A 57,671-nucleotide genomic window follows, 5' to 3' on the forward strand; every position below is an offset into this window, starting at 1 on the left:
ATAAGTCTGACGGACGTTTGTGCCGTATATGCCGCCCCGAGGCCGAACCGTTTGCCGGTTCGGGCTGACGGGCGGCTTTGTATGGGCAGTGGCAATAAAACTTGGGCTAATGGGGCTTTCATTGGGTGAAGGGATAAACGGATAAGGTCCATCCTGTCGGATAGGGATATAAAAGATAAAGGGAATAAAGATATGTACTTAAAAGCATTTGACGGAAAGCGAAATAGGGCAGCTGTGCAGAGGGGCTACTCATTGGTACAGCTGTTGGTGGTGATGCTGCTGGTTTCGATCTTGGCGACGTAAGATATTAGGCCGTCTGAAAGATACTTAAGATTAGCTTTCAGACGGCCTTGTTGTAAGATGAATTTTTGATATTGGCGTACTTTTTTAAATACAGATAAAATCCCTGCTAATTATTTATAACGATATTTTTAGGATACACAGTGCTTGCTTTGGATTATTGTCATCAAAAGGTTGCCGAAAGCCATTCCAGTTTTTTATCCGGCTTTCGTTTTTTATCGGTAGAAAAACGGAATGCGATCACTGTTTTATACGCTTTTTGTCGCGAACTAGACGATGTAGTTGATAGCTGTACCGATCCAAATGTAGCTCAGATAACGTTGAACTGGTGGCGCAGTGATTTGGAGAAAGTGTTTAATAATGAGATGCCTGAGCATCCCGTTCATCAGGCTTTAAAAGATATTCGGGAAAATTTTGACTTGCCGAAGAATGAATTTGAGGCCTTGATTGATGGCATGCAGATGGATTTGGAGCAGGCTCGTTATGGTAGTTTTGATGAATTAAAGCTGTATTGTCACCGTGTTGCCGGAGTTGTGGGGCGTCTTATTGCGCGGATTTTAGGTTTTTCCAATCTGAAAACTTTGGAATATGCGGACAAAATGGGCTTGGCTTTGCAGTTGACGAACATTATTCGTGATGTGGGCGAAGATGCGCGACAAGGAAGAATTTATCTGCCGATAGAGGAAATGCAGAAGTTTGACGTACCTGCCAACGTAATTATGCAGTGCAAACCGACAGAAAATTTTGCACAATTGATGCAGTTTCAAGTGAATAGGGCGCGTGAAACTTATCGTGAAGCGATGTTGCTTTTGCCGGCTGAGGATAAGAAATCACAAAAAGTCGGCCTGATTATGGCGGCTATTTATTATGCGTTGTTGAATGAAATTGACCGTGATGGTGCGCAAAATGTGTTGACTTATAAAATTGCGATTCCTTCTCCCCGTAAAAAACGTATTGCTTTGAAAACTTGGCTGTTTGGATTTAAACCATGAAGACTAAGCGTCCAAAAATTGCTGTAATTGGTGCCGGTTGGGCAGGTTTGTCTGCGGCGGTTTCCCTGATTCATCGAGCCGATATTTCTTTGTTTGAGGCTGGGAGACAGGCTGGCGGTAGGGCGCGTAGCATAGCTGGGAAAGATGGTGGATTCAGCTTTTTGGATAATGGGCAGCATATCTTGTTGGGTGCGTATCATGGTGTTCAAACTTTGATGCAACATATCGGCGTTCAACCTGAATCAGCCTTTTTACGCCAGCCTTTGCGATGGTACATTCATGAGGGATTGCAGTTTCAGACGGCCTCTCTGCCTGCGCCTTGGCATTTGCTTGTCGGTATCCTGCGTGCTAAAAATCTTTCTTTTTCATTGAAAATCAAATTGCTGTCGGATATGTCGGCATTGCAACGTTGGGCTGATCATCATAAAACCGATTTGACGGTTGCAAAGTGGTTGAGAACACGAAATGTTCCCCGCAGCCTGCTTGGCCAATTTTGGCAACCTTTGGTTTGGGGTGCTTTAAATACGCGGTTAGAACAGGCATCGTTACGCATTTTATGCAATGTATTGAATGATGGCGTGTGGTCTGAAAAGGCGAACAGCGATTATCTTTTGCCTAAGCAGGATTTAGGGCGGATCGTGGCCGAACCGGCTTTGGATTTTCTGCACAAGCATGGTGCAAAGATACATCTTGAAACTCGTGTTTCACATTTAAACCATCATATTGATGGCCGAATTGAAATCAATGGCGAAGTATTTGATGCGGTTGTTTTGGCTGTTGCGCCATATCATGTTGACGTGCTTTTGCCTGAAGATACGCCTGACTATATTCAGACGGCCTATCAATCGTTGCACTATCATGCGATTACCACGGTTTATTTGCGTTATGCCCAAGCAGTCAAACTGCCTGCACCTTTAACCGGATTTGCCGATGGTACGGCGCAATGGGTGTTACATCGGGGGGCGTTGGGTTTGCCGGATAATGAAGTCGCGGTTGTCATCAGCGTTTCCGATTGCACTGAGGCTTGGAAGGATAAAGATTTGGCCGAGAAAATTCATGCGGACATCAAGCGAGTTTGTCCGGATTTGGGTAAGCCCAAAGCCGTACGCATTATTACGGAAAAACGCGCGACTACAGCGGCAACGGTTGATTTTGTACAACCTGATTTCTCATGGCTGCACCATCGCCGTATTTATCCGGCCGGCGACTATCTCCATCCTCGCTATCCGGCAACATTGGAAGCTGCAGTTCAATCAGGCTTTGCCGCGGCTGAAAAGCTTATGCTGGATTTACAGGTTGAATAAACTGAGGCCGTCTGAATGTTCAGACGGCCTTTTTGACTTTACAAAACTTACCAAGCCGATACAATATCCGAAACCATAAAGTTCAAGGAAAAGTCATGACGACATTAGCGAACAAAACCATCTTGATTACTGGCGCATCCCAAGGCTTGGGCGAGCAGGTTGCCAAAGCCTATGCGGCTGCCGGAGCGACTGTCATTTTGGTGGCGCGTCATCAAAAGCGTTTGGAAAAAGTATATGATGCCATTGTGGCTGCGGGCAGCCCTGAGCCATTTGCCATCTGCTTTGATTTGATGAGCGCGGAGGAGAAAGAGTTTAAGCAATTCGCAGAAACCATTGATGAAGCTACCGGCGGAAAATTGGATGGCGTGGTGCATTGCGCCAGCTATTTCTATGCCTTGTCGCCATTGGATTTCCAAACCGTATCGGAATGGGTCAACCAATACCGTATCAATACTGTTGCGCCTATGGGCTTGACCCGTGCGCTGTTCCCATTGTTGAAGCAATCCGAAGACGCTTCTGTGATTTTTGTCGGCGAAAGCCACGGCGAAAAACCGCAAGCTTATTGGGGTGGTTTCGGTGCCTCCAAAGCTGCGCTTAATTATTTGTGTAAAGTGGCTGCGGACGAGTGGGAACGTTTTGACAACCTGCGTGCCAATGTTTTGGTGCCGGGAGCCATCAATTCGCCGCAACGTATCAAATCTCATCCGGGCGAATCGAAAAGCGAACGTAAAAACTACGAAGATGTCCTGCCGCAATTTATTTGGTGGGCAAGCCGAGAGAGCAGGGGGCGGACAGGCGAAATCGTCTATCTGTAAATCTACCTGCTCAGAGTGGTTTGAAAACATGAGGCCGTCTGAAATCTGTATTTTCAGACGGCCTTTAACTTATTGAGTTTTATATCTAAATAATGTTGAAGTTTGATGTTTGACGTGTTAGCAGGCAAACATCAGGCTGGCACAAAATTAGATATAATAATCTAAGTTATAGTTGTATTGGATAAATATGACGGAATTTGACTTTATCAGACAATATTTGCAGCGACAAAAATCGGAAGGTCTGATTTTGGGCATAGGGGACGATGCCGCTATTATTCGCCCAAGTAACGGATTTGATTTATGTTTTAGCGCTGATATGTTGGTTAAGGGCAGACATTTTTTTGAAGATGTTTTGCCTGAAGATTTGGCATGGAAAATGCTTGCAGTAAATTTATCCGATATGGCCGCTATGGGTGCCAAGCCACGTTGGGTGTTGCTCAGTGCTGCGCTGCCTGAATTAAATCAAGACTGGCTCAAACGTTTTTGCGATAGCTTTTTTGCTTTGGCCGCGCGTTTTGATACGGTGTTGATTGGTGGAGATACTACCAAAGGCGATTTGGTCTTTAATGTAACGATAGTAGGTGAAGTTCCGACAGGGCTTGCCCTGCGGCGTGATGCGGCCGAAGTTGGCGACGATATTTGGGTATCGGGTCGGTTGGGTTTGGCTGCCGCTGCTTTGAACAAACATCTGGGGCATTATCAATTGCCGTCTGAAATCATGGCGGTTTGCGATGATAAATTGCTCCGTCCGGAGCCGCGTGTTTCATTGGGTCAGGCATTGTTGCCATTTGCCCATGCTGCGCAAGATGTTTCAGACGGCCTGGCTCAAGATGTGGGACATATTTTAAAAGCCTCTGCTGTCGGAGCGGAAATATTTGCCGATTGTGTGCCGTCGTTGCCTGAATTGAAAAACGTTTTGTCGCGCGAGCAATGGTTGTCGGCAGTATTGGCCGGCGGCGATGATTACGAACTGATTTTTACTGCCGCTCCAGAAGACAGGGAACGCGTTTGTCAGGCAGCGAAACAAAGTGGCGTACCGGTCGCCCGAATTGGTAAAATGACTGACTCAGGCCGTCTGAATATTTTGGATGCCGAAGGCGGCGTATTGGAACTGACTTCTTTAGGATTTGATCATTTTGGCTGAACGTAAACCTACTTTTTCTTGGCTGTTGCACAAACCATTGTGTTTTTTAGGATTCGGTTTCGGCAGCGGCTTGTCGCCGGTTGCGCCGGGTACGGCCGGAACGCTGGCAGCATTACCTCTGGCTTTTATATTGTGCCTGTTGGGCATAGACGGCTGGATATTGCTTTTATTGTGTATCGCCTTGTTTTTCTGGGGTATCCGCATTTGCGGTTATACCGAGAGGGAACTGGGCATTCAGGATTACGGCGGTATCGTCTGGGATGAAATTGTCGCGATGCTGCTGGTGCTGTCGCTGATTCCGTTTAAATGGAGCTGGTGGCTGGCGGCTTTTGTTATTTTCCGCTTGTTTGATGCGTTGAAACCATGGCCGATCAAATGGTTTGACCGGCGGATTCATGGAGGTTTAGGCATTATGCTTGATGATTTGATTGCGGCTGCGATGACCTTGATGGTCTTGGGCCTGTTTTATTGGATCGCGTGATGCGTTTTAAGTGTTTCGACCCTTTGCAAAAATAGGGCGGACACGCCGGAATTATCCGGATTGAAATAAAATAAATACCATACGGGGTAAACAATTATGAATGAAATCGAGATTAACGTGGAGCCGCGTTATATGGCCGGTCAGAGCGACGTCTATCGCGACCGCTATGCCTTCAATTATCTGATTACCATCTGCAACCGCAGTGATGAAATCATTACTTTGCGTCAGCGTTTTTGGGAAATCACCGACGGACACGGTGAGACAGAGCAGGTCGGTCATGCCGGCTTGATTGAAGAGCAACCTGTTTTGTACCCGGGCGAAGCCTATGAGTACAACAGCGGTTCGCAAATCAGCACGCCTTGGGGCAGCATCGAAGGCGCGTATGAGTTTGAAGACAGCATCGGCAAACGTTTCGTTATCGGGGTGCCGAAGCTTGAATTCAAAGCAGGCTTTACTTTGCAATAGGCCGTCTGAAAAATGAAAAACCGGAACATGCGAAATGTTCCGGTTTTATTTTTTCAGACGGCCTTATCAGTCTTTGCAAGGTTGTACCAATACCCACGGCGCCACGACAACCGCCCACATTTCCTGCTTATCCGCTAAAAATGTGCGTGCCATATCATCGCTGACGGCACCGAATTTGCCTCGTTCCATCCATTGTTTCAATGGTGCGGCTTCATCTTCGGCAACATGACGGGCGACGGCAATCAAATCCAAATCGGGCGCAACATAGACGGCGGTACCGCGTGCGAAGTGGGGTTGCAGCTCTTCCCATGAAATGCGGGCGGTTTCGGTATTGAGTTTTTCGTTTAAGAGTGGAATAGACATAGGACAATCATCAAATAAAAAACGGATTGTAACCGATATTCGGCCATTTGCCCGATGCCGTCTGAAAACGAAAGAAATTTACAGGGTTAACGTTATACAGTATCATTTTAATGTTTTAATTTTCTTTCAGACGGCCTGTTGTCCGTATTCGGGCAAGGGCGGTTTTAGGCTTATGAATTCTGTATTGTTGACCGGATTGCTGCAAAGGCTGCTGATTGCGTTTGCCGCATTGGCGGCGTTGTGGGCTGTATATTTTTGGGCGGTGTCGCCATGAGTATCGTGGTGGAAAATTTGACGGTCAGCTATCAGCGAAGGCCGGTGGTGCACCATGTCGATATGGTGTTTGAAGATGGCAAGATGTGGACGATTTTCGGGCCGAACGGCGCGGGCAAATCGACCTTGCTCAAAGCCATTATGGGCTTGCAGAAGACGGACACGGGCAGCGTGCGCTATGAAAATATGGCGCGCAAGGACATTGCCTATCTGCCGCAGCAGTCGGATATTGACCGCAGCCAGCCGATGACGGTGTTTGAACTGGCGGCGATGGGGCTGTGGTATGAAATCGGCTTTTTCGGGCGTGTGAACGCGACGCAGAAAAAGCGCGTAATGGCGGCTTTGGAACGCGTGGAAATGCAGGATTTTGCCACGCGCCAAATCGCGCATTTGTCCAATGGCCAGTTCCAACGCGTATTGTTTGCGCGGATGCTGGTGCAGGATGCCAAATTTTTGTTGCTGGACGAACCGTTTAACGCGGTGGATGCGCGGACGACTTATGCGCTGTTGGAAGTTTTGCGCCAGTGCCATCAGGACGGTCAGGCGGTGATTGCCGTGTTGCATGATTACGAGCAGGTGAGGGCATATTTTGCCAACACGCTGCTTTTGGCGCGTGAAAAAGTGACTGCCGGTGCGACGGAAAATGTGTTGACCGATGAATTTTTGGCACAGGCAAACCGAATGATGCAGAAACAGGAAGCGGCCGATTGGTGCGCGGTTTAATGGACAAGGCCGTCTGAAAGTAAGTATTTTTCAGACGGTCTCAGGCTTTCAGAGATTAATAAAAAAGCGATAAAACATGAATTTATATGATTTGGTCGTCGCGCCGTTTACTGAATTTGACTTTATGCGCTATGCCCTGGCGTCGATTTTCTGCCTGGCATTGAGCGCGGCGCCTGTCGGTGTGTTTTTGGTGATGCGCCGCATGAGTTTGGTGGGCGACGCTTTGAGCCATGCGGTTTTGCCCGGTGCGGCCATTGGCTATATGTTTGCCGGTTTGAGTTTGCCTGCGATGAGTGTCGGCGGTTTTGCGGCCGGTTTGCTGATGGCTTTGTTAGCAGGTTTGGTCAGCCGGTTTACTTCATTGAAAGAAGACGCGAACTTTGCCGCATTTTATTTGAGCAGCCTTGCCATCGGCGTGGTTTTGGTCAGCAAAAACGGCAGCAGCGTCGATTTGCTGCATTTGCTGTTTGGCTCGGTGTTGGCGGTGGATATTCCAGCCTTGCAGCTGATTGCCGTTTCCGCGAGTGTCACTATTTTGCTGATGGCTGTGATGTTCCGTCCGCTGGTGTTGGAAAGCATAGACCCTTTGTTTCTCAAGGCTGTCGGCGGTAAGGGCGGCTTTTGGCATGTGCTGTTTTTGGTGTTGGTCGTGATGAATTTGGTTGCCGGTTTTCAGGCATTGGGTACGCTGATGTCGGTCGGGTTGATGATGTTGCCGGCAATTACCGCCAGACTGTGGGCGAAAAGCATGGGTTGGCTGATGATTTTGTCTGTCGCATTGGCTTTGCTTTGCGGCTTGGCAGGACTGTTGTTTTCCTACCATATCGAAATCCCGTCCGGCCCGGCGATTATTTTATGCTGCGGCACGCTTTACCTGATTTCCGTCGTGTTCGGTTGGGAGGGCGGCATTTTGGCAAAATGGCTGCGCCGCAAGAAACACCGCACGGCATGATTTTTCAGACGGCCGCTTGAATAATCAGGCGGTCTGTTTTATGATGATGTTAATGTTACGTTATATCACTGGAGAGAATATGAAACATTGGAAACTCGGCATCGTTGCCGCATTATTGACCGGTGCAGCTTATGCCGCTCCGCTGCCTGTTGTCACCAGCTTCAGCATTTTGGGCGACGTGGCCAAACAGATTGGTGGCGACCGTGTGGCCGTTCAAAGCTTGGTGGGCCCCAACCAAGACAGCCATGCCTACCACATGACCAGTGGCGACATCAAAAAAATCCGCAGTGCTAAATTGGTATTGCTCAACGGCTTGGGCTTGGAAGCCGCCGATGTACAGCGCGCAGTCAAACAGAGTAAAGTTCCTTTCGCCGAAGCGACCAAAGGCATTCAGGCTTTGAAAGCAGAAGAGGGCGGCCATCATCATGACCACGATCACGAAGGCCATCATCACGATCACGGCGAGTTTGACCCGCACGTTTGGACCGACCCCGTCCTGATGGGTACTTATGCGCAAAACGTTGCCAATGCGCTGATTCAAGCCGACCCTGAGGGCAAAACCTACTATCAGCAACGTTTGGGCAACTATCAAATGCAGCTAAAAAAACTGCACAGCGATGCGCAGGCTGCCTTTAATGCCGTACCTGCCGCCAAGCGAAAAGTCTTGACCGGACACGACGCGTTCTCTTACATGGGCAAACGCTACAATATTGAATTTATCGCCCCTCAAGGCGTGAGCAGCGAAGCCGAGCCGTCTGCCAAACAAGTGGCTTCCATTATCCGCCAAATCAAACGCGAGGGCATTAAAGCCGTCTTTACTGAAAACATCAAAGACACGCGCATGATTGACCGTATTGCCAAAGAAACCGGCGTTAATGTCAGCGGACGTTTGTATTCCGATGCATTGGGTGGTGCACCGGCCAATAGCTACATCGGTATGTATCGCTACAATGTCAAAGTTATGACCGATGCCATGAAAAAATAAAGCGGCTTAAGGATAAAGGCCGTCTGAAACCTTAAAAACAAGGTTTCAGACGGCCTTTCATATGCTTATTTTTAAAATAAACCGTCAAATTTAGAATATAAAAATAAAATTTGTGCTATTAGAGGTTTAATTATCAAAAATTCATGCTAATTTGCTTGGTAAGCACGCACCATCCGTGCGAATTGCTTATCGGCTGTCTGCCGGCCACTCACGGCTTGACTTCACCCTGTTACAATTCGGCATCTTCACGTTTCTTAATATTACATCATGAGCAACCATTCATCTTGGTCATCCAAAATCGGCTTTGTGCTTGCTGCGGCAGGCTCGGCCATCGGTTTGGGTGCAATTTGGAAATTCCCTTATACAGCCGGTACCAACGGCGGAGCCGTATTCTTTCTTTTGTTTTTGATTTTTACTATTTTGGTGGCTTTGCCGGTTCAACTGGCCGAGTTTTACATCGGCCGTACAGGCGGTAAAAACGCTATTGATTCCTTTAAAGTATTGCGCCCAGGTTCGCAGTGGCCGTGGGTTGGCCGCATGGGTGTGGCCGCGTGTTTTATTTTGCTGTCGTTTTACAGCGTAGTTGGCGGCTGGGTATTGAACTACGTCGTACATAGCTTTACCGGCGAAATTCATGCCGGTGCGGATTTTGAAGCCTTGTTCGGCAAAACGATTTCTTCACCGTTTGGTTCGCTGTTTTACCAAGGTTTGTTCATGCTGATTACCATTTGGGTGGTCAAAGGCGGCGTTTCAGACGGCATTGAAAAGGCAAACCGCGTGTTGATGCCGGGTTTGTTTATCCTCTTTATCGCGCTGGCTATCCGTTCGCTGACCTTGCCCGGCGCAATGGAGGGCGTGGCATTCTTGTTGAAACCGGATTGGTCGTATTTGAAACCGGGCACAATGCTGACTGCTTTGGGTCAGGCGTTTTTTGCGTTGAGTATCGGCGTGTCCGCGATGATTACCTATGCCTCGTATTTGGGTAAGGATCAGGATATGTTCCGCTCCGGCCATATGATTATGTGGATGAACCTGTTTGTATCATTGCTGGCCGGTTTGGTGATTTTCCCTGCGGTATTTGCCTTCGGTTTTGAACCCGGTCAAGGCCCAGGTTTGATTTTTGTCGTGTTGCCTGCGGTATTCATGAAAATGCCGATGGGGACTTATTTATTCGCCGTATTCATGCTGTTGGTTGTCTTTGCCACGCTGACTTCCGCGTTTTCCATGCTGGAAACCGTTATCGCGGCAACCATCCGCCAAGATGAGAAAAAGCGCAGCAGTCACGCTTGGGTAACCGGTATTGCGATTTTCATAGTCGGTATTCCTTCGGCGCTGTCATTTGGCGTTTGGGGCGAATTTAAGATTTTCGGAAAAACAATTTTTGATTTGTGGGACTTCATTATTTCTGCCGTCATCATGCCGATTGGCGCATTGAGCGTTGCCGTGTTTACGTCATGGGTTCAGGACAAACAGTCCGTTCTGCGCGATGCAGGCATGGGCAGTACCATTCCGAAACAGTTGCTTCACTTGTGGTTGGGTGTGCTTCGCTATCTTGCGCCGATTGCGATTATTGTGGTGTTCATCAACTCTTTGGGTTTGATTTAATCCGATAGAGAGCAAACAGTCCGGCGTTGCATTGCTTCGCCGGACTGTTTGTTTAAAAACATCATTAAAAATATTAAGGCCGTCTGAAAAATTTTCAGACGGCCTTTTTATAGATGCGCGAGGCTGATTAGAACTTCGCTTGCAGTCTCAGCCATGCAGTACGGCCGGGTTCGTTCACGCGCATGGTTTGAGTACCGGCAGACGGGTCGCCGCCGCGGCTGACGAATTCAGCATAGGTTTTGTTGAACACATTGTCCACGCCGCCTTGCAATGTGGCGTATTTGCTGAATTTCCAACCGGCGTTGAGCGAGAGTACGCCAAAGCCTGAAGAAGCGCCGATGTCTTGGCCGACGATATTGCCTTGGCCTTTGCTGTAACGGTTTTGTTTGGCTACGACGCGCCATAATGCGCCCGCGCTGAATTTGCCGTTGTCAAAGGCGAGGGTGTTGTTCCACTCGAGCGGCGGCGTTTGTGCCAAAGGTTTACCGTCGGTACGGTTTTTGCCGTGGGTGTAGGCGAGGCTGGTGCCAACTTCCCAGTTAGGCGCAAATGTCCATTTGACTTCGGCTTCGCCGCCAAAGCGAGAAGCGTTTATGTTGCGTACGTTGAAATTCATCATGCCTTGGCGCTCCATCATGATGAAGTCTTTGATGTTGCTGCCGAATACGGATACAGACGCGTGGAGGTTAGGATGTTTCCAGATTACACCAGCATCGATTTGGCGGTTTTGCTCTGCTCGGATAGCTTTGTTTTCAGAGCGCAGGCGTTCCCAGTAGTCAGGCGCACGTTCGGCAATACCGAAGCCGGCATAGTATTTCAGGCCGTTGTCCGTATTTCTTTCCCAACGCAGGAAGCCTGAGTTCAAATTGAATTTTTGATGTTTCAAAACGGGGTCGGTCACGCGCGCGGTATCGTAATGCGCTTTGACTTGGTCATGGCGCAAACCTGCTACCCAGCGTTGATTATCGGTTTGCTGCCAAGAGGCTTCGGTGAAAACACCCCATTGTTTGAAACTTTGGTTGGGCATGTAAGGCTTGTGGCTATAGCCGTCGCCACCACGCTCATGACGCGCGACGTGGACATCGTCCAAATAATCCAAACCGGTTTGCAGGTTGAGCTTGTCCCAGTCGAAAGTAGCTTTCAGACGGCCTGTATCGGTATTGCGTTTAGGGTTGTTGGCATTTTTAATCTGCTTGCCGGCAGGATTGTAGATGGTACGCAGGCTGTATGTGTCCATCACGTGGTCGATTTCGCTTTTACCGTAGCGCAGTTCCAACTCGCTGAACCATGGGGTAAGGTTGCGTTGGGTGAAGCGGATGTTCCATGCATCACGGTCGAATTTGCTGCCGTCCATCATGCGGTCGGCGTAGGCAACCTTGGCTCTGCTGCGTTCGTATGTGCCGGCAATGGTGGTATTTTCTGTCGGGGTAACACCCAGTTGCAACATTTGGCTATCGCGTTTGAAGTTGGAGTGAATGCGGTTGCCGTCGCCGTCTTTGTAGTCGTCAGCTTCGTTATGGGAGATATTGGTACGGACGTAGCCGTATTTGCCGCCGAACTCGGCTTCCAGCGAGCCGTCAAGACGGTCGTTACTGCCTGCTGTCAGGGTGGCATTGATGTTGTAAGGTTTTTCAGTGAAATCAGGGTCTTTACGGATAAATTGCACCGAGCCGCTGACCAAGCCCATGCCTTGGGTAACGGTTTGCGGGCCTTTGGTGACCACGACTTTGTCAAATGAATTTGGGTGAATATAGGCAGTCGGCGGGTCCATGCGCATACCGCAACCGCCATAAATAAACTGGTCGTCGGCATTGACGGAGAGGCGCGAGCCGCCCAAACCGCGAAATAACGGATCGCCCGAGCTGCCGCCTTTGCGGATGATGCTCATGTTGGGCACGGATTGTAAAAGGTCTGCCCCGTCTCCGGCAGGGAGGGGTTGCAAAGCAGCTTTGGGGTTGAAAGTAACGCGATTGGCTTTTTGTTGTTGTGTGCCGGTGACGGTGACAGGGGAAAGGGTAACCGTTTCTTCAGGTGTAGGATCGGTATCTGCCCATGCTTGGGATACAGCTAAGGCAATGGGTAAGATAAGTAATGGTGGGTATTTCATATCGTTTCTCTCTATTATTAGGAATTATGTTAACTAATACATAAGTATTATACATAAAGTCTAGTTAAATAGAAGCGGTGGGATTTTAATCTAAATCAATATTTTCAGATTTTGGGCGCATAGGTTGTTTATTAAGATTGGTCATACCAAAATATTGATTTGAAGGCATTGGTGAGGTTACTTGATAAAAATGAATATGTTTGAATTAAACTGCTTACAATGGGGAGAATGGCATTTCTTGACGAAAAAATAGGGGATTGATTAGAATGGGCGGCTAATTGGTCAATCCAATTTATGGCCGTCTGAATACAACTGTCCTTCAACCATCAGGAATACAACATGACGAAATTGGTTCGTCCGCAAAAAATCAGCGATCAGGTTTTAGCCATTTTGGAAGAACGTATCGCGACCGGCATTTATGAAGAAGGCAGTAAATTGCCTCCCGAACGCACGCTCGCGGAAGAATTCGGCGTGTCGCGTCCGTCAGTCAGGGTGGCATTGAATATCTTGATTGCCAAGCAGGTTTTGGAAGCGCGGCAGGGCGATGGCTATTATGTTTCAGTCAAGCCGCAACAGGATTTTTTGCAAAGCTGGCAGGAGTTGCTCGGCAAACATACCAATTGGGAAACAGACGTATTCGATTTCAGTTGCCACGTTGAAGGCTGTATGGCGGCGCTGGCTGCCGAAAGACGGACTGATGCCGATTTGAAACGCATTGACTTCTGGCGGCAGAAGTTCGAGACGGCCTGTGAAAGCGGAAATTTGGAGCATCAAGCCGAAGCAGACGTCAGCTTTCATCAAACCATTGCTGATGCCGCACACAATATCCTATTCAGCCACCTTTCCAGCAGCCTGCTCAAAATGCTTTATCAGCAAACACGCAGCGGCATTATCTATATCCATCAAACCGAAGACCCGCGACCGACACTGATTGCCCAGCACCACGCTATTTTTGAAGCCATTGCCCAGGCCAAACCGGCCGAGGCGGCGGAAGCGGCCAAACTGCATTTGAATTATGTCGCCCGCCGCATTTTGCAGGACAGGGAATATCAAAGCCGCAGCGAGCATGCGGATGTATTGGCACAAAACGATTTGAAACGGGTAGATTGGTAGCGTTTAAAAATAATCAGGCCGTCTGAATTTTTCAGACGGCCTGATTTTGCAAATAAGACCTTTTAGTGACACAATCTTCCTCATTCTGTCTAAAAACAAAGGAAGCACCATGTACCGTCATGTCGAGTATTATCCGGGCGACCCGATTTTGAGTTTGGTTGAAACCTTCAAGCGCGACGAGCGTCCTGAAAAAGTCAATTTGAGCATAGGCATTTATTTTGATGACGAAGGCAAAATGCCGGTTTTGGAATCTGTCCGCCGGGCAGAAGCAGAGCATGCGGCTGTACCGCGCCCATCTCCTTATCTGCCGATGGAAGGTTTGGACACTTATCGGAGTGCCGTTCAGCGTTTGTTGTTTGGCAAGGATAATCCGGCATTGGCAGAAGGGTGCGTTGCGACCGTACAGACTTTAGGCGGCTCGGGGGCGTTGAAAGTCGGTGCCGACTTTTTGCATCGTTGGTTCCCTGATGCAAAAGCCTATGTCAGCGATCCGACTTGGGACAACCATAAAGGCATTTTTGAAGGCGCAGGTTTTGAAGTGGGGACGTATCCTTATTACAACCCTGAAACCGTCGGCGTGAAATTTGAAGAAATGACCGCGTTTTTCAAAACATTGCCGGAAAACAGCGTCTTGATTTTGCATCCATGCTGTCAAAACCCGACCGGCGTAGATATGTCGAAAGCGCAATGGGATGAAGTGTTGGATATTATCAAAACGCACAAGCTGATTCCGTTTATGGATATTGCCTATCAAGGTTTCGGCGAGGATTTGGACAGCGATGCCTATGCGATTCGTAAAGCCGTCGAAATGGGATTGCCTTTGTTTGTCAGCAACTCTTTCTCGAAAAACCTGTCGCTGTACGGCGAGCGTGTCGGCGGTTTGAGCGTAGTGTGTCCTAATAAGGAAGAAGCAGAGCTGGTGTTCGGACAGTTGAAATTTACCGTCCGCCGTATTTATTCCAGCCCTGCCGCGCATGGTGCATATATTGCGTCTGATGTGATGAACCGCGATGATTTGCGCGTTTTGTGGGAAAACGAGGTTTATGCCATGCGCGACCGCATCCGTGCCATGCGTCAGAAACTTTATGATGTTTTGACGGCCAAAATTCCCAATCGCGATTTCAGCTATTTCATCAAACAGCGCGGTATGTTCAGCTATACAGGCCTAACCGTAGAGCAGGTACACCGCCTGCGTGACGAGTTTGCCGTTTACCTGCTGGATTCAGGCAGGATGTGTGTGGCAGGATTGAATGCATCGAATATCGATTATGTGGCCGAAGCATTTGCCAAAGTGTTGCAATAGCCGTTCAATCTGAAATTGAATGTAGTTTTATTTGAAGTAAATCAAAAGGCCGTCTGAAAAATTTTCATCTTTCAGACGGCCTCTTTATAATTGGCGCACCCAACAGGGATCGAACCTGTGACCTCCAGCTTCGGAAACTGACACTCTTCCAACTGAGCTATGGGTGCGGAAGCCGTAAGGTTAACGCATATTGGCTTTATTGGCAAAGTTTATCTTGAAAGTGTCTGAAAGTGGCATTGGCGGTCACTTTTTTGTATGGCTGGAATAATCAATTAACTACAAAGGCTTAGCAGAATTTAGATGGCCTTTTGAGGATTTTTGCGTATCTTTTTCTCAAGATGGATTGGAAAGCCTTTGCGAATTCAGTATAATCCAGCAAAATATTGTTAACTGCGTTTAACACATAAACTATAACTTACAGCACAACCTAACCTAACGGCGAGGCCTACCAAATGAAACAACTCCGCGACCACAAAGCCCAAGGCTCTGCATTGTTCACCCTTGTGAGCGGTATCGTTATTGTCATTGCAGTGATTTACTTCCTGATCAAACTGGCGGGAAGCGGTTCATTCGGCGATGTTGCCGAAACAACCGAAGCTGCGACTCAAACCCGTATCCAGCCAGTCGGCCAACTGAAATTGGGCGACGGTATTCCAGTCGGCGAGCGTCAAGGCGATCAGATTTTCAACAAAATCTGTATTCAATGTCACGCGGCAGACAGCATCGTTCCCAAAGCGCCTAAATTTGAAAACAAAGGCGATTGGGCGCCTCGCATTGCACAAGGTTTCGATACCTTGTTCCAACACGCTCTGAACGGTTTCAATGCAATGCCTGCCAAGGGCGGTGCAGCTGATTTGACCGACCAAGAATTGAAACGCGTCATTACTTACATGGCCAACAAAGCCGGCGGTACTTTCCCTGATCCTGATGCCGCAGCTCCTGCCGATGCAGCCGCTTCCGGTGAAGCCGCTTCAGCTCCGGCGGCTGAAGGTGCAGCTCCTGCAGAAGCCCCTAAAGCAGATGCGGCCAAAGCAGATGACAAAGGTGCGGCAGCTCCAGCAGCCGGTGGCGCAGACGGCAAAAAAGTTTACGAAGCCAACTGCCAAGCATGTCACGGCGGCGCAGTTCCAGGTGTTCCTCATGTAGGTAAAAAAGAAGACTGGGCTCCTCGTATCAAACAAGGTAAAGACACCCTGCACAAACACGCACTCGAAGGCTTTAACGCAATGCCTGCCAAAGGCGGTAACGGTAGCCTGAGCGATGATGAAGTGAAAGCTGCAGTTGATTACATGGCTAATCAGTCTGGTGCTAAATTCTAAGATTTGATTTTGAATTTCGAATAGAAGGCGCATTCTGCAAAAGGATGCGCTTTTTTCGTGCAGGAAATCCGGATCTTGCTATAATACTGAAGTAGTAAATTATTCTCATGATCAAGGGTCGTTTGAAAGATTCAGACGGCCTTCGAATACAATCAAGATTCTTTTAAAGAAGTTCAACAATATTCACATACGACAAAACAATCACGGAGTTATCTCATGGCAAAAAAATATTTTGGTACTGACGGTGTGCGCGGCGAAGTCGGTCAGTTTCCTATCAATCCTGATTTTGTCCTGAAATTAGGCTATGCGGCAGGTCAGGTTTTGGTGCAGCACGAAGGCGAAATCAAACCGACTGTCTTAATCGGTAAAGACACGCGTATTTCAGGCTATATGCTGGAAGCTGCGCTGATTGCCGGCTTTACTGCTGCCGGTGTCAACGTTATTCAAACTGGCCCTCTGCCAACCCCGGGCGTAGCGTATCTGACCCGTGCTTTGCGTTTGTCTGCCGGTGTGATGATTTCTGCTTCCCATAACGTTTATTCCGATAACGGCATTAAATTCTTTGCTGAAGGCGGTGTGAAGCTGAGTGATGAAATCGAGTTGGAAATCGAAGCCAAAATCGATGAGGAAATGAAAACCCAGCCGTCCAGCCGTCTTGGCCGCGCGCGCCGGATTAATGGTGCGGATGACCGCTATATCGAGTTCTGTAAATCCACTTTCCCAAGTCATTTGGATTTGCGCGGTCTGAAATTGGTGGTCGATACTGCCAATGGTGCAGGCTATGCAGTTGCGCCTAAAGTATTCCACGAATTGGGTGCGCAAGTGGTCAGTATCGGTGATGAGCCAAACGGCTACAACATCAATGAGAAATGTGGGGCAACCCATCCGAAAGCTCTGCAAGCGGCTGTGTTGCAAAATGAAGCCGATTACGGCATTGCCTTGGATGGCGATGGCGACCGTTTAATGATGGTTGACCGCAATGGCAAAGTGTATGACGGCGACAGTCTGATTTATGTGATTGCCAAAGCACGCGCACACGAAGGCGTGGAAATCGGCGGCGTGGTGGGTACGGTAATGACCAATATGGCGATGGAAGTTGCTTTGAAAGAGCAGGGCGTTGATTTCTGCCGCGCTAAAGTGGGCGACCGCTATGTGTTGGAACAGCTCCACCAACGCGGTTGGTTGATTGGCGGCGAAGCCAGCGGTCATATTTTGTGTATGGACAAACACAATACCGGTGATGGCATCATTTCCGCGCTGCAAGTTTTGGCCGCACTGCAAACCTTGAATCAAGACCTTGCCACCGTTTGCGCCGATTGGCAGCCGTATCCGCAAACCATGATCAACGTTCGCATCAAAAAAGGCCAAAACTGGCAGGATGCTTCCAAAGAGGCTTTGGCTGAAGTGGAAAAAGAACTCGAAGGCAAAGGCCGCGTAGTCTTGCGTGCATCCGGTACCGAACCTGTCGTACGCGTGATGGTGGAAGCCAAGCAGGCAGACTGGGCGAAAAAAGGCGCAGAAAAAATTGCCGCTGCCATTCAAGGTCAAAAGTAACAGTGTGTTTGATTTTGAATTGAACTAAATAAAAGGCCGTCTGTTGTTCAGACGGCCTTTGTGTTTTATTAGAAGCTTAGTTGCTCAAGACATCAACACCTTTAGGAGGGGTAAATTTGAACATACCGCTGGAAAGGTTAGGCTTGGTGTTCAAACCGCTGAAGCTAATGCTGGTTTGGTTGCCGAAGCTGTCTTTCAGCTGCATGGCGGCGAGGTTGTCGCCTTTGAAGCCGATGCGTATGTATTGGTAGCCGGCGTTGTTTTTCTTAGGCGTAGCCAAAACGTAGTCGATACCGTTGGCAGAACCGTCTTCTTTCAGCGTGTAGCTGCTGTCCAATGCCGTTTTGTTGGAGAGGATGGCGGCAGGGCTGTCGCCGATGGTTTGGTCTTGTGAGGATTTGGTTACTTGCGCCAAATCTACGTCATAGAGCCAAATGGTTTTGCCGTCGCCGACGATGGTTTGTTTGTAGGGTTTGGTGTATTCCCATTTGAACAAACCCGGGCGCAGGATTTTGAATGTACCGTATGTGGTTTGGGTTTTCTTTTTACTGTGAACGGTTTGGCTGAAGTTGCCGCTGATACCGTCGGCGTCATTATTAAATTTTTTCAGGGCGTCCACTGCGCCGGCTTGTACAAAGCCGATGGCTGAAGAAAGCAGCGCGGCAGCGGTCAGGGTGAACAGTCGGGTAGTTTTCATGTTTTGGTTCCTTGTTCGGAGAGATGGGTTCAGTATAGACGTTATGGTGTAACAGGCAAGGGGCTGAATGGAGGGTTTAATTTGTGTAAATATGGAAAAACTAAGCAAGTATCTGAAATAATTTTATTTCTTTAGACGGCCTGCATTTGGTTTTGACGTTTTTTTAATGAAGCACACAATGGTTTGGTGTGGTATTTAATGTCATTTTACGGAAAGCTTGAAATTATAGTCTTTCTGTTTGCTTTTTAAAACGGTTATAATATTTATCTTTTTAAAACAATGGTTTTGTATGTATCTGAATCCTTATCCTTTATTGGAACAGGCTTTGCTGTCGGACAGTCCGGATGAAAAGGGAAGGTTGACGCAGGCCTTGTTTGCGCAGTTGGGCGAGGCGGAAGGTTTGACGGTTGAAGAGTCGAAACCTGTGGATTGTCGTTTTGCAGGCCATCCGCCCCGTCCGCGTTTGGTTGCGCCTTCGGAAGTTACGCCACGCAAGATGAATACGGTCGAAGGCTATGCGGCGATGTTGCATGCGATTGCGCATATTGAATTTAACGCGATTAATCTGGCTTTGGATGCGGCGTATCGTTTCCGCAATATGCCGTTTCAGTTTGTGCGCGATTGGGTAAGGGTGGCAAAAGAAGAAGTGTTTCACTTCGGCTTGATGCGTGGCCGTCTGAACAGCTTGAGCTACGATTACGGCGATTTTGAAGCGCACGGGCATTTGTGGGATATGGCATATAAAACTGCTTACGATCCTTTATTGCGCATGGCTTTGGTGCCGCGGGTGTTGGAAGCGCGCGGTTTGGATGTTACGCCGGGTATTCGTGCAAAAGTGGCACAGCGTGGCGATGTAGAAACCTGCGATGTGCTGGATATTATTTATCGAGATGAAGTAGGGCATGTCGCCATCGGCAATCATTGGTATCAGCATCTTTGCCGTGAGCGCGATTTGGAACCGGTCGCCCTGTTCCGCAGTCTGATTGCGCGTTACGATATGTTTATATTCCGCGGCTACGTTAATATCGAAGCACGGGAACGTGCAGGATTCAGCCGTTTCGAGCTGGATATGTTGGAAGATTTTGAGAAAAGTTTGAAACAGGATAAAAAAGCCGTCTGAAACGGTAAAATCATCATGGCACATCATCACGATCATTCGCACGCGCACACGCATACTGCCAATAAGCAGGTGTTGCGCATTTCCTTTTTCGTCATTGCCGGATTTATGCTGATTGAAGCGGTCGGCGGTTGGCTGACCAACTCTTTGGCCCTGCTTTCCGATGCAGGGCATATGTTCAGCGATGCGTTTTCGCTGGGCATGGCATTGTGGGCATTCAAACTTGGCGAGAAACAGACCACGCTGCAGAAGACATTCGGTTACAAGCGTTTTGAAATTTTGACGGCGATGTTTAACGGATTGTCGCTGGTGTTGATTGCGGCGATGATTTTTTATGAAGCAGTCAAACGATTGTTTTATTCGCCGGAAATTTTGACGGGCGGCATGTTGGTGGTCAGCATCATCGGATTGCTGGTCAACATCGGCGTTGCCGTTTATATGTTGAAAAATAGCGATACTGAAGAAAACGTCAATATGCGCGGTGCGTATCTGCATGTAATCAGCGATTTGTTCGGCTCGATAGGGGCGATTGTCGCAGCAGTGCTGATAATGGCGTATGGCTGGCAATGGGCGGATACGGTTGCCAGCGTATTGGTGGCGGCTTTGGTAGGGCGCAGCGGCTGGAAGCTGTTTAAACAGACTTTGCACATTTTGATGGAAGGTGCGCCGGAAAACATCCATACCGATGAGTTGCTCAGCGTTATCCGTAATACGGAAGGCGTAAAATCCGTTCACGACTTGCATGTTTGGACGATTACCAGCAATATCCACGTTTTATCCTGTCATATTGTTGTAGATGGCAACATGACGGTTGCAGAGTCCGAGCAAATCGCCTACCGCATCGAACATGAATTGGCGCATCACAACATCGGGCATTGTACGATTCAGATTGAAAGCGAACAGCATCCGCATAAAGATGAAGTTTTGTGTTCGCAGGAAATGCACGAACACCATTACCATTAATCATATTCAGGCCGTCTGAAACTTGTTGGATTGTTCAGACGGCCTTCTAAAATCATCAAAGGAACACTTATGACCCAAGCCGTATTATTCGACCTTGACGGTACGCTTGCCGATACCGCACTTGATTTGGGTGGTGCACTCAACACGTTATTGCGCCGACACGGTTTGCCTGAAAAAAGTATGGATGAAATCTGTCCGCAGGCCAGCCACGGTGCGAACGGTTTGCTTAAACTTGGTGCAGGTATTACGCCCGAACATCCGGACTATATGCAATGGCGTAAAGAGTTTTTGGACGAATACAGCCGCTGCTATGCCGACCAAACCATCTTGTTCGACGGCGTAAACGAAATGTTGGAAGCCTTAGTTCAACGCGGTATCCAATGGGGCATTATTACCAACAAGCCCATGCGCTTTACCGATGTCCTCGTGCCTAAGCTCGGGTTTACCGTGCCTCCCGCCGTCATTGTCAGCGGCGATACTTGCGATGAACCCAAGCCCAGCGTGAAGCCTATGTTTTATGCGTGCAAACAGATTGGCGTTGAGGCGCAGCGATGTTTTTATGTCGGCGATGCCGAGCGCGATATGCAGGCAGGCAAAAATGCAGGCATGACGACCGTGCTTGTTGATTGGGGCTATATTTCTGCCGAAGACCAAACCGAAAACTGGCTTGCCGATTTCCGTATTGCCACGCCTTTGGATTTGTTGGCAATCTTGCGTTAAAACCCTGTGATAATCCGTTTTCAGACGGCCTGAAACGGCGTAAAATCGTACTAAGTTTGTATTTTTTCAACCGTTTTACTACTTGTAAAGAGAAAAATTATGTTCTTCAAGCATATCGAAGCTGCTCCTGCTGATCCTATTTTAGGTTTGGGCGAGGCGTTTAAAGCCGAAACCCGTCCTGAGAAAGTCAATCTCGGTATCGGCGTGTACAAAGACGCATCCGGCGCGACGCCTATTGTCAAAGCCGTCAAAGAGGCTGAAAAACGCCTGTTGGAAAGCGAAACAACTAAAAACTACCTGACCATCGACGGCGTTGCCGACTACAACGAGCAAACCCAAATTCTGCTGTTTGGCAAAGACCACGAAATCATTGCCAGCCGTCGCGCAAAAACAGCGCAAAGCCTTGGTGGTACAGGCGCATTGCGTATTGCGGCCGAGTTTGCCAAACGTCAGTTGAACGCGCAAACCATCTGGATTTCCAATCCGACTTGGCCTAACCACAACGCTATCGCCAAAGCAGTCGGTATCCAAGATAAACCTTATCGCTACTATGATGCCGCCAAACACGGTTTGGATTGGGACGGCATGATTGAAGACTTGAGCCAAGCGCAAAAAGGCGACATCGTCCTGCTGCACGGCTGCTGCCACAATCCTACCGGCATCGACCCTACACCCGAACAATGGGAAACTTTGGCAAAACTTTCTGCCGAAAAAGGCTGGTTGCCACTGTTTGACTTTGCCTACCAAGGTTTCGGCAATGGTTTGGAAGAAGATGCCTACGGCTTGCGCGTGTTCTTGAAACACAATACAGAATTGCTGATTGCCAGCTCTTATTCCAAAAACTTCGGTATGTACAACGAGCGCGTCGGCGCGTTTACTTTGGTGGCCGAAGATGAAGAAACAGCAACTCGCGCCCACAGCCAAGTCAAAACCATCATCCGTACCTTGTATTCCAACCCAGCTTCACACGGCGCGAACACCATTGCACTGGTGTTGAAAAATGATGATTTGAAAGCACAATGGATTGCCGAACTCGATGAAATGCGCGGTCGCATCAAAGCTATGCGCCAAAAATTTGTCGATTTGCTCAAAGCAAAAGGTGCAACCCAAGACTTTGATTTCATTATTGAACAAAACGGTATGTTCTCCTTTAGTGGTCTGACTCCCGAACAAGTCGACCGTTTGAAAAACGAGTTTGCCATTTATGCCGTCCGCTCCGGCCGCATCAACGTTGCCGGCATTACTGATGACAATATCGATTATTTGTGCGAGAGCATTGTAAAAGTGTTGTAATTGTCGAATTAAAGGCAAAGGCCGTCTGAATCGTTCAGACGGCCTTTATTTTTGACTTGTCAGCTTATCTGGCAACTGCGTTCATTCCCCAATAAATCATCGCATAGCGCAGCAGTTTGCCTGCAATCAGAATAATGGCGCAATGCAGGGCATTGAGCCTGAGCCAGCCTGCGGCAAGGGGGAAGGCATCGCCGATAATCGGCAACCATGCAAATAATAGCGGCCAAATTCCCCATCTTTGTATACGCGCCAATACTTTTTCAGACGGCCTTTTCTTGGCCGGAAACATTCTGCCCATGTAATACGAAACCATACTGCCCAAGCCATTCGCCAAACCGGCACACAAACATGCGCCGAGGGCATGTTGCGGATATTGGTACACAAATGCGGCGTATGCCGCCTCGGATGTACCCGGAAGTAGTGTGGCAGAAGTAAAGGCAGAAGCAATCAGGGCAAAGTAAGCGTAAAGAGGGGGCATGTTTTGAGTTACATCAAGTGATATTGTAAAAAAGAAATAACAGGCTTAGTAAGAGGATTATGCCTTTATTTTTTAATCTAATAAAAGATAAATCCAATATTATTGAAAATTTTAAAATTAAACGACTGAAGGATAACGTAGTCGGCTGTTAGAAAATAGTTTTCAAAGTGACGGATTATCAGTATGATACGGGCGGCTGTTAATGGGTGTTAAGTTTAATGAACTGATTTAAGCTCATTTTTCCAGCAAATCTTAACAAAACGAAAGGCAAATCATGTCTGCGCATTCACAACAAAATCATACTCCTGCGCTGGTCGTTCTGACCACACTCTTCTTCATGATGGGTTTCATTACCTGCATGAACGATATTTTGATTCCGCATTTGAAAGATATTTTCGACCTAACTTATGTTCAGGCGATGCTGATTCAATTCTGTTTCTTTACCGCTTATGCGATTATGTCGATTCCGATGGGCTATTTGGTCGGCAAAATCGGCTATAAAAACGGCGTGATTAGCGGCTTCGTATTGACTGCCATTGGCTGTCTACTCTTCTATCCTGCTGCCGGCAGTCATTCTTATGCAACTTTTTTGGGTGCATTGTTTATTTTGGCTTCAGGTGTAACACTGTTGCAAGTAGCGGGTAACCCTTATGTGACTTTGCTGTCCAAACCAGGTAAAGAATCTGCAACACTGACTTTGGTTCAGGCATTTAACTCTTTGGGTACGACCATTGCTCCGCAAATCGGCGCATTCCTGATTTTGGCTGATGCAACACAAACTGTCAGCAAAGCCAAGCAAATTTCTTCCGTTCAAATTCCGTATTTAGGGTTGGCCGGTTTACTGATTATTTTGGCTGTGTTTGTCAAAATGATTCGTTTGCCTGATGCGCGTAAAATTGCTGAAGAAGAGAGCGAACATAACCATGATGGCAAACACAGTGTTTGGCAATACCGTCATTTGGTTTTTGGTGCGGCCGGTATTTTCTGTTATGTCGGTGCGGAAGTATCCATCGGTTCTTTATTGGTCAGCGTATTGGGCTATCTGAAAGGTTTGGACCACGCATCTGCCGCGAAATATTTGTCGTTCTACTGGGGTGGCGCGATGGTCGGCCGTTTCTTAGGCTCTGCCATCATGGCGAAAATTGCGCCTAACCGCTATTTGGCATTTAACGCTACTGCTGCTGTTGCCTTGTTGGGTGTTTCTATGTTGGCAGGTAAAGCCAGTGCAGATGTTGCAATGTGGGCATTGTTGGCTATCGGCTTCTTCAATTCCATCATGTTCCCAACGATCTTCTCTTTGGCAACCAAAGGTCTGGGCCGATTCACCAGCAGCGCTTCCGGCGTGTTGTGTACTGCGATTGTCGGCGGTGCGATTGTGCCTGTGGTACAAGGTTGGGCAGCGGATACTTACGGCCTGATGATTTCTTTCGTTGTATCGGCGATTTGTTACGTATACATTGTCTTCTTTGCTATAAAAGGCTATAAAGCTGACGAATAATCCATCATGATAAAAGGCCGTCTGAAACCCTATGGGATTTCAGACGGCCTTTTTACTTTGTGGCATAATGATTTAAATGACAGGAGGAAAAAATGGCCAAAATCATTTTGCTGCATGGCTTGCACATGCATTCATGGGTAATGAAACCGCTGGCGTATTTGCTGGAACAAGAAGGTTTTGAAGTTGCTCTGTTTGATTATTACAGTGTTTTACATTCGATGAACCGACATGTTGAAGCTTTGGCGCGATGGATTGATGAGAACCATGCTGATGAAACACTGCACTTTGTCGGCCATAGTTTGGGCGGGTTGGTTTTACGTAATTTTGCGGCTGCATATCCGGATAAAGTCAGCGGCCGTATCGTTACCATGGGTACGCCGCACCAAGGCAGCCGGGCTGCGCAACGTGTGCTCAATTTGGGTTTGCAAAAGCCGGTATTGGGCGGCTCTTACAAAGGGGCATTGGACGGCAGTATGCCTGAGTTGCCTGCCGGTATTGAGCTGGGCAGTATCGCCGGTAACAAACCGTATGGGCTGGGCCGTGTTTTAGGTTTGCATGGCGAACATGATGGCACGGTTTTGGTCAGCGAAACACATTGTCCGAATATGCGCGATCATGTTGTTTTGCCTGTCAGCCATAGCGGTATGTTGTTTAACCGTAAAACGGTCGAGCAAGTAGTGGCATTTTTGCATGATGGATGTTTTAAAAAGCAATAAAATTTCATTTATTTAAATTTAAAAGTATTTAATGTTAATAATTTTATATATCTTAAAGAAAGTGTCACAGTTTTGCTGAAGCTGTTTTTATAAAATAACAGGCAGGCCGTCTGAAAATCGGGTTTCAGACGGCCTGTTATGCTAAAATCTGTTAAATACTTATTAAAAAGGCAAAGAAAAATGTTTGCTTTCAAATCCTTACTTAATATGCCGCGCTTTGAGGCCATCGCTGTTGCCTTGGCTTTGGTGGCGGCAATGGGTTATACGATTATTTCGCTTGAATGGTTGCCGCATATGTCGATTGTGACGGCGATTGTGGTCTTACTGTTGTACGGTTTGATGCGCGGCTTGAAATATCAAGACATGCAAAACGGTATGATCGGTGCGGTCGGGCAGGGCATGGGCGCGATTTATCTGTTTTTCTTTATCGGCCTGATGGTCAGCGCGCTGATGATGAGCGGTGCGATTCCGACGCTGATGTATTACGGTTTCGGATTGATTTCGCCGACTTATTTTTATTTCTCGGCGTTTGCGCTTTGCTCGATCATCGGTATTTCCATCGGCAGTAGTTTGACGACTTGTGCGACTGTTGGCGTGGCATTTATGGGTATGGCGGCTGCGTTTCATGCCGATATGGCGATGACGGCAGGCGCGATTGTGTCGGGTGCGTTCTTTGGCGATAAAATGTCGCCGCTTTCCGATACGACCGGTATTTCCGCTTCGATTGTCGGTATTGATTTGTTCGAACACATCAAAAACATGATGTACACCACTGTGCCTGCATGGTTGATTAGCGCGGCGTTGATGTTGTGGCTCTTGCCCAATGTTGCCGCGCATGACATGAACAGTGTCGAAGCTTTCCGCGCGCAATTGGAAGCAACCGGTTTGGTGCATGCCTATTCGCTGATTCCGTTTGCCTTGCTGGTTATCCTCGCCCTGATGCGCGTGAATGCCATTGTGGCGATGCTGTTTACCGTTGTGGTGGCGCTGATTGTGACTTACTTCCACAGTACGCCTGATTTGAAACAGCTGGGCGCGTGGTTTTACGGCGGATACAAACTCGAAGGCGAAGCATTTAAAGACATTGCCCGTTTGATTTCTCGCGGCGGCTTGGAAAGCATGTTCTTTACGCAAACTATTGTGATACTCGGCATGAGCTTGGGCGGCCTGTTGTTTAGCATCGGTGTGATTCCGTCTTTGTTGGAGGCTATTCGTGCGTTCCTGACCAATGCCGGACGCGCTACTTTCAGCGTGGCCATGACATCGGTTGGTGTTAACTTCCTGATTGGCGAGCAATATTTGAGTATTCTGCTTTCCGGCGAAACCTTTAAGCCGGTTTATGACAAGCTTGGTCTGCATTCGCGCAACCTTGCCCGTACGCTTGAAGATGCGGGTACTGTCATCAACCCGTTGGTGCCTTGGAGCGTCTGCGGTGTATTTATCAGCCATGCCTTGGGTGTGCCCGTTTGGGAATATCTGCCTTACGCCTTCTTCTGCTACTTGAGCTTGGCTCTGACGCTGGTGTTTGGCTGGACAGGACTGACTTTGAGTAAGAAGTAAACAGCATTTAAAATAGCAATGCTTTTATAAAACAAGGCCGTCTGAAAATAATTTCAGACGGCCTTGTTTACTTAAAGTAGCCGTATCAACATGATTTCACTATAATTGCTGCGCCAATAAAAAAATAATCCAAACAATGAACAAACAAATCCGCCAAGAAATTTTCGAGCGTTTCCGCGCTGCCAATCCTCATCCGACTACCGAGTTGAATTTCAGCTCGCCATTTGAGCTGCTTATCGCCGTTTTATTGTCTGCACAAGCAACTGATGTCGGCGTGAACAAAGCGACTGCCAAACTCTTTCCCGTTGCCAATACGCCGCAAGCTATGTTGGATTTGGGGCTGGACGGCGTGATGGAATACACCAAAACCATAGGCCTCTACAAAACCAAGTCCAAACACATCATGCAGACTTGCCGTATTTTGCTGGAGAAATATAACGGTGAAGTACCTGCCGACCGAGAGGCTTTGGAATCTTTGCCCGGTGTTGGCCGTAAAACAGCCAATGTGGTGTTGAATACTGCATTCGGGCAACCTGTTATGGCGGTCGATACCCATATTTTCCGTGTGGCCAACCGCACCAAAATCGCGCCGGGCAAGGATGTGCGTGAAGTTGAAGACAAGCTGATGCGCTTTATTCCCAAAGAATTTTTGATGGATGCCCATCACTGGTTGATTTTGCATGGCCGCTATACGTGCAAGGCTTTAAAACCGCAATGCAGCAAATGTCTGATTAATGATTTGTGCGAATATCCGGCAAAAATGTAAATAAAAAAACATAAAAAAGGCCGTCTGAATTTCAGACGGCCTTTGATTTGGCTACGATTAGTCGGCAACTGCCATCAGGCTGGCATTACCACCGGCAGCGGTAGTATTGATACTGCAAGAGATTTCTTCAAATACTTGCAGAATGTCCAGACCTTGTTCGGAAGGCAGGATGCGGATGAGCGCACCGTCGCGGCCGGCCAACTCTTGTTTGCGCTCGCTGCTCAAAGGCTCGATAGCGGCAACATGGCTGATGCCTGCGTTTTCAGGTTTGCTGTTGACTTGCAACAAACCGTCCAAATCGGCTGAGTAGGAAGCCAACGGGCTGTTAGGCTCAACAACTGTTTGGATGCCTGCGGCTGCCAGCTCGGTCAGGGCAGAGAAGGCTTGCAGCAGATTGCCGCCATGTACCCAAACACGTTCTGGAGAGCGCCAGCTCAATGAGTTGCGTTCGCCGGTCGGGCCGACCAATACGGTTTCGGCTTTGCGCAGGGTACGGACGCGTGCGTGACCCAAAGCTGCGGCTGCGGCTTTTTTCTCTTCTGCGTTAAACGGCAGTTTGTGAACCAGGGTTTCCAAACGTTTGAGTGCGTCTTCGTCTGCTTGGCCGATGCGGCTGAGGGTTGGGGCAACCCATTCAGGAGTACGAACCAGGCGTTGCAGATAGAATGAACCGCCTGCTTTTGGACCGGTACCTGACAAGCCATGACCGCCGAAAGGTTGTACGCCGACAACGGCACCGACGATGTTGCGGTTAACGTAGATGTTACCGGCTTCGATGCGGTCGCGGATATGGTCGACAGTGCCTTCGATACGGCTGTGTACACCGCTGGTCAGAGCATAGCCTTTGGCGTTGATTTGGTCGATGAGTTGATCCAATTCGCTGGCGCGGTAGCGGACAACGTGCAGTACAGGACCGAACACTTCGCGTTGCAACTCGTTCAGGTTGTTCAATTCAAACAGGATTGGACGAACGAAGGTAGAGTTGTTGTCATCAACGTCGGCGGCAGTTTTGATTTCGTGGTAAGCCTTTGCTACGCCTTTCATTTTGTTGATGTGGGCCAACAGGTTTTGTTGGGCTTCAGCATCGATGACAGGGCCGATGTCTGTGGTCAGTTGGATCGGTTTGCCGACAACCAGCTCGTCCATTGCGCCTTTGATGATGTTGACCATTTTATCGGCAACATCTTCTTGAACACACAAGATACGCAGGGCGGAACAACGTTGGCCCGCGCTGTCGAAGGCAGAATTCAATACGTCGAGGCAGACTTGTTCCGGCAGGGCGGTAGAGTCCACAATCATCGCGTTTTGACCGCCGGTCTCGGCAATCAGGACAGGGCTGTCGTCGCGTTTGGACAGGGCTTTGTTGATCAGGCGCGCTACTTCGGTAGAACCGGTAAAGATCACGCCGCCGATGCGGGCGTCGCCGGTCAGGGCAGAGCCGACATCGCCTGCGCCGAGTACGAGTTGCAGTGCAGAAGTCGGAATACCGGCTTGATGCATCAGGGAAACTGCGTAAGTAGCAATCAGGCTGGTTTGTTCGGCAGGTTTGGCGATAACGGTGTTACCGGCAGCCAGGGCAGAAACGACTTCGCCGGTAAAGATGGCCAATGGGAAGTTCCATGGGCTGATGGCAACGATTGCGCCGACAGCTTTGGCATCTTTAGGCAGGGTGTTTTCAGCTTCGTTGGCATAGTAGCGGCAGAAGTCAACGGCTTCTCGTACTTCGGCAACGGCGTTGTTCAGGGTTTTACCGGCTTCGCGGACGGCCAGCATCATCAATGCAGGCGTGTGTTGTTCCAACAAATCGGCAAAACGGCGCAGGCAGTCGGCGCGTTCTGAAGCAGGTTTGGCGCTCCACTCCGGCAGGGCAGCAACGGCTGCACCAATAGCTTCTTGAGCCAATGCCGCATCGGCAAAGCTGACAGTGCCGACAACATCGTTGTGGTCTGCAGGATTGCGGACAGGTTGAGCTTCGCCTACATTACGCGCTTCGCCATTGACGATAGACGCGGCGTGGAAGTCTTCGGAAGAAGCTTGGTTGAGTTTTTCTTGCAGATTTTGCAATACGTTTTCGTTGCTGAAATCGACGCCTTGGGAGTTCAGACGGCCTTTGCCATACAAATCGCGCGGCAGAGGCAATGCCGGATGCAGGTGGATGCCTTGTTCGGCGATGGTGTCGAACGGGCTCTTAATCAGGCGGTCGATGCTGATGTTTTCGTCAACGATTTGGTTCACGAAAGAAGAGTTCGCACCGTTTTCCAACAGGCGGCGTACCAAGTAGGCAAGCAGGGTTTCGTGTGTGCCGACCGGGGCATACACGCGTACGCGGCGGCCTAAGTTTTGCGGACCGACCACTTGGTCGTACAGGGTCTCGCCCATGCCGTGCAGACATTGGTGTTCAAAGTCTTTGCCTTTACCCATTTGGTAGATTGCGCCCAAAGTGTAGGCGTTGTGGGTGGCAAATTGTGGGAACACGGCATCTTGCGCATCCAAGAGTTTGCGTGCGCAGGCGAGGTAGGAGATGTCGGTGTGGACTTTACGGGTGTAAGTTGGATAGCCTTCCATGCCGTCTACTTGAGCCCATTTCACTTCGCTGTCCCAGTATGCGCCTTTAACCAAACGGATCATCAGTTTTTGGTTGTTGCGGCGAGCCAGATCAATCAGATAGTCGATAACGAACGGGCAACGTTTTTGGTAGGCCTGAACAACGAAACCGATACCTTTGTAGCCGGCCAAGTCAGGATCGGAAACCAAAGCTTCCATCAAGTCCAAAGACAATTCGAGACGGTTGGCTTCTTCGGCATCGATGTTGATACCGATATCGTATTTTTTACCCAAAAGGAACAATTCTTTCAGGCGTGGCAACAATTCGCTCATCACGCGTTCGTGTTGGGCGCGTGAATAGCGTGGGTGGATGGCGGAAAGTTTAACGGAGATACCGTTGCCTTCGTAAACGCCTTGGCCTGCGGCATCTTTACCGATGGCGTGAATGGCTTGAACGTAGTCGTTGTAGTAGCGGTTGGCATCTTCTTCGGTGTATGCGGCTTCACCCAACATATCAAAAGAGAAGCGGTAACCCATTTTCTCGCGCTCTTTACCGTTTTGCAGCGCTTCTTCAATGGTTTGGCCGGTGACGAACTGTTTGCCCAGCAGGCGCATGGCGTAGTTCACACCTTGACGGATCAGAGGGGCGCCGCCTTTGCTGATCAGACGGCTCAATGCGGAACTCATCTGTTTGTCGTTTGTCGCGGTCAGTTTGCCGGTAATCAGCAGACCCCATGCGGCCGCGTTAACGAAGAGGGAAGGGCTGTTGTTCAAGTGGCTTTTCCAGTTGCCTTCAGAGATTTTGTCGGCAATCAGGCGGTCACGGGTGGCATTGTCCGGAATGCGCAGCAGGGCTTCAGCCAGACACATCAGTGCAACACCTTCTTCACTGGAGAGAGAGAATTCGTGCATCAAGGCATCTACGCCGCTTGCTTTGGTACGGCTGGCACGGACTTGAGTAACCAAACGACGGGCAAGCTCGGAAGCGGCATTGCGTTCTTCGTCGGTCATCTGTGCACGTTGCAACATATCCTGAACGGCCTCGATTTCATCGCGGCGGTAGGCATCAGTTACAGCTTGACGCAGAGGAGTTTGTGTTGGAAAAGCGAAGTTAAACATTATTTATGTTCTCCAAAGGTTTTTTCATGGTTTCAGACGGCCTGAATTAAGACTGCCAAAACAAGCATTCTGAAGGATAGTAATATCGTAATAAAATTATGATGCGGATACAAGATGCATCCGCATAAATTGCTGTTTTTTCTGATAAGGCTCAGATTATTTTGAAACAGTTTATGTCGTAAAGACGGCCTGCACGGAATCATGCAGGCCGTCTGAAAACGTCTTATTTAGAGGCGCGGTATTCTACGTCTGCTTTTTCGAAACGTTCTTGCAATTCGCGTGAAGGTTTTTTGTCAATCAGAGAGACCAAAACAATCACGAGGGTACAAGCGATGAAGCCAGGAACGATTTCATAGACGGTAGAGAAGCCTGTTTCTTGTGCAGCCAGAGCAGGTTTTTTAATCCACTCAGCCCAAACAACCACAGTCAGCGCACCAGCAATCATGCCGGAGAGTGCGCCGTAGGCAGTAATGCGTTTCCACAGAACAGACAGGATAACAACCGGACCGAACGCGGCACCAAAGCCAGCCCATGCATAAGCTACCAAGCCCAATACTTTGCTTTCAGGGTCAGAAGCAATCAGGATGGAAATCACGGCAATCGCCAATACCATCAGACGGCCAATCCATACCAATTCAGCTTGTTGGGCGTTTTTACGCAGGAAGCCTTTGTAGAAGTCTTCGGTAATCGCGCTGGAGCAAACCAATAATTGGCAAGACAGGGTAGACATTACGGCGGCGAGAATCGCGCTCAAGATGATACCGGCAATCCAAGGGTTGAAGAGCAGGGTAGCCAAAGCGATGAAGATACGTTCGTGGTTGCCGTTCATTTCTTCAACGTGGGCTGGGTTGGCACCGAAGTAAGCGATACCGAAGTAGCCGACAGCCACGGCACCGGCCATACACAGAATCATCCAAGTCATACCGATACGGCGTGCAGAAACCAAAGATTTAGCGCTTTCAGCAGCCATGAAACGGGCCAAGATGTGCGGTTGGCCGAAATAGCCCAAGCCCCAAGCGGCGGTAGAGATAATGCCGATGAAAGTAGTACCGGCAAACAGGCTGCCGTATTCTTTACCGGTAGAAGCGGCAACTTGTTGGATGGCCGCGTTCATTTGATCTGCGCCACCCAAACCCAAGTACACCATTACAGGAGTCAGTACCAATGCAAAAATCATCAAAGAAGCTTGCAGCGTATCGGTCCAGCTTACGGCCAAGAAACCGCCCAAGAAAGTGTAGGCGATGGTCGCGCCGGCACCCAGCCACATGGCTTGAGTGTAAGACATACCGTGGAACAGGCTTTGGAACAGGGTAGCACCGGCTACGATGCCTGAAGCACAGTAAATAGTGAAGAAGAACAAGATAATCAGTGCAGAAACCACTTTCATCAAGTGACCGCCAGCACCGAAGCGGTGGAAGAAGTAATCAGGAAGCGTCAGCGCGTTGTTGGCGTATTCGGTATGTACGCGCAGACGGCCTGCAACCAAAAGCCAGTTGAGGTATGCACCCACAATCAGACCAATGGCGATCCAAGCTTCATTCAAACCGCTCAGGTAAATGGCACCAGGCAAGCCCATCAAAAGCCAACCTGACATATCGGAAGCACCGGCAGACATCGCGGTCACGAACGGACCTAAGCTGCGGCCGCCGAGAATGTAGTCGTCGAAGTTTCGTGTTGAAAAATAGGCGGCGAGGCCGATCAGTAATACGGCGACCAAATAGATCGCGAAAGTGATATACATGGGATTCATGTACTTATTCCTCATCTAACTTTTAAAACGGGTTTGAAATTGCAAGCAATTCATACCCAAACTTTTTTCTAATAAAAATACAGCTTAAAAATCCTGTTTTTTGCGAGAGAGACAGGATAAATTATTTTCAAATACAATAAAATACGAAATTTTAATGCATTAAATTGTAAATAATTTAAACCAGCATACCGCAAAAAGTCGCTTTTGCAAAGCGAAGAACTCAGCCTTTATTCGAAATTGATACCGTCTTTTGGCTAAGTCATTTAAAAACATAAAAATATATAAATTTTTACTGATGATGACGAAGGAAAGTGTGTGAAACTATCTTTCCTGATGTTTTTTGGGGATTAAAGAGAAAAAGTAATTAAACGACTTGGACTTTCAGACGGCCTTGTGCAGAAACCCCGTATCTGTGTCGGGCAGATACGGGGTTTTTAGAAAAAAAGACTACATTAAATAGAAAAATCGTCTTTTAGTAAGTGTTTGTAAGCAAAGAGATAAGAGGCTGCGACAAAGGATGACCCGCCCAGGACGTTGCCTAAGAAAACGGGAATCATATTGTAGAAAAATTGACCCCAGCTGACGTTTGCGCCCGCCCAAATGCCGGCCGGAATGATGAACATATTGGCAACAAAATGTTGAAAGCCGATTAATACGAAGATCATAACCGGGAACCACATGGCTAAGATTCGTCCTGAAGTATGGCGTGCGCCGAAGTAAAACCAGATGCCCATACACACCATCCAGTTACATGCGATGGCAGAAACGAATGCGCGGCCGAAGTCCATATTGATTTTAGCTTCGGCAATGGCAATGGTTTTCGCTGTGGCTGGCCCTTCGGCAAGGCCGACGTAGTGGCCGAGAAAATAGGCCATGGCAACGGCGCCTGCCAGATTGCCCAAGCTGACAATGAGCCAGTTGCGTACCAGTTTGTAGGTGCTGACGCGGCCGGTCAATCTGCCCAAAGCCATAATCATCATATTGCCTGTTGCCAGCTCACCGCCGCCGATTAAGATACAAATCAGCGCAATCGGGAATACGGACGCGCCCAAAAGGGCGGCTAGGCCGTTCCATTCAGCCGGAATGCCGCTGATGACGCGCAGGCAGGCAAGATAGCCGAAGCCGACATAGCCGCCGCCTAAAAAACTCAAAATCACCAACATTTTGATGCTGAACTCGGACTTGGCGCAGCTCTTGCCGATGGCTTCCTGCAAAATCTCGTGAGGGTACAAATCTCGTGTATCCATGAGGCTCCCTTAAATTGGAAATATCTTGTTTATCATGAGGATAATAAGTTTGCCTGAGAATGATGCCGGTAGGAAATAACGACTGGTTGTAAGAATAGAAGAGGGGGTTATATATTGAGGTGACTAAGGCTGCGGCCGACTTTTTTAAGAAAGATAACTTGCGGCGTTGAGATATTGGCGTTTTAAAAACTGAAAAGGCCGTCTGAAAAAGTTGCTTTCAGACGGCCTTTGGATTTGCTTGGATAATGAGGGCTACAAGCGCGTGACGCTTAAAACGCCTTTGATGTCGCCCAAGCTGGCTAATACGCGTGGCAGGTCGTTGACTTGGCGGACTTCAAGGGTAAAGCGCATGCTGGCTTCCAAATCGCGCGATTGGGTTTGCACCGCGGTAACGTTGAGTTTATGACGCGCCAGCGCATCCGAAACGTCGCGCAGCAAACCGGAGCGGTCTTGGGCGCGGATTTCAACATCGACGGCAAATACTTGTCCTTCTTGCAAAGCTGCCCAGCTTGCGTTCAACACTTTTTCCGGAGCCTGCTCGGCGAGGTGGCGGAAAGAAGGGCAGGTGCAGCGGTGGACGGAAATGCCTCGGTCGCGGGTAACAAAGCCCACAATATCGTCAGGCGGCGCGGGTTTGCAGCATTTGGCAAGCGTGGTCATCAGGCCGTCTTCGCCGTCAATCAAAATGCCGTTTTTGCCGCCTTTTTTGATTTTGGACTGCTTGACGATATTGGTTTCATCAATCGGTACAGGAGGCGGTTCATTCAGCGCGCCGCAGGCTTTGTGGATGGCGCGGTTGGAAACTTCGCCCTGACCGATGGCCGTATAGAGTTCGTCGGTTTTTTTGAAGCCGAGTTTTTCCGCCAACGCTTGCAGATTGGGTTTTGGGAAGATTTTTGACAACTGCTTGTCCAACTGGGTGCGGCCTTCTTCGCGCACGGTATCTGCATTTTGCTGGCGGATATAGGCACGGATTTTGCTGATGGCGCGGTTGGATTTGACCCAGCCTTCGTAGAGCCAGTTGACGGAAGGATTTCCCTCTTTGGCGGTAATGATTTCAACGCGTTGTCCGTTTTCCAACGGCGTTGACAGCGGTACGATTTGTCCTTCGACTTTTGCGCCGCGACAACGATCGCCCACGCTGCTGTGCAGGGCATAGGCAAAGTCGATGGGAGTAGCGCCCGTAGGCAGGGAGAGGACTTTGCCGTGCGGAGTCAAAACGTAAATCGTATCGTTGAACAGCTCGGTTTTAAAGGCTGCGGCAAGGTCTTCTTTGCCGCTTTCGGCCATGTTTTCGCGCCAGTCCAAGAGTTGGCGCAACCAGGCGATTTTCTGTTCGTAGGCGGAATCGCCCTTGCCGCCTTCTTTATAACGCCAGTGGGCGGCGACACCGAATTCGTTGAATTGGTGCATGTCGAAGGTGCGGATTTGGACTTCCACACCTTTGTCTTCCGGGCCGACGATAACGGTGTGCAAACTTTTATAGCCGTTGCCTTTCGGGTTGGCGATATAGTCGTCGAACTCGCCCGGAATCGGCTGCCAGAGGCTGTGGACAATACCCAAGGTGGTGTAACACTCGGGAATGGTGTCCACCAAAATACGTACGGCGCGGATGTCGAACAAGCCGTCGAAAGTGAGCTTTTTCTTCACCATTTTTTTGTAAATGGAGTAGATGTGCTTCGGTCTTCCGGCAACTTCAAAATGAATATTGTATTTTTTCAGTTCCGTACGCAGGATATTGAGGAAGTTTTCGATGTATTCGAGGCGCTCGGTGCGTTTTTCGTCCAAAAGCAGGGCGATTTCGCGGTATTTTTCCGGCTCTTGATGACGGAAGCCCAAATCTTCGAGCTGCCATTTGAGTTGCCACACGCCCAAGCGGTTGGCGAGCGGGGCAAAAATGTCGAGGGTTTCTTTGGCAACGGCGCGTTTTTCAGGATTGTCGGGAACGTTGCTTAAGAATTGCAGGGTGCGCGTACGCATGGCCAGTTTGATCAGGACGACGCGGATGTCGGTAACCATCGCCAACAGCATTTTACGCATGGTTTCGGCCTGTTGGCTGCGTTCTTCCGGCGTGGCAAGGCTGTCCACGCGGGCGAATTGGGTCAGTTTCTGCACTTCGTCCACACCTTTGACCAGTTCGCAAACGGTGCTGTTGCAGCGTTCGGTAACCAATTCGTGCCAAGTGGGAACGTATTTGCCGATGTCGGACAAAATCGTAGCGGCCACGGCATCGGGCAATAAGTCGAGTTCGCTGACGATTTGCATCGAGCCGAGGAAATGTTCCAGCAATGGCTCGCCGTAAGTCGTTAGGGCATCGGCGGGGTAATGTTCTTTAGACAGGTCAAAGGCCGTCTGAATCAGGTTTTTATCGGAATCGGGCAGCGCGGCAACATAGCCGTCGAACCAAGCGAGGAGGCCTTCCAGCGTTGCACTCGATGTTTGGGGCGTTTGGCGAATAATGGTCATGGCGTGCGTTTTTTTCTTTTTGATAAAAACGTTGCCATTGTAACAGTTTATTGCTGACAGCCCTAGATTTGTATGCGAATGCTGCACTATGTTTCAGGACACCTTGTTTCAGACGGCCTTGGGTGTTATGGTTAACCACTTTGAAATTTTAAGGAGTATTTCGATGAAACTGTATATTTACGAGCATTGCCCGTTTTGCGTTCGTGCAAGGATGATTTTCGGCTTGCGCGATGTGGCGGTGGAAGAGGTTGTCTTGGCAAACGATGACGAAGCTACGCCGATTGGCATGATTGGCTCAAAACAAGTGCCGATTTTGCAAAAAGAAGACGGTTCGTTTATGGGTGAAAGTTTGGATATTGTCCGTTACATCGATCAAGGCCGTCTGAAAGAAGAAGTTCGTCCCGAGGTGCAGGCGTGGTTGGACAAAGTAGGCGAATACAATAACAAATTGGTACAGCCGCGCATGGTCAAAATCGGCTTGCCCGAATTTGAGACCGATGAAGCGAAAAAATACTTTATCGACAAAAAAGAGAAAAGTATCGGCAATTTCGAGACTAATCTGAACAAAACGGCGCAATATCTGGAGCGTCTGCATCAAGATTTGGCTGAGCTGGAAGCGCTGGTATGCGAAGGCGAGGGCTTGGGCGGTGAAATCAGTTTGGAAGATATCCTGACGTTCCCTATTTTGCGCAACCTGACCGTTGTGCGCGGTATTCAATGGCCGCAAAAATTGATGGATTATTTGTTGGCGATGAGTGAGCGTTCCGGCGTGGCTTTGTATTTTGACCGCGCGTTGTAATGAATGTTTGAAACATGAAAAAGGCCGTCCGAAAGTTTTTCAGACGGCCTTTTGGTCTAATAGGCAATCGTATCGGCAACCTGTGACAAACCGTTTTCCAACGATTCGAGCATGGCGGTATAGCCGTCGCCTTGTTGCGGCGTAACGGCGTTAAACGGTTTGCTGCGTCCGTCCGGCCATTGTGCATAACCGCTGATGGTGGTCTGCCCCTGATAGCTGCCTTGGAAGGCTTCGATATAGACTTTCAGGGTTTGGCTGCTTTGGCTGCGTGAAGCAGGCACAAAGGTGCGATGCGGATTGAGGCGGTTGAGCTTGTTGCTGAGGTTTGCTGCCAACGCGCCATCGAGCGGTGCCGCCCAAAGGTGATTTTTCGCCAGATTTACATGATAGGCATCGGTTTGGTAAACGAGGCCGCCGTTGGCAAGCGGATCGGCAAGGTTGACTTTGACCGCGATTTCGTTGCCATGGGCAGCAGGTCGGATGTACTGGCTGTCGGGCAGGACGAAATATTGTGTGCTTTGCGCAGTGCCGCAGGCGGCAAGCGTCAGGGCGGCGGCAATCGGGAAGAGGCGCATTATCGGCTTCCTTTCGGGATAGGGTCTTTGCTGCTGCTGTTAAAAATCAGCGCGTTGGGTTTTTCTTTCAAAGTATTAATCACGGGTTGAACGTCTTTTAAGGTTTTGTCCAAACTTTGCAGCGTATTTTGTACGTCGCCGTAGATAGGTGATTGCGGCGATACGCCTTGCAGGGTTTGACGCAACTCTTTCAGGGTTTGGTTCAACTCGTTCGGAATGTTTTGTGTCTGCGGTTTGCCGACCAGTTTGTCGATAGAGCGTAGGGCTGCATTGGCAGATTTGAGTGTGGACTTGAGCTCGGCAAGCGAACCGTTCAAGCCGGCAACGGTTTTATCCAATGGCAGATTGTTGAACTTGTCTAACAAGTCGGCCACTTTTGCCTGCAAATCGTCCAAACCGCCGCCTTGGGTCGCGATAACGGTATCGCCTGCATAAACGGTATGCGGTCGCAGCTTAGGCGAGGCGGAAGGCTGATCGTTCAACTCAATCATTTTGCTTCCGGTCAACAGGTTGTTGCTGGAGATGGTGGCGGTCAGGCCTTTGTTTAAGGCCGTCTGAAATTGTTGTTTCCAATGCTCTTTGCTTTGCTCGTCGGCATTGATTTCCAAGCGGGAAGGCTCGATGCGGATACGTACGGGAATCCAACCGTTTTCAAACAAGTGCAGGCTGTCGTTGCGGTCGAAATAAGGGACATCGGAAACCACGCCGACATTCAGGCCTTTGTATTCAACAGGCGAACCGGCAGTCAGGCCGCGTACGGATTGTTTGAAAAACGCAGTGTAATACAGCGAGCGGTCGTCAGGCAGGTTGGCGACTTCGCTCCGACTGTCGTAAAGCGTGAAGCTGTCTTCGCTTTTGACGTTTTTGCTGTCGCTTGTTTTGGGCGAGTCAAAGGAAATTGCGCCGGACAGCAGGGCAGGCAGAGGGGCGGAATTGAGTTTGACACCGCTGCCTGTGGTTTCGATATTAATGCCGCTTTCCAGCCAAAAACGGCTGGCGGAATTAATCAGTTTGTCGTTGGGGCTTTGGATGAAGATGGTGTAATGCACACTTTGGTCGGACGGGTCGAAATGCGCGCTTTCTACTTGACCGACCATAAAGTTTTCATACAAAACAGGGCTGCTGGCATTGAGGATACGGTCGTTTTTGCCGACTAAATTCAGGCGCAGGCCACTTTTACCGATGGCGGCAATCGGCGGAATGTCTTGGACGACAAATACATCTTTGACTTCTTGGCTTTTTCCAGGAGTGAATGAAATGTATGAGCCGGAAAGCAAGGTTCCCAAGCCGGTAACGCCGCTTTGGTCGATACGCGGTTTGACCACCCAAAATTGGGTATCGCTGCGGATAAGGTCTTTGGCATCGGCGCTGAGTTGGGCAGTAACTTCCACGCCTTTTTGGTCGTCGCGCAATTTGATGCGGGTAACGTGTCCGACATCGACGTTCAATACCTTAATAATGGTGTTGTTGACCTCGATGCCTTCCGCGCTGTCCATCAACAGCGTAACGACAGGGCCACGGTTGCGGATGTCTTTAACCAAAAGCCAGCCGCCGGCAATCAGCGCAATCAGCGGAATCAGCCACACGATAGATGTGAAGACATTGGTTTTCTTGACACGCGCCGAGGCGTGATAATTGGGTGAAGAATCGTGTTTTTTCATTGTTTTAAGGTCTGGTCAGAATCAAGGCCGTCTGAAAGCTGCTGTTGCTTGTCCCAAATCAGACGGGGATCGAAATAATAGGCCGAAAGCATGGTCAAAATAACGACCAGGCAGAAGTATATCGCTGCACCACCCGGCACGACGCGCGCCATATTGGTGTGGAACGAACTCATCAAAATAATAATCACAAAAATATCAATCATCGACCAGCGGCCGATGGATTCGGTAATCCGATACAAAACCGACATTTTGTCCGCACTCATCACGGGTTTGAAGTATGCGGAATAAATCAAAACCGCCATCGCAATAATCTTCAAAACCGGCACCATAATACTGGCACTAAAGATAATCACGGCAATCAAGCGGTCGCCGTCGTTCCACATATAAACAATGCCGTTGAAAATCGTGTTGATCTCCAAAGCTGTTGGATTTGACGAAATCATAATCGGCAGGATGTTGGCAGGGAAATACAGGATAAACGCCGCCATTAAAAACGCCAGCGAAATGCTCAGGCTTTTCGGGCGGCGGCGGTATAAGTCTGCGCCACATACGCCGCAAGGCTGCTCGTCTTTATTGCGGAAATACAGGCAGCGGCTGCAACAGATTTTGTCTTCAGCGGCCGTCTGAACCGCATGGCCGCCGGTTAAACGGTGAATCTTATAATAAACCCAATGTTGCGGAATCGATACCGAAGTCCGAATCAGCATGACCGACAACGGAAACATCAGATAAAACGCCGAACCAAACTCTACTGTAGCAACGGACGAGAGTTTGATATACGCCACCAAAGTGGAAATAAAAAACACATCCACCATAATCCAATGGCGCAGCCGCACCAATACGCGCGTTGCAAAGCGCAGCGCAGGGTAGGCCTTTTCGCGTATCAAAGCCGTATAAACATAAAGGCAGAGCAGTAAAAACAGTAAAGGCGCGCCGAAGGTGAGGATAAACATCACTTCCGCCAGAAAACCGTAATCCAGCGAAATTAAAAGGCGCATCATTTGCGGCAGCGACAAAATCGATGTCACGCCGAATAAATCCACACGGATATACACCATATTGTACGCGAACGCCATCAGAATCAAGGTTGTCAGCGCATAGGCAATCGGCGCGATATACGGATTGTTTTCCACTTCCACAATTTCATGGTTGCACACCGGACAATGCGCTTCCTGTCCCTGACGCAGGCGCGGAATATCCATACGGCAGCCGCAATCCGGGCATTCCACCGTATGTGCAGGCAGCGTCGCATCAGGAAGATAAGACTTGTAGCGCCACCAGCGATGGTAGGCAGGAATCCGTTTCATGGTTCGGCAGGGGATAAAGAAGGTGCAAAGAGTGTCGCATTATAAAGGAAAACAGAAGGATAGCCCAAATTTAGGTTGATATTTGATTGAATGGCGGCTGCTTAATAAGGTTTGGGCCGTCTGAAAAGTTTGAAAAGACTTCAGAAGGTTATTGCTATGGACCGTTAAATTTTATTAATAGGTCTTAGTTTGGTTTATTGTCATTAGGATAAAAATAAGATATATTCTCAATATTTAAAAACACGATAATCCTTGTAGATTTGTGGAAGGTACACGGTCAACGAACCTGAAGTAGGCTAAAAATTATCTTCTTTGTTTTTAAAACGATTCTTTTCAAATTAGACGGATTTTTAACCATAAAGGCCGTCTTAAACCATCTGAAACTATTAGTCTCTTAATTCAAAGGAAACATCATGAGTGAAACACAAGAGCTGACTTTCGCCAAACGCTTAAAAGAGCAAACCACAGTTACACACGACAGCGTTGATAACTTGGTTATGTCCGTTCAGCCTTTTTCCAGCAAAGAAAACTACATCAAATTCTTGAAACTTCAATCTGTTTTCCATAAGGCCGTCGATCACATCTATAAAGATGCCGAATTGAACAAAGCTATTCCAGAGCTTGAATACATGGCGCGTTACGATGCCGTGACTCAAGACTTGAAAGACTTGGGCGAAGAGCCTTACAAATTTGACAAAGAATTGCCACACGAAACCGGCAATAAAGCCATCGGCTGGCTGTATTGCGCCGAAGGTTCTAATTTGGGCGCGGCATTCTTGTTCAAACACGCTCAAAAACTCGAATACACCGGCGAATTTGGCGCACGCCACCTGGCTCCTCATCCGAACGGCCGCGGCAAACACTGGCGCGCTTTTGTTGAGCATCTGAACGCTTTGAACTTGACTCCGGAAGCCGAGGCGGAAGCCATTCAAGGCGCGCGCGAAGCTTTTGAATTCTATAAAGTGATTCTGCGTGAAACCTTCGGTTTGCCGGAAGGTGCGGAAGCGCCTGAAGGTATGACGCCGCACAGACTCTAAAAAATAATTAAATCAAACAGACAAGGTCTCGGCGTAGATGTTTGCAGAGACCTTTAATTACACTACAAAGTTTTGTTTGAACGGGTTGCTGTCTTACACCTACTCAGATTTGATTCTCTTTTAAAAATTCCATTCACCACCTAATGACCATTGATGAATATTACGCATTGCATAGGGTGCATTGCTACGGGTGTGACTATAACTATAATTCAAAGTAGGGGTAATGCCTTTATAAGATAATTTGTTGTGACTAAGGTTGATAGAGAGCGCGCGCTCCCGATTGCGTTGCGGCTCCGTACCGAATGCCATAATGCCTTTATAGCGACGGTTGGCAAATGAAGCGGTAAGTCTGCTGTTAAGCCCACCTAAAACCTGCCATTGCTGTATCCAACCTATATTGAAACCGTTGCGGTGGTAGGCTGCATTGTTCTCAATATTGTGTATGTTTTTGTTTTCAGGAACAAAGCGGTTGTATTGCCAACCGCCGAACAGAGTCGTGTTGCCAAAACGGCGAGCTAGGGAGAGATAGGTACTGTCGTGCCAACCATCGTTGCGCAGTGCACGATCAGTTTCCCGATAGTTTTGGCGGTAGCGTTCCAGTGAGTAGTAAAGTTGAGTCGCATTGCCGAGATTGACCATATGCGAAAGCTGTACGCCAACTCCGTGAGCCAGCATATAAGGTGCAACGCGGCGGTTATTTTCTTTTTTGCTGTCAAACTCGCTGCTGCCTGCCAACTGTGCCTGATAAAACGGTAAAACGCTGACGGTTTGTTTGCCGTCCTTGCGTTGCCAGCCCAAATAAGCTCTGCCGAACGCATCGTCGTAAGCCGATTGGCGGTCGAAAAAATAGCTTGTGCCGCTGAGGTTGGCGCGGAATTTGATGGCGTGATGCCCATACAATGGGGTAAGTTTTTCGGTGTTCAATTCGTAATTCAAGCCGTTGGCACTGACAGGTAGGGTAACACTGCATGCGGTTTGCCCCCTTGTTTCGATGCAATAACGCGGAGCAGCGTTGTTGGCATTATCGTTATGCATGGGGCTGATTCCGCCAGACCATTTCCATTCTGTCTGCCGTTTGGCGGCTTCTTGAAAACGTTTAACATTTTCCAAAACGGGGGCAGGTATATCGCGTTGCGCGGCATGGCGAAAATGCATCGTTGCCTCACCCAAGCGATAGTCCTGAAACTCTGCTGCTGCCAAATCCAACAATATGCGGTCGTCTGAAACGTCAGATTCATAAAGGGTACGATAACGTTCGACCGCTTCGGAAGTCCGTCCTTTCAGCTTTGCCAGCAAAGCATCGGCACGCGCAATCAGTTTGGGATTGTGGTTGGGCTGTTTACGGTAAAGGGCGACAAGCGAGGAGACTAGATCTGCGCTATTGCCGTTAAGTGCTTGAACCAACGCGTCCTCAAGAATATGTGGGTTTGCCGCTAAAAAATCATCGTTAACCAAAGTTGGTCTGCCTACATTCTCATTCTTTTCAGGCGACCTTTCCTCCTCAGATAAAATGTCTAACCATTGTTTCTGTTGTACTTGTACAGCAGTATTCTGAGAAGAAATATTCTGCCGAACACCCTCTTCGGGAAATTCAGCAAAGGCTGCTGACGGCAATAGGTAGCACAAAGAAGCTGAGATAATTTTTTGTTTTATTTTTAGCATTTAAAGTCATCCGAAATATATGTATATATTGCAGGGCAAACCGTTCGTAATAAGGAGTTTATGTTTGTCATAAAACTGCCTGAAGCATCTCAGGTAATTTTATTTTTGCATAAAAAGTACAGATTCGTATTTAGATTTATCATTATAACGGCAAATTTACGAAATATATATAACTTATTTATTTTTATAGGATTATAAATTGCGTAAATATATTTAACAGAGAGAGGATGGCATAAAGATTCACCTTAACTACTGATAGAAAAAATATTGGTATTGCTAAAATAAAATATTTATTACACAATATTGCATATTATTAGTAATACTTATCATTATTGTATCTGAGAAGCTTGTATTTTAGAGAGATTGGTTATGAAAATTAATGTATTTATAGTGCCTATTGCAACTACCTTTATTTTGACTGCATGTGCAGGTGGAGGTGCATCTGAACCCAAAGTTCCCGTTGCTATTCCGACAGCGCAACCTATTGCCAATGTTAAGCTGAGCGATGAAAGCAATGCAGTAAAGACCATTAATACCCTTTCCGGTAAAGGCGGCAGTCTGCGTGAAGCGGAACTCGAAGTGAAAACATCATGGGGCTACAGCTATACCGATAAACAATATGTCTATCAAACCCCTTCTGGTAACTATTACAACATTAGTTCATATTCTGATCCGATTGTCCCATCATATTCCAGCCCGTCTTATGCCCTTCGTACACGCCATGAAGGACAACCTTTATCTGAAGGTGGCAAACTGTTTGTCTGTTGCAGTAGTTCGGGACAATTCACCTATGCACCGGCAACCAAACAGGACCACCTTAAATTCGGCGCATGGATAAATGCAGACGGCACGGCAGACCTGTTTGTCGGCGGCAAACCCGTCGGAACGGCGAAACCGTCTTATTACACTCCGTCAGACAGTACAGTGGCAAAAGGCAAGACTACATACGAAGTTTGGGCTGTCCGCGTCCGCAACGGCAATATCGTTACCTCAACCTACGATCCGGGCAAATCCTCCAGGTCGTCTGAAAAAAACACGCCCAAACTTTCACTGCTGACAGCCAATTTCAACACCAACAAACTCGGCGGCACGATTTTAGGTAATGCTGATTACGGTCCGGACGTTGTGATGAAAGATGTAGGCATCAACGGCGTTGATTTCTCAGGCACTGCCGAATCCGATGGTAAAAACGGCAAAGTCGAAGGGAAATTCTTTGGTCAATTTAACGGCGATAAAACAGAAGTCAGTATAGGCGGTAAAGTTACCTTTGATGCCGATAAATCGTTGGATACCGTGTTCGGCGGCGTGAAGAATGATGACGACCGCAATACGACGGATACAAGTTTGACACCTGTCAGCAAGTAACCGCACATCAAGCATTCCAATAATAGATAATCAATATATATTAAGAGGCAAAAAATGTCCTTCCATTTTAAACCTGTACTGCTGGCAGCTATTGTCAGCCAAACTTTCCCTGCCTTAGCGGCCGATCCTATTCCTCAAGCTTATCAGGAGTTGAATGAAGTCAAAGTCATTGGCGGCCGCAAAGTACAAAAACTCGGTGAAGAGAAAATCCGCCGTCAGGTTTTGGATAAACAAATGGTCTCCGATGAAAGCGACTTGGTGCGTTACGATCCGGGCATCAGCGTCGTTGAAGGCGGACGTTCCGGTTCCAACGGCTTTACCATACGCGGTGTCGATAAAGACCGCGTTGCCATCAACGTGGACGGACTGGCACAAGCAGAAAGCAGGTCGTCTGAAGCGTTTCAAGAGTTGTTCGGTGCATACGGCAACTTCAATGCAAACCGCAACACTTCCGAACCCGAAAACTTTTCGGAAGTAACCCTTAACAAAGGCGCGGACTCGCTTAAATCCGGCAGCGGCGCATTGGGCGGTGCCGTCAACTACAAAACCAAATCCGCAAGCGACTATGTTTCCGAAGAAAAACCCTACCACTTAGGCATTAAAGGTGGCTATATCGGACGCAACAGCCAAAAATTCAGCAGCATAACCGCCGCAGGAACCTGGTTGGGTCTGGACGCATTGATGGTCTACACCCGCCGTTTCGGTAAAGAAACCAAAAACAACAGCGACGCTGCCGATACCGTCATCACTGACAACAAACAAAGCTGGAGTCCGAATGCTGGTATGACCAACTACGGCAGCCGCGGTGTAGCGCGCAGCAAACCTGACCCTCAAGACTGGGAAAACAAAAGCACCCTGTTCAAACTGGGTTACAACTTCAACGATAAAAACCGTATCGGCTGGATTTACGAAGATTCACGCACCGACCGCACGACGATTGAATTGTCCAATATGTGGGCGGCAGACTGGAAAGGCGACGCACTGGGCGACACCCGTTCCCGTCAAGATATTTCCTACCGCAAACGCATCGGTTTCGAATACAAAAACCAACTTGACAAAGGACCATGGGACAGCCTCAACCTGCGTTACGACCGTCAAACCATCGACATGAGCACTTGGACCTGGGACTTGCCGACGGATTATGGCCGTAACGGTGTCAACAGCGACGTGTACCATATGTTCCGCAACATCCGTCAAAAAAATACCCAATTCGGTGCCGATGCCGAAAAACAAATCGACTTCTCCAAATCGGTATGGGCAATGCAATACGGATTGGGCGGTTCTAAAAACGATAACGGTAATAGCGACCATAGCTATTGGGTACGCCTATATGACCCGAAATACCAAACGTCCAACAACCAAGAATTGACTATGCTGGTCGAAAGCTCGTCCAAAAACCGTTTTGCCTACTGGAACAACACCTTCCAATTCGGCGACAGCAGCCAATACCGCCTCAATGCCGGGGTTCGTTACGACAACAGCAGCAGCAAAGCCAAGGACAACCCCAACTATACCCCTGCCATCCGCGGTCAAATCCCCTATCTTGGCAGCGAGCGTAAACACAGCGGTTTCAGCTACGGCTTAGGATTAGACTGGAAATTTACTCCACATTTGAATCTTCTGGCGAAATACAGTACAGGCTTCCGCGCGCCGACTTCGGACGAAACCTGGCTATTGTTCCCGCATCCTGACTTCTACCTTAAAGCAAACCCTAACCTTAAGGCAGAAACCGCCAAAAACTTCGAGCTGGGACTTGCCGGCAGTGGCAAAGCCGGAAACTTTAAACTCTCCGGCTTCCAAACCCGCTACCGCAACTTTATCGAGCTGACCTACATGGGCGTGTCCTCAGACAACCCCAACAGCCCTAATTATGCGCCGATTTCCGACGGTACCGCATTGGTCAGCTCGCCCGTTTGGCAAAACCAAAACCGTTCCTCCGCATGGGTGAAAGGTTTGGAATTTAACGGCACATGGAACCTCGACAGCATCGGTTTGCCGCAAGGTACGCACGCAGGTGTCAATGTCAGCTACATCAAAGGCAAAGCCAAACAGACCAACGAACAGGAAACCCCGATTAACGCACTTTCGCCGTGGTCTGCCGTTTACAATCTGGGCTACGACGCTCCTTCCAAACGCTGGGGTATCAATGCGTACCTGACACACACTGCAGCTAAAAAACCGTCTGACACCGTTCACAGCAGTGATGATTTGAACAACCCATGGCCATTTGCCAAGCACAGCAAAGCCTATACGCTTTTCGACCTGACAGGCTACGTCAACTTGGGCAAATACTTCACCCTGCGCGCCGGTGCGTACAATATCGGCAACAAAAAATACTACACTTGGGAATCGCTGCGCGGTATCCGTGAATTTGGTACAGTTAATCGTGTTGATAATAAGACACATGCAGGTATAGAGCGTTTCTCTTCACCAGGAAGAAGTTACAACTTTACACTTGAAGCTAAGTTCTAAGGTAATTAGAACAGAAAGGAAGGTTGGTACAGCTACAGCACTACCAACGGCGTTGACCGCGATGGCAAAGGCTTAGACCGCTATCGCGCCCCAGGCCGCAATTACGCTGTATCGCTGGAATGGAAATTCTAAGCAGTTAACGGATAGCTAAAGGCCGTCTGAAAGTTTTGATGACTTTCAGACGGCCTTTTTTAGTTAAAACGAAATCTTTAAACGGATAACAACGGCTGCTGCCGAACAATCGCGCGGATGATGGCGCGGTTGGGGTGTAACGCGGTTCTCAACCTTTGCGATAGCGGATGGGGCAAGCCGAGTATTTCGGCTGCAATGGCGGCGGCGCAGATGGGGGCTGTCGCCAGTCCGCGCGTGCCGTGTGCTGTATTGATGTAGGCATTGGGCAGGTAAGGGCAGGGGATATTGTCGAGTCGGTAGTTTTTGTCCAATGCTAGCTTGGCGTAGGTGGACTGCATGGTGGCGATGTCGCCGAGTGCGCCGACGACGGGCAAGTGGTCGAGGCTGTCGCAACGTAGGGCGGCATGGCCTTGTGTGTCTTGAAGGCCGTCTGAAAACGAATCTTGCTCAAACAGGGATTGTGCCAATGGCGGATTGAGTTGGTGTAGGGTGGCACGGTTTTCGGCTTCTTCGTTTGGATACCAAGTTTCATCGTTGCTGTTGAGGACAAATGTCGCACCGTAGCAGTGGTGGCCTTGCCAGCTCGGACTGATGTAGCTTTCGCCGGAAATGGCGCAACGCAGCTTTTGTGAAAACGGGCTGGAGGACACAACGCCGGTTTGTCCGCGGATTTGGCGGAAAGGCAGGGCGGAGACATTGGTGTCGGTGGCAGTCGGGCTGTGCGCGCCCATGCAGTAAATGATATGGCTGGCATTGAAATGCGCGTCCGGTGTGTGTGCCGTCCATTGTGTGCCGTCATGCGATACGGCGGTCAGCGGCGAGTGTTCGTGCAACTCAATCAGCGGATGATTCAATAAGGTATGCACGACGGTGGGCGGATTCAGCCATACGCCTTGCGGCCAGTAAAGGCCGTCTGAAAATACGTCTATGCCTGCGATGGACGCAGCTTCTTCGGCGGATACGCTGCGGTAGATGTGCTTATGCTGGTGTTGCAAACCCAAGGCCTGATTGCGTTTGCGTTCGCTTTCGTCAAAATTCAAATGCAATACGCCGTCGCCGCCCCATACGTCGGAATCAGGCAGCAAGTCTTCCAACAATCGGCGCGTGTAGCCGTAGCCTGTCAGCAACAGCTCGGTTTGTTCGGTATCGTGTGGCGAGATTTTGGCGTAGAGCAAGCCTTGGCGGTTGCCGCTGCCTGCCTGCGCCGCTTTGCCTGCCTCCAAAACCGTAACGCGTATGCCGTGTTCCGCCAGTTTGCGCGCGGTCGCTGCGCCGGCAATGCCTGCGCCGATAATCAGGATGTGTTCGGGTACGGCTTGATGTTCGGGCCGTTTGAACCAAGGTTTCAGAGGAGAGGGGCGTACTTGGGGGATGGCTTCGGTTTGCCATTCAATATGATGGAAATGTTCGTGTAAGCAGTCGGCACGGTGTGGAGGAGCCAGCCAGAGATGCACATCAGGCAATAGGTTTTCTAAAACGTTGACGCTGTTGAACTGAAGGCATTTCATGGCTTGAGCGAGACGGTTGTTCAGACGGCCTTCAAGCTCGGAGGGATGATTGGACAGCGGAAAATCGGGAATATGGTTTTCAGGCAGGCAGACAATCAAATAAAGCGGCGCGGTATGTTGTTCGATGGCGCGGCAAAGGGCAGCAAGGGAAGGCGTGGTGTTCCAAGCAAGGCAGGTCATGATGAAAGGTCGTCTGAAAAAAGAGGCTTTATTGTAACGCGGTTTGCGCGGATAGAATATCCGAACGGGTTTTGATAAAATCTTTCGATATTTGTTTTCCCATTGATTTTCATACAGGAATTTTATGCGCCGTCTTTTATTGTGCCTTCTCGCTTCCGGCTTGCCCATTGTTTGTTCGTCCGCGCCGCCGGATAACGGCAGCAAAGCCGTTCAGTCCGAACGCTGGGCAACGCCCGTCAAACACGATGCCAACCTTTATCGCATCGACGACAAGCTTTACCGCAGCGAGCAGCCTGTTGCCGAAGATGGCGAAGCCATTGTCAAGCTGGGCATTCAAAGCGTGATCAACTTGCGCTTTTTCGACCGCAACGATGACGACCATTTGAAAGAGCATGGTTTGACCTTGCTAAACCGTCCGTTGCTGTCATGGAGCATTAAGCCGAAAGAGATTGCGGAAATCCTATACTTGATTGAAAAACAACAGCAAAACGGCGCAGTGCTCATTCATTGTTATCACGGCGCAGACCGTACCGGTTTGATTGCCGGAATGTACCGCATCATCTATCAAGGCTGGCCGGTGGAAGAGGCAAAAGCCGAAATGCAACATGGGCCTTACGGTTATCACAGTATTTGGAAAAACATTGCCAACCTGTTTACCGAAGAGAAAGTCAAGCAGGTTAAAACGCATTTGGAAGTCTTGCGCAAACGCGGTTAACACTAGGATTTAAATGATAAAAGGCCGTCTGAAAGAACAAATCTTTCAGACGGCCTTTTAAATGGCAGATTGCTTAAATTACAAAATCCGTAGTCGATAATTGAATGTTTTGATCCATATCGGCAGACGGGGTTTTGGACGAGCGGCCAACCGGTTTGGCCGGTACGCCGACAACGGTAATCGAAGACGGTACGTCGGCAACCACCACGCTGCCTGCGCCGATTTTGGCATTTTCGCCGATGCGGATGTTGCCCAAAATCGAAGCATTCGCACCAATCATCACGCCATTGCCGATTTTCGGGTGGCGGTCGCCGCTTTCTTTGCCCGAACCGCCCAGCGTTACGCCGTGGAGGATGGAAATATTGTTGCCCAAGACGGCGGTTTCGCCGGCCACAAAACCGGTGGCATGGTCGAGCATCAGGCCGTGACCGAAACGGGCGGCCGGGTGGATATCGACACCGAAGACTTCCGACATGCGGTTTTGCAGGAAATATGCCAGCGTTTTACGGCCGTTTTGATAGAGCCAGTGGTTGATGCGGTGTGCCTGTACGGCGTGGAAGCCTTTGAAATACAACAGCGGCAGCGAATATTCATCACAAGCTGGGTCGCGCTCATAAATGGCTTTCAAGTCGGCCTCGACGCATTTGCTGATACGGGTGTCCACGCTCAAAGCCTGCTGATAGATTTCAAACAGCGCGCGCACGTCCATAATCGGGCTACCGAGCTTGCTGGAAAGATGGTAGGCAAGTACCGAATCGAGCGAATCGTGGCGCAACACGGTTTGATGCAGGAAACTCGCCAGCATCGGTTCGGCCGCAGCGGCCGCTTCGGTTTCTTCGCGGATGGTGTGCCACAGATTAAAATCGGTTGAATTCAAATGGTCTTTTTTCATATTCGAGGCTGTCTGAAGAATAAAATCAGATGGCTATCTTACCGTTTTCCAACGTCTTTTAACAAGGCATTTGATAATCGGTATTCAAATGCTTGAAGTTTTTTCAGACGGCCTTATATATGAAACATCGAATATTAACACGCTAAAAGGATGTCAGAAATGACGGAGCATAACGAACAACATCAACACGAAGCAGAAGAAGCGGCAGCCGTAGAGACTGCCGAAACCGTTGAAACCGAACAAGCAGAACCGACTTACGAAGAGCTTCAGGCGCGTGTCACCGAGTTGGAAGGCCAACTCAAAGACAGTGAGCTGCGCGGTTTGGCAAACGAGCAAAACCTGCGCCGCCGTCATCAGCAGGAAATCGCCGACACCCATAAATTCGCCGGACAAAAATTTGCAGCAGAAATGTTGCCGGTTAAAGATTATCTCGAAATGGCGCTGCTGGACCAAAGCGGCAATTTCGATGCACTGAAAATGGGCGTGCAAATGACTTTGAACGAGCTGCAAAAAGCATTTGATGCCACACACATTAAAGAAATCAACCCACAGCCGGGTGACAAACTCGATCCGCACCAACATCAAGCGATGCAGGCAGTCGTCAGCGAGCAAGAGCCGAACACCATCGTCAGCGTGATGAAAAAAGGCTACACATTATCCGACCGTGTGCTGCGTCCTGCGATGGTTGTCGTGGCGAAAAAAGAAGATTGAAGGCACCGCTTGATAAAGTTTATCAAGCATAAAATCTTCAGACGGCCTTATCCGGTTTCAAAACCCGATATTCCGCTATTGGAAAATCATTCCGATAAACCGGAATCGGAAAATTAAAACCGGCCGTCTGAGAAAAGAATAAACGGCTTGTGGATAAATAAATCAAGTACTTGAATTTAATTTAAAAAAAAATTCAAATTAAGCCTTGAAAAAAAATGAAGCAACCTTATTTACAAGCCATCGGAACGAAATGTTCCACAGGATTATTAATTTAGAAAAGTTTATTTATTAGGAGCAACATAATATGGCAAAAGTAATCGGTATTGACTTAGGTACAACCAACTCTTGTTTGGCCATTTCTGAAAACGGTCAAACCAAAGTGATCGAAAATGCAGAAGGTGCACGCACCACTCCTTCCGTTATCGCTTATTTGGACGGTGGCGAAATCCTCGTCGGCGCGCCTGCAAAACGCCAAGCGGTAACCAACGCTAAAAACACTATTTACGCCGCCAAACGTTTGATCGGCCACAAATTTGAAGACAAAGAAGTTCAACGCGACATTGAATCTATGCCTTTCGAAATCATCAAAGCCAGTAACGGCGACGCATGGGTGAAAGCGCAAGGCAAAGAGCTGTCTCCTCCTCAAATTTCCGCAGAGGTTTTGCGTAAAATGAAAGAAGCAGCCGAAGCTTACTTGGGCGAAAAAGTCACCGAAGCCGTGATTACCGTGCCTGCATACTTCAACGACAGCCAACGTCAAGCGACTAAAGACGCAGGCCGTATCGCAGGTTTGGAAGTAAAACGTATCATCAACGAACCAACCGCAGCCGCTTTGGCATTCGGTATGGACAAAGGCGACAACAAAGACCGCAAAGTAGCCGTATATGACTTGGGTGGCGGTACTTTCGATATTTCCATCATCGAAATTGCCAACCTCGACGGCGACAAACAATTCGAAGTATTGGCTACCAACGGCGATACCTTCTTGGGTGGTGAAGACTTCGACCAACGCTTGATCGACTACATCATTGATGAGTTCAAAAAAGAACAAGGCATTGATTTGAAACAAGACGTAATGGCTCTGCAACGTCTGAAAGAAGCTGCTGAGAAAGCTAAAATCGAATTGTCCAGCAGTCAGCAAACCGAAATCAACCTGCCATACATCACTATGGATGCAACCGGTCCTAAACACTTGGCCATGAAAATTACCCGTGCCAAATTCGAAAGCCTGGTTGAAGATTTGATCCAACGTTCTATCGAGCCTTGCAAAATCGCATTGAAAGATGCCGGCTTGAGCACCAGCGATATCGACGACGTGATTTTGGTTGGCGGTCAAAGCCGTATGCCGAAAGTACAAGAAGCCGTTAAAGCCTTCTTCGGTAAAGAGCCTCGTAAAGACGTAAACCCTGACGAAGCTGTTGCCGTAGGTGCAGCGATTCAAGGCGAAGTATTGAGCGGCGGCCGTAGCGACGTATTGCTGCTGGACGTAACTCCTCTGTCTTTGGGTATCGAAACCATGGGCGGCGTGATGACCAAGCTGATTCAAAAGAACACTACTATTCCGACTAAAGCGTCTCAAGTGTTCTCAACTGCCGAAGACAACCAAAGCGCAGTGACTATCCACGTACTGCAAGGCGAACGCGAACGTGCTTCCGCCAACAAATCTTTGGGTCAGTTCAACTTGACCGATATCGCACCTGCACCACGCGGTATGCCTCAAATTGAAGTTACTTTCGACATCGACGCCAACGGTATCCTGCACGTTTCTGCCAAAGACAAAGGCACCGGCAAAGCCGCCAACATCACCATCCAAGGTTCTTCAGGTTTGAGCGAAGAAGAAATCGAACGCATGGTGAAAGATGCCGAAGCCAACGCTGAAGAAGATAAAAAACTGACTGAATTGGTCGCTTCTCGCAACCAAGCCGAAGCTCTGATTCACTCCGTGAAAAAATCTTTGGCCGACTACGGTGATAAACTCGACGCTGCAGAGAAAGAAAAAATCGAAGCTGCGTTGAAAGAAGCTGAAGAAGCCGTGAAAGGCGACGACAAAGCCGCCATCGATGCTAAAGCCGAAGCTTTGGGTACAGCCAGCCAAAAACTGGGCGAAATGGTTTACGCTCAAGCGCAAGCCGAAGCACAAGCAGGCGAGGGTGCACAAGCCGAGTCTTCTGCTAAGAAAGACGACGACGTTGTAGATGCCGACTTTGAAGAAGTAAAAGACGACAAAAAATAATTGATGCCGTCTGAAAAAAAGCGCGAATCGAAAGGTTCGCGCTTTTTGTCGTTTGGGGAACGTGTAAAGACGCTTTGTCAAAATTGACGGTAAACTTTCAAAACCTTGCTACATCATCGTGTTGCCATAATTCTATTGCCAAATTTTGAACAGATTTCTCCGAATGCTGACAGCAGCTGACAGTCAAAGCCATTAATATTTGTTCATCGCTTGAGTGCGAATAAATTCTTATTTTTACCTCAAATCAACCCCTTGAAAGAAGATAAATATGAAAAAACTGATTCAAATGACCTCTTTGATGGTTGCGGCTGCCGGCTTGGTATTGGCTCCTGTCGCTTCTGCACACGGCAAACATGAAATGCATCCGAAACAAGAGCGTATGCACAAAAAAGCCAAACCGCAAAAAATGAAAAAACCTGCGTCTAAAGCCAAACACCATGCAGCCAAGCCTAAACATCATCAAGAGCATCGCCACGAACATCATTAAGATGAATCCTCAACAATAAATAAGGCCGTCTGAAACCCAAACATCAGGTTTCAGACGGCCTTCGGTTTATCTGTCAAATAGCGCTTTGCCGTTTTTCTTGTGCCAAACGGGTCGGCTCCAGCCAGGCAATGTTTCTTTCTGCCAGCGCATCGCGCCAATAATCCAGTTTGGTATCCAAATCTTCAGAGAAACTATCTTGATTCAAAAGCTGAATGATAACGCCGCCGTCCGTAGCTTCGGCCAAACGGCTGATTTGACGCAAAATGCCGCGGTCGGGAACAGTTTGCGTGCGTACGCCGATGAGAAGTTGCGCCGGAGTTTGTTTCAATTCGGCTTCCAATTGTTCCAAATCTTTTCTGCCGGCGGCAACGCCTTTGTCTATCCACTCTTGCGCCAAAACGCCGGAAAACCAAAGTGGCTCAGACCATTCCGTTTCCAGAGTAACAGCCCATTTGGGCGCATTATTCAGCGTAATTTTAGATGAAACGGGAACGATGTTTTCCTGAAAATCATCGGCATCAACAATCTTCGTTTGCCATGTGCGGAGGATGTTTTGATAGTAGGGCTGATTCAAATCCAAACGTTCGCGAAGGGTTTTTAAAGTAATCTTACAAGCCAGCCAAGCAAGCAAGCGCGGCAGAATGCCATAGCAGATAATGCTGCCGATGAGTAAGCCCGCCCAAGCGCGAGCATCTTCGATATGATTGTTCAGACGGCCTGCAATCACAGCCTGACTGTCGGGAACAGGAAAGCCCAAACGTTCCGGCAGCCATGACAAGGCTTCAACCGTTTTCACCAACGCCGTATTGCTTAAAAGCGTACTTTCCCAGTTGAACGTATATTGACGCACCAAAAGCAGCAGCAAAACAGAAACCAACATTCCCGACAGCGTGCAAAGCCACAGGCCGTGTGAAGTTGCACCAATCAGCCAACGCGTTTGCGGTTTGCGCCATTCATCCACATAAAGCCGTAAAATTGCCTGATTGACCGGGTCTTTACCTCGGAACCAAGTTGCCGGGCTGCTGATAAAGTGTACATTTTTCAAACGCAGGAATAAAGTCGCCAGCCACACCAGCAGCATGACTGTATTCATACCCAAAATCCCGGCCAATACCAGAAAAAAGTTCAGCCCCTGATTGTCCATCAAAAGATAAGTACTGGAAAAACCGACCGTAAACAACAACGTCGCCGCAACAATCCAAAGCCAAAACGAGCCTGTCTCCACCTGTTGCAGCACATATTTCAAATGCTGGTCGCGATCAATAATTTGAGCGCGGCGTATCAGTTTTTCCTCATTGCCGCCATCAATATGTCGCAACGCTTCCGTCGCCTGCACAGGATCTCCCGGAAAAATATAGGCACGTTCTTCAAGGATACGGACCAATTCGACAAGTTTTTGCGATGGATTCAACATAAATGATAGGTCGTCTGAAAGATAAAATGGAAACGTCTGTTATACCCCCAAATAAACCCTTTTTTTGCAAAGGTCAAAAAATTAAAAGCAGTTTTGATTTTGAATAGGGTATATAGTGGAATAGATGTAAAAAAAGCAGCCCGAAAGCTGCTCATTTTGAGTGTGGTGCGGACGGAGAGACTCGAACTCTCACACCTCGCGGCGCCAGAACCTAAATCTGGTGCGTCTACCAATTTCGCCACGTCCGCACTAATTTGAACCGTGAATTATACACAAGATTAATGGGGGCGCAAAGTCTTGTTTGCTTGAATTTTTCGGTTTATCCCTTATATAATGGTTTATTCCGGCCGTCTGAAAGCAGGGTTTGTTTTCAGACGGCCTCAACTTTACTATTGGTGAGGAAGGGCAAATGCCTGCTTTATTGATTAAAGATTTTTTGCAGACGCAAGGTTTGAAGTTGCCTGCGGATGAGATACATGTTGCTTATTTGACTGCCCAGGCTGTGATTAAAATGGGCAATGCTTCGGTTGAGCGTTCGATTTTGTGGCCGTCTGAAGACGGTTGGCAGTTGGCGGATTATGTTGATGCCGAACATGAATTGTTGTTGAAACAGATTTTTATGGCTTTGGATTCGGTTGCCGAGCGCACCGAGCATTTGAAAAGCGCAGCGGTTTATACAGCGTTTCCGAAAGATGGCGCGTTGTCGCTGGTTCGACTGAGCCGTTGGGGCGTGCCGTTGGAAAATGTGATTCCAATCGACGAGCAGGCAGGACAGGCTTTTTTGGCTGTACGTACGGCGCAAAGCGGTTGGATGAATGTTTGTCAGAATGTGGCGTATTGGCAGGAAATTGGTGAATTGTCGGCCGAACGCAATCATCCCGGCTTGAGTCAGATTTCTGTTCCTGTCTGTATACCCAGCGGTGCGGTTTTGGGTGTAGTGCATGCTGAGTTTGATGTCAAAGACGGTGCGCCTGATGAAGTATTGGTGTCTTGGATTGCCCTTGCATTAGCCTTGGAGGAACCTTTGAAAAACCTCTTGGGCGTGGCTGAAAACGAGGAAGCGGAAAATGAGTAACGCCTTGAAGTTTGTTGCGTCATGCCGTTTACCTACGGAATGGGGCGAATTTACCATGCACGGCTTTGAAGAAGAGGGCGGTCAGGAACATGTTGCATTGACAATGGGCGATGTTTCAGACGGCCTGCCTGTGTTGTCACGTATCCATTCCGAGTGCTTGACCGGCGATGCTTTATTTTCGGTGAAATGTGATTGCGGCCCTCAGCTTCAAGCAGCGATGCAAGCCGTTCAGAAAGAAGGGCGTGGCGTTATTGTATATTTGCGCCAAGAAGGCAGGGGCATTGGTTTGATAAACAAAATCCGTGCTTATCGTCTGCAAGATCAGGGCTTGGATACGGTCGAAGCCAATGTTGCGCTCGGCCTTCCTGTTGATGCGCGCGACTTCACTTTGGCCAAGCAGATTTATGATTATCTGCATATTCGTGAGGTCAGATTGTTGACCAATAATCCTGAAAAAATCCAAACGTTGAAAGATTCCGGCATTAATGTGGTCGAACGGATTGCATTGCATGTCGGCGAAAATGTGGAAAATGAGCGTTATCTGCATACTAAAGCGGATAAATTGGGACATTTGATTTTCGATTGATGGATAGGCATAACGGTTATTTTTATTGTTAAATAAAATATTCTATATTCTTTCAATGGGATATGTTTTTATTTAAATAAAAACCTTGCGTGTAATCTGATTTTTTGATTTAATGTCGGCTTATCGGG

At 48.5% G+C, this 57,671-nt stretch carries 47 protein-coding genes and 3 tRNA genes (1 of these 50 running past the window's edge); 33 read left to right on the forward strand and 17 right to left on the reverse strand.

Annotation, left to right across the window (positions count from 1 at the left end; translation table 11 throughout):
* Positions 1 to 443 precede the first annotated feature (443 nt).
* The 6 genes from hpnD to apaG all read left to right on the forward strand — a co-directional run bounded on the left by hpnD (position 444) and on the right by apaG (position 5,501).
* Positions 444 to 1,292, forward strand: a complete 849-nt coding sequence (hpnD, locus tag ACTHTS_RS03150) for a presqualene diphosphate synthase HpnD (RefSeq protein WP_004520626.1) — start codon at positions 444 to 446, stop codon at positions 1,290 to 1,292.
* Complete coding sequence (gene hpnE / locus ACTHTS_RS03155) at positions 1,289 to 2,596, forward strand: hydroxysqualene dehydroxylase HpnE (RefSeq protein ID WP_440369189.1); 1,308 nt, start codon at positions 1,289 to 1,291, stop codon at positions 2,594 to 2,596. Before hpnD ends, hpnE begins: the two co-directional genes overlap by 4 nt.
* Before the next feature lie 95 nt (positions 2,597 to 2,691).
* Positions 2,692 to 3,411, forward strand: a complete 720-nt coding sequence (locus ACTHTS_RS03160; RefSeq protein ID WP_070822525.1) for an SDR family oxidoreductase — start codon at positions 2,692 to 2,694, stop codon at positions 3,409 to 3,411.
* Positions 3,412 to 3,598: 187 nt separating this feature from the next.
* A complete protein-coding gene (thiL, locus tag ACTHTS_RS03165) occupies positions 3,599 to 4,555 on the forward strand; it encodes a thiamine-phosphate kinase (protein WP_440369190.1) in 957 nt (318 codons plus the stop codon).
* A complete protein-coding gene (locus ACTHTS_RS03170; protein WP_440369191.1) occupies positions 4,548 to 5,036 on the forward strand; it encodes a phosphatidylglycerophosphatase A family protein in 489 nt (162 codons plus the stop codon). The genes thiL and ACTHTS_RS03170 overlap by 8 nt, the downstream gene beginning before the upstream one ends.
* A 96-nt stretch (positions 5,037 to 5,132) precedes the next feature.
* The gene (gene apaG, locus ACTHTS_RS03175) at positions 5,133 to 5,501 is read left to right on the forward strand and encodes a Co2+/Mg2+ efflux protein ApaG (RefSeq protein ID WP_003682575.1); all 369 of its coding nucleotides are present in this window, start codon (positions 5,133 to 5,135) and stop codon (positions 5,499 to 5,501) included.
* Positions 5,502 to 5,567: 66 nt separating this feature from the next.
* On the opposite strand, the gene ACTHTS_RS03180 is transcribed toward apaG, so the two are convergent.
* Positions 5,568 to 5,864, reverse strand: a complete 297-nt coding sequence (locus tag ACTHTS_RS03180) for a DUF2288 domain-containing protein (protein WP_440369192.1) — start codon at positions 5,862 to 5,864, stop codon at positions 5,568 to 5,570.
* A gap of 270 nt (positions 5,865 to 6,134) precedes the next feature.
* Between ACTHTS_RS03180 and ACTHTS_RS03185 the strand changes: the two genes are divergently transcribed.
* The 4 genes from ACTHTS_RS03185 to ACTHTS_RS03200 all read left to right on the forward strand — a co-directional run bounded on the left by ACTHTS_RS03185 (position 6,135) and on the right by ACTHTS_RS03200 (position 10,402).
* Positions 6,135 to 6,860, forward strand: a complete 726-nt coding sequence (locus ACTHTS_RS03185) for a metal ABC transporter ATP-binding protein (RefSeq protein ID WP_440369446.1) — start codon at positions 6,135 to 6,137, stop codon at positions 6,858 to 6,860.
* 76 nt (positions 6,861 to 6,936) lie between these two features.
* On the forward strand, positions 6,937 to 7,812 hold the full coding sequence (locus tag ACTHTS_RS03190; RefSeq protein WP_285070981.1) for a metal ABC transporter permease: 876 nt from the start codon (positions 6,937 to 6,939) through the stop codon (positions 7,810 to 7,812).
* A gap of 79 nt (positions 7,813 to 7,891) precedes the next feature.
* The gene (locus ACTHTS_RS03195) at positions 7,892 to 8,797 is read left to right on the forward strand and encodes a metal ABC transporter solute-binding protein, Zn/Mn family (protein WP_049331107.1); all 906 of its coding nucleotides are present in this window, start codon (positions 7,892 to 7,894) and stop codon (positions 8,795 to 8,797) included.
* A gap of 267 nt (positions 8,798 to 9,064) precedes the next feature.
* A complete protein-coding gene (locus ACTHTS_RS03200) occupies positions 9,065 to 10,402 on the forward strand; it encodes a sodium-dependent transporter (RefSeq protein ID WP_440369193.1) in 1,338 nt (445 codons plus the stop codon).
* 127 nt (positions 10,403 to 10,529) lie between these two features.
* On the opposite strand, the gene ACTHTS_RS03205 is transcribed toward ACTHTS_RS03200, so the two are convergent.
* Complete coding sequence (locus ACTHTS_RS03205) at positions 10,530 to 12,509, reverse strand: TonB-dependent copper receptor (protein WP_440369194.1); 1,980 nt, start codon at positions 12,507 to 12,509, stop codon at positions 10,530 to 10,532.
* 339 nt (positions 12,510 to 12,848) lie between these two features.
* Here ACTHTS_RS03205 and ACTHTS_RS03210 point away from each other — a divergent pair, with 339 nt between their 5' ends.
* Together ACTHTS_RS03210 and ACTHTS_RS03215 are read left to right on the forward strand one after the other, a co-directional pair.
* Positions 12,849 to 13,622 carry a FadR/GntR family transcriptional regulator gene (locus ACTHTS_RS03210; protein WP_440369195.1) on the forward strand — a complete coding sequence of 258 codons (774 nt, stop codon included), beginning with the start codon at positions 12,849 to 12,851 and terminating at the stop codon, positions 13,620 to 13,622.
* A gap of 109 nt (positions 13,623 to 13,731) precedes the next feature.
* Entirely contained in the window at positions 13,732 to 14,925 is a 1,194-nt protein-coding gene (locus tag ACTHTS_RS03215; RefSeq protein ID WP_440369196.1) for an amino acid aminotransferase, read from the forward strand.
* 91 nt (positions 14,926 to 15,016) lie between these two features.
* On the opposite strand, the gene ACTHTS_RS03220 is transcribed toward ACTHTS_RS03215, so the two are convergent.
* A tRNA-Arg gene (locus ACTHTS_RS03220) sits at positions 15,017 to 15,092 on the reverse strand.
* 285 nt (positions 15,093 to 15,377) lie between these two features.
* On the opposite strand from ACTHTS_RS03220, the gene ACTHTS_RS03225 reads away from it, so the two are divergent.
* On the forward strand, positions 15,378 to 16,244 hold the full coding sequence (locus ACTHTS_RS03225; protein ID WP_049323135.1) for a c-type cytochrome: 867 nt from the start codon (positions 15,378 to 15,380) through the stop codon (positions 16,242 to 16,244).
* A 216-nt stretch (positions 16,245 to 16,460) separates the two neighbouring features.
* Positions 16,461 to 17,798: a phosphoglucosamine mutase gene (gene glmM, locus ACTHTS_RS03230; RefSeq protein WP_004520640.1), complete on the forward strand. Its 1,338-nt coding sequence runs from the start codon at positions 16,461 to 16,463 to the stop codon at positions 17,796 to 17,798.
* A 76-nt stretch (positions 17,799 to 17,874) separates the two neighbouring features.
* Here glmM and lolA read toward each other — a convergent pair whose 3' ends face one another.
* Positions 17,875 to 18,495 (reverse strand): outer membrane lipoprotein chaperone LolA, encoded by a 621-nt coding sequence (gene lolA / locus ACTHTS_RS03235; RefSeq protein WP_254324599.1) that lies wholly within the window; start codon positions 18,493 to 18,495, stop codon positions 17,875 to 17,877.
* A 289-nt stretch (positions 18,496 to 18,784) separates the two neighbouring features.
* Between lolA and ACTHTS_RS03240 the strand changes: the two genes are divergently transcribed.
* The 4 genes from ACTHTS_RS03240 (at position 18,785) to ACTHTS_RS03255 (ending at position 22,588) form a co-directional block, all read left to right on the forward strand.
* Entirely contained in the window at positions 18,785 to 19,615 is an 831-nt protein-coding gene (locus tag ACTHTS_RS03240; protein ID WP_440369197.1) for a ferritin-like domain-containing protein, read from the forward strand.
* 15 nt (positions 19,616 to 19,630) lie between these two features.
* Positions 19,631 to 20,575: a cation diffusion facilitator family transporter gene (locus tag ACTHTS_RS03245; protein ID WP_440369198.1), complete on the forward strand. Its 945-nt coding sequence runs from the start codon at positions 19,631 to 19,633 to the stop codon at positions 20,573 to 20,575.
* 69 nt (positions 20,576 to 20,644) lie between these two features.
* Positions 20,645 to 21,295 carry an HAD family hydrolase gene (locus ACTHTS_RS03250; protein WP_440369199.1) on the forward strand — a complete coding sequence of 217 codons (651 nt, stop codon included), beginning with the start codon at positions 20,645 to 20,647 and terminating at the stop codon, positions 21,293 to 21,295.
* Positions 21,296 to 21,394: 99 nt separating this feature from the next.
* On the forward strand, positions 21,395 to 22,588 hold the full coding sequence (locus tag ACTHTS_RS03255) for an amino acid aminotransferase (RefSeq protein ID WP_440369200.1): 1,194 nt from the start codon (positions 21,395 to 21,397) through the stop codon (positions 22,586 to 22,588).
* A 64-nt stretch (positions 22,589 to 22,652) separates the two neighbouring features.
* Here the strand turns inward: ACTHTS_RS03255 and ACTHTS_RS03260 are convergent, their stop codons facing one another.
* Complete coding sequence (locus ACTHTS_RS03260; RefSeq protein ID WP_440369201.1) at positions 22,653 to 23,066, reverse strand: YqaA family protein; 414 nt, start codon at positions 23,064 to 23,066, stop codon at positions 22,653 to 22,655.
* 274 nt (positions 23,067 to 23,340) lie between these two features.
* On the opposite strand from ACTHTS_RS03260, the gene ACTHTS_RS03265 reads away from it, so the two are divergent.
* The 4 genes from ACTHTS_RS03265 (at position 23,341) to nth (ending at position 27,606) form a co-directional block, all read left to right on the forward strand.
* Complete coding sequence (locus ACTHTS_RS03265) at positions 23,341 to 24,564, forward strand: sugar MFS transporter (protein ID WP_440369202.1); 1,224 nt, start codon at positions 23,341 to 23,343, stop codon at positions 24,562 to 24,564.
* A 92-nt stretch (positions 24,565 to 24,656) separates the two neighbouring features.
* Complete coding sequence (locus ACTHTS_RS03270; protein WP_440369203.1) at positions 24,657 to 25,280, forward strand: alpha/beta fold hydrolase; 624 nt, start codon at positions 24,657 to 24,659, stop codon at positions 25,278 to 25,280.
* A gap of 180 nt (positions 25,281 to 25,460) precedes the next feature.
* Positions 25,461 to 26,840, forward strand: coding sequence for a Na+/H+ antiporter NhaC (gene nhaC, locus ACTHTS_RS03275; protein WP_070460969.1), 1,380 nt, complete (start codon positions 25,461 to 25,463; stop codon positions 26,838 to 26,840).
* 136 nt (positions 26,841 to 26,976) lie between these two features.
* On the forward strand, positions 26,977 to 27,606 hold the full coding sequence (nth, locus tag ACTHTS_RS03280; protein WP_049323145.1) for an endonuclease III: 630 nt from the start codon (positions 26,977 to 26,979) through the stop codon (positions 27,604 to 27,606).
* A gap of 57 nt (positions 27,607 to 27,663) precedes the next feature.
* Here the strand turns inward: nth and putA are convergent, their stop codons facing one another.
* The 4 genes from putA to ACTHTS_RS03300 form a co-directional block, all read right to left on the reverse strand.
* On the reverse strand, positions 27,664 to 31,269 hold the full coding sequence (putA, locus tag ACTHTS_RS03285; RefSeq protein WP_440369204.1) for a bifunctional proline dehydrogenase/L-glutamate gamma-semialdehyde dehydrogenase PutA: 3,606 nt from the start codon (positions 31,267 to 31,269) through the stop codon (positions 27,664 to 27,666).
* Between the two features lie 223 nt (positions 31,270 to 31,492).
* Positions 31,493 to 33,019, reverse strand: coding sequence for a sodium/proline symporter PutP (putP, locus tag ACTHTS_RS03290; protein WP_440369205.1), 1,527 nt, complete (start codon positions 33,017 to 33,019; stop codon positions 31,493 to 31,495).
* 452 nt (positions 33,020 to 33,471) lie between these two features.
* On the reverse strand, positions 33,472 to 34,266 hold the full coding sequence (locus ACTHTS_RS03295; protein ID WP_440369206.1) for a formate/nitrite transporter family protein: 795 nt from the start codon (positions 34,264 to 34,266) through the stop codon (positions 33,472 to 33,474).
* 252 nt (positions 34,267 to 34,518) lie between these two features.
* Positions 34,519 to 36,732 carry a RelA/SpoT family protein gene (locus ACTHTS_RS03300; protein ID WP_440369207.1) on the reverse strand — a complete coding sequence of 738 codons (2,214 nt, stop codon included), beginning with the start codon at positions 36,730 to 36,732 and terminating at the stop codon, positions 34,519 to 34,521.
* 88 nt (positions 36,733 to 36,820) lie between these two features.
* Here ACTHTS_RS03300 and grxB point away from each other — a divergent pair, with 88 nt between their 5' ends.
* Entirely contained in the window at positions 36,821 to 37,531 is a 711-nt protein-coding gene (gene grxB, locus ACTHTS_RS03305) for a glutaredoxin 2 (RefSeq protein WP_440369208.1), read from the forward strand.
* 56 nt (positions 37,532 to 37,587) lie between these two features.
* Here grxB and ACTHTS_RS03310 read toward each other — a convergent pair whose 3' ends face one another.
* Genes ACTHTS_RS03310 through ACTHTS_RS03320 form a run of 3 tightly spaced genes read right to left on the reverse strand, consistent with a single transcriptional unit; the run spans position 37,588 to position 41,074 of the window.
* Positions 37,588 to 38,106 (reverse strand): PqiC family protein, encoded by a 519-nt coding sequence (locus tag ACTHTS_RS03310; protein WP_440369209.1) that lies wholly within the window; start codon positions 38,104 to 38,106, stop codon positions 37,588 to 37,590.
* Entirely contained in the window at positions 38,106 to 39,767 is a 1,662-nt protein-coding gene (gene pqiB / locus ACTHTS_RS03315) for an intermembrane transport protein PqiB (RefSeq protein ID WP_440369210.1), read from the reverse strand. The genes ACTHTS_RS03310 and pqiB overlap by 1 nt, the downstream gene beginning before the upstream one ends.
* Positions 39,764 to 41,074 (reverse strand): PqiA/YebS family transporter subunit, encoded by a 1,311-nt coding sequence (locus ACTHTS_RS03320; protein WP_440369211.1) that lies wholly within the window; start codon positions 41,072 to 41,074, stop codon positions 39,764 to 39,766. The genes pqiB and ACTHTS_RS03320 overlap by 4 nt, the downstream gene beginning before the upstream one ends.
* 413 nt (positions 41,075 to 41,487) lie before the next feature.
* Here ACTHTS_RS03320 and ACTHTS_RS03325 point away from each other — a divergent pair, with 413 nt between their 5' ends.
* The gene (locus tag ACTHTS_RS03325) at positions 41,488 to 42,111 is read left to right on the forward strand and encodes a biliverdin-producing heme oxygenase (RefSeq protein WP_293195774.1); all 624 of its coding nucleotides are present in this window, start codon (positions 41,488 to 41,490) and stop codon (positions 42,109 to 42,111) included.
* Between the two features lie 120 nt (positions 42,112 to 42,231).
* Here ACTHTS_RS03325 and ACTHTS_RS03330 read toward each other — a convergent pair whose 3' ends face one another.
* Positions 42,232 to 43,566: a surface lipoprotein assembly modifier gene (locus ACTHTS_RS03330; RefSeq protein WP_440369212.1), complete on the reverse strand. Its 1,335-nt coding sequence runs from the start codon at positions 43,564 to 43,566 to the stop codon at positions 42,232 to 42,234.
* A 576-nt stretch (positions 43,567 to 44,142) separates the two neighbouring features.
* On the opposite strand from ACTHTS_RS03330, the gene ACTHTS_RS03335 reads away from it, so the two are divergent.
* A complete protein-coding gene (locus tag ACTHTS_RS03335; RefSeq protein ID WP_440369213.1) occupies positions 44,143 to 45,138 on the forward strand; it encodes a Slam-dependent surface lipoprotein in 996 nt (331 codons plus the stop codon).
* 234 nt (positions 45,139 to 45,372) lie between these two features.
* Positions 45,373 to 47,610 (forward strand): TonB-dependent hemoglobin/transferrin/lactoferrin family receptor, encoded by a 2,238-nt coding sequence (locus ACTHTS_RS03340; RefSeq protein ID WP_440369447.1) that lies wholly within the window; start codon positions 45,373 to 45,375, stop codon positions 47,608 to 47,610.
* Positions 47,611 to 47,819: 209 nt separating this feature from the next.
* On the opposite strand, the gene mnmC is transcribed toward ACTHTS_RS03340, so the two are convergent.
* Positions 47,820 to 49,430 (reverse strand): FAD-dependent 5-carboxymethylaminomethyl-2-thiouridine(34) oxidoreductase MnmC, encoded by a 1,611-nt coding sequence (gene mnmC, locus ACTHTS_RS03345; RefSeq protein WP_440369214.1) that lies wholly within the window; start codon positions 49,428 to 49,430, stop codon positions 47,820 to 47,822.
* Positions 49,431 to 49,554: 124 nt separating this feature from the next.
* On the opposite strand from mnmC, the gene ACTHTS_RS03350 reads away from it, so the two are divergent.
* Positions 49,555 to 50,145, forward strand: a complete 591-nt coding sequence (locus ACTHTS_RS03350; protein WP_440369215.1) for a tyrosine-protein phosphatase — start codon at positions 49,555 to 49,557, stop codon at positions 50,143 to 50,145.
* Positions 50,146 to 50,218: 73 nt separating this feature from the next.
* Here ACTHTS_RS03350 and cysE read toward each other — a convergent pair whose 3' ends face one another.
* Positions 50,219 to 51,037: a serine O-acetyltransferase gene (cysE, locus tag ACTHTS_RS03355; RefSeq protein ID WP_070592110.1), complete on the reverse strand. Its 819-nt coding sequence runs from the start codon at positions 51,035 to 51,037 to the stop codon at positions 50,219 to 50,221.
* A gap of 150 nt (positions 51,038 to 51,187) precedes the next feature.
* Here cysE and grpE point away from each other — a divergent pair, with 150 nt between their 5' ends.
* The 3 genes from grpE (at position 51,188) to ACTHTS_RS03370 (ending at position 54,468) form a co-directional block, all read left to right on the forward strand.
* The gene (grpE, locus tag ACTHTS_RS03360) at positions 51,188 to 51,748 is read left to right on the forward strand and encodes a nucleotide exchange factor GrpE (RefSeq protein ID WP_049336248.1); all 561 of its coding nucleotides are present in this window, start codon (positions 51,188 to 51,190) and stop codon (positions 51,746 to 51,748) included.
* 304 nt (positions 51,749 to 52,052) lie between these two features.
* Positions 52,053 to 53,981: a molecular chaperone DnaK gene (dnaK, locus tag ACTHTS_RS03365; protein WP_440369216.1), complete on the forward strand. Its 1,929-nt coding sequence runs from the start codon at positions 52,053 to 52,055 to the stop codon at positions 53,979 to 53,981.
* Between the two features lie 268 nt (positions 53,982 to 54,249).
* Positions 54,250 to 54,468, forward strand: a complete 219-nt coding sequence (locus tag ACTHTS_RS03370; RefSeq protein ID WP_107858325.1) for a hypothetical protein — start codon at positions 54,250 to 54,252, stop codon at positions 54,466 to 54,468.
* A gap of 73 nt (positions 54,469 to 54,541) precedes the next feature.
* Here ACTHTS_RS03370 and ACTHTS_RS03375 read toward each other — a convergent pair whose 3' ends face one another.
* Both ACTHTS_RS03375 and ACTHTS_RS03380 read right to left on the reverse strand, forming a co-directional pair.
* On the reverse strand, positions 54,542 to 55,882 hold the full coding sequence (locus ACTHTS_RS03375) for a DUF2868 domain-containing protein (RefSeq protein WP_440369217.1): 1,341 nt from the start codon (positions 55,880 to 55,882) through the stop codon (positions 54,542 to 54,544).
* A gap of 163 nt (positions 55,883 to 56,045) precedes the next feature.
* A tRNA-Leu gene (locus tag ACTHTS_RS03380) sits at positions 56,046 to 56,130 on the reverse strand.
* Positions 56,131 to 56,291: 161 nt separating this feature from the next.
* On the opposite strand from ACTHTS_RS03380, the gene ACTHTS_RS03385 reads away from it, so the two are divergent.
* The 3 genes from ACTHTS_RS03385 to ACTHTS_RS03395 all read left to right on the forward strand — a co-directional run.
* The gene (locus ACTHTS_RS03385; protein WP_440369218.1) at positions 56,292 to 56,957 is read left to right on the forward strand and encodes a hypothetical protein; all 666 of its coding nucleotides are present in this window, start codon (positions 56,292 to 56,294) and stop codon (positions 56,955 to 56,957) included.
* Positions 56,950 to 57,543, forward strand: coding sequence for a GTP cyclohydrolase II (gene ribA, locus ACTHTS_RS03390; RefSeq protein WP_003685106.1), 594 nt, complete (start codon positions 56,950 to 56,952; stop codon positions 57,541 to 57,543). Before ACTHTS_RS03385 ends, ribA begins: the two co-directional genes overlap by 8 nt.
* Positions 57,544 to 57,668: 125 nt before the next feature.
* Positions 57,669 to 57,671: transfer RNA gene (locus ACTHTS_RS03395), tRNA-Val, on the forward strand (it continues 73 nt past the right edge of the window).

The organism is Neisseria sp. P0019.S003, assembly GCF_051957115.1.
GTDB lineage: Bacteria > Pseudomonadota > Gammaproteobacteria > Burkholderiales > Neisseriaceae > Neisseria > Neisseria flavescens_D.

Coding starts and splice junctions, on each gene's coding strand:
- ACTHTS_RS03195 (WP_049331107.1), top strand. CDS start 7,892: ATGAAACATTGGAAACTCGGCATCGTTGCCGCATTATTGACCGGTGCA.
- ACTHTS_RS03250 (WP_440369199.1), top strand. CDS start 20,645: ATGACCCAAGCCGTATTATTCGACCTTGACGGTACGCTTGCCGATACC.
- ACTHTS_RS03190 (WP_285070981.1), top strand. CDS start 6,937: ATGAATTTATATGATTTGGTCGTCGCGCCGTTTACTGAATTTGACTTT.
- glmM (WP_004520640.1), top strand. CDS start 16,461: ATGGCAAAAAAATATTTTGGTACTGACGGTGTGCGCGGCGAAGTCGGT.
- ACTHTS_RS03265 (WP_440369202.1), top strand. CDS start 23,341: ATGTCTGCGCATTCACAACAAAATCATACTCCTGCGCTGGTCGTTCTG.
- ACTHTS_RS03180 (WP_440369192.1), bottom strand. CDS start 5,864: ATGTCTATTCCACTCTTAAACGAAAAACTCAATACCGAAACCGCCCGC.
- ACTHTS_RS03350 (WP_440369215.1), top strand. CDS start 49,555: ATGCGCCGTCTTTTATTGTGCCTTCTCGCTTCCGGCTTGCCCATTGTT.
- ACTHTS_RS03215 (WP_440369196.1), top strand. CDS start 13,732: ATGTACCGTCATGTCGAGTATTATCCGGGCGACCCGATTTTGAGTTTG.
- apaG (WP_003682575.1), top strand. CDS start 5,133: ATGAATGAAATCGAGATTAACGTGGAGCCGCGTTATATGGCCGGTCAG.
- nth (WP_049323145.1), top strand. CDS start 26,977: ATGAACAAACAAATCCGCCAAGAAATTTTCGAGCGTTTCCGCGCTGCC.
- mnmC (WP_440369214.1), bottom strand. CDS start 49,430: ATGACCTGCCTTGCTTGGAACACCACGCCTTCCCTTGCTGCCCTTTGC.
- ACTHTS_RS03325 (WP_293195774.1), top strand. CDS start 41,488: ATGAGTGAAACACAAGAGCTGACTTTCGCCAAACGCTTAAAAGAGCAA.
- nhaC (WP_070460969.1), top strand. CDS start 25,461: ATGTTTGCTTTCAAATCCTTACTTAATATGCCGCGCTTTGAGGCCATC.
- thiL (WP_440369190.1), top strand. CDS start 3,599: ATGACGGAATTTGACTTTATCAGACAATATTTGCAGCGACAAAAATCG.
- ACTHTS_RS03205 (WP_440369194.1), bottom strand. CDS start 12,509: ATGAAATACCCACCATTACTTATCTTACCCATTGCCTTAGCTGTATCC.
- ACTHTS_RS03300 (WP_440369207.1), bottom strand. CDS start 36,732: ATGACCATTATTCGCCAAACGCCCCAAACATCGAGTGCAACGCTGGAA.
- ACTHTS_RS03260 (WP_440369201.1), bottom strand. CDS start 23,066: ATGCCCCCTCTTTACGCTTACTTTGCCCTGATTGCTTCTGCCTTTACT.
- ACTHTS_RS03295 (WP_440369206.1), bottom strand. CDS start 34,266: ATGGATACACGAGATTTGTACCCTCACGAGATTTTGCAGGAAGCCATC.
- hpnE (WP_440369189.1), top strand. CDS start 1,289: ATGAAGACTAAGCGTCCAAAAATTGCTGTAATTGGTGCCGGTTGGGCA.
- ACTHTS_RS03245 (WP_440369198.1), top strand. CDS start 19,631: ATGGCACATCATCACGATCATTCGCACGCGCACACGCATACTGCCAAT.
- ACTHTS_RS03185 (WP_440369446.1), top strand. CDS start 6,135: ATGAGTATCGTGGTGGAAAATTTGACGGTCAGCTATCAGCGAAGGCCG.
- ribA (WP_003685106.1), top strand. CDS start 56,950: ATGAGTAACGCCTTGAAGTTTGTTGCGTCATGCCGTTTACCTACGGAA.
- ACTHTS_RS03225 (WP_049323135.1), top strand. CDS start 15,378: ATGAAACAACTCCGCGACCACAAAGCCCAAGGCTCTGCATTGTTCACC.
- ACTHTS_RS03240 (WP_440369197.1), top strand. CDS start 18,785: ATGTATCTGAATCCTTATCCTTTATTGGAACAGGCTTTGCTGTCGGAC.
- grpE (WP_049336248.1), top strand. CDS start 51,188: ATGTCAGAAATGACGGAGCATAACGAACAACATCAACACGAAGCAGAA.
- ACTHTS_RS03375 (WP_440369217.1), bottom strand. CDS start 55,882: ATGTTGAATCCATCGCAAAAACTTGTCGAATTGGTCCGTATCCTTGAA.
- ACTHTS_RS03210 (WP_440369195.1), top strand. CDS start 12,849: ATGACGAAATTGGTTCGTCCGCAAAAAATCAGCGATCAGGTTTTAGCC.
- ACTHTS_RS03160 (WP_070822525.1), top strand. CDS start 2,692: ATGACGACATTAGCGAACAAAACCATCTTGATTACTGGCGCATCCCAA.
- ACTHTS_RS03340 (WP_440369447.1), top strand. CDS start 45,373: ATGGTCTCCGATGAAAGCGACTTGGTGCGTTACGATCCGGGCATCAGC.
- ACTHTS_RS03200 (WP_440369193.1), top strand. CDS start 9,065: ATGAGCAACCATTCATCTTGGTCATCCAAAATCGGCTTTGTGCTTGCT.
- grxB (WP_440369208.1), top strand. CDS start 36,821: ATGTTTCAGGACACCTTGTTTCAGACGGCCTTGGGTGTTATGGTTAAC.
- ACTHTS_RS03270 (WP_440369203.1), top strand. CDS start 24,657: ATGGCCAAAATCATTTTGCTGCATGGCTTGCACATGCATTCATGGGTA.
- putA (WP_440369204.1), bottom strand. CDS start 31,269: ATGTTTAACTTCGCTTTTCCAACACAAACTCCTCTGCGTCAAGCTGTA.
- dnaK (WP_440369216.1), top strand. CDS start 52,053: ATGGCAAAAGTAATCGGTATTGACTTAGGTACAACCAACTCTTGTTTG.
- ACTHTS_RS03320 (WP_440369211.1), bottom strand. CDS start 41,074: ATGAAACGGATTCCTGCCTACCATCGCTGGTGGCGCTACAAGTCTTAT.
- ACTHTS_RS03335 (WP_440369213.1), top strand. CDS start 44,143: ATGAAAATTAATGTATTTATAGTGCCTATTGCAACTACCTTTATTTTG.
- ACTHTS_RS03370 (WP_107858325.1), top strand. CDS start 54,250: ATGAAAAAACTGATTCAAATGACCTCTTTGATGGTTGCGGCTGCCGGC.
- ACTHTS_RS03310 (WP_440369209.1), bottom strand. CDS start 38,106: ATGCGCCTCTTCCCGATTGCCGCCGCCCTGACGCTTGCCGCCTGCGGC.
- cysE (WP_070592110.1), bottom strand. CDS start 51,037: ATGAAAAAAGACCATTTGAATTCAACCGATTTTAATCTGTGGCACACC.
- lolA (WP_254324599.1), bottom strand. CDS start 18,495: ATGAAAACTACCCGACTGTTCACCCTGACCGCTGCCGCGCTGCTTTCT.
- pqiB (WP_440369210.1), bottom strand. CDS start 39,767: ATGAAAAAACACGATTCTTCACCCAATTATCACGCCTCGGCGCGTGTC.
- ACTHTS_RS03255 (WP_440369200.1), top strand. CDS start 21,395: ATGTTCTTCAAGCATATCGAAGCTGCTCCTGCTGATCCTATTTTAGGT.
- ACTHTS_RS03385 (WP_440369218.1), top strand. CDS start 56,292: ATGCCTGCTTTATTGATTAAAGATTTTTTGCAGACGCAAGGTTTGAAG.
- putP (WP_440369205.1), bottom strand. CDS start 33,019: ATGAATCCCATGTATATCACTTTCGCGATCTATTTGGTCGCCGTATTA.